This window comes from Streptomyces sp. NPDC005393 (assembly GCF_040606675.1).
In the GTDB taxonomy this organism is placed as follows: domain Bacteria; phylum Actinomycetota; class Actinomycetes; order Streptomycetales; family Streptomycetaceae; genus Streptomyces.
Window position 1 is genome coordinate 1 of the sequence record NZ_JBEXFG010000021.1, and the last position, 57,671, is coordinate 57,671.

A 57,671-nucleotide genomic window follows, 5' to 3' on the forward strand; every position below is an offset into this window, starting at 1 on the left:
CACGGGGCAGTTGCTGCGCTCCGCGCTGATGCTGAGCGGGGCGGGGGCCCGGCCGCGGCTGTTCCTGACCGTGCACCATCTGGCCGTGGACAGCGTGTCATGGCGCATTCTGCTCGGCGATCTGGAGACCGCCTACCGGCAGGCCGCCGCCGGGGAGCCGGTGCGTCTGGAGCCGGCCGGCACCCCCTTCACCCGGTGGGCCCACCGGCTGACCCACCAGGTCCAGGGCGGGCGGCTGGACGGCGATCTGGCGTACTGGGAGGGCGTACGGCAGGCGGGCGGCGCGGATCTCCCGGTGGACCGTCCGGGCCGCGCCACCGCGGGATCCACCCGCACGGTGCGGGTGCGGCTGGACCGGGACGCCACCGAAGCGCTGCTGCGCCGGGTGCCCGGGGTGTACCGGACGCAGGTCAACGACGTGCTGCTGAGCGCGCTCGGACGGGTGCTCGCCGACTGGACGCGGTCGGACCGGGTGCTGGTGGCCATGGAGGGCCACGGCCGGGAGGAGCTCGACGACACGGTCGATCTGTCCCGGACCGTCGGCTGGTTCACCACCCAGTACCCGGTGGCGCTCACCCTGCCCGGCCACGGCTGGGGCGCGCTCCTCAAGTCAGTGAAGGAGCAGTTGCGCGCGCTGCCCCGGCGGGGACTGAGTTATGAGGCGCTGGCCCATCTGAGCGCACCGGACTCCCCCGCCCGCGCGCTGCGCGACGCACCGCTGCCCGGCATCTGCTTCAACTACCACGGCCAGTGGGATTCCGCGCCGGGCGACGACGCCTTCACGCTCACCGGCGAGACCCTGGGGCGGGATCTCGCCGCCGAGGAGCCCTCGACGTATCCACTCGACGTATCGGGCGTGGTGGCGGCCGGCGAACTGGAGCTGACCTGGCTCTACTCCGATCTCGTCCACGACGGGGCCACGGTGCGGCGGCTCGCCGACGCCATGGTCGGGGCGCTGCGTGAGATCGTCTGGCACTGCGCACAGCCCGACGCCGGGGGCCGTACGCCCTCGGACTTCCCGCTCGCGCGGCTGGACCAGGCGGGCGTGGACGGGCTGGTCGGCGACGGGCGGGAGACCGAGGACGTCTATCCGCTGACCCCGTTGCAGGAAGGCATGCTCTTCCACCGTCTGGTCGGCGGCGAGGAGGACGTCTACGTCGACCAGGCCACCCTGATCCTGGACGGGGTGAGCGATCCGCAGGCGTTCGCCGCCGCCTGGCAGGAGACGGTCGACCGCACCCCCGTGCTGCGCACCGGTGTTGTCTGGGAGGACGTCGAGCGGCCCCTGCAGTTCGTACGCCACCGCGCGTCCATTCCCGTCGCGCAAAAGGACTTGCGCCCGCTGCCCGAGGAGCGGCGCGAGGCCGAGCTGGAGCGGCTCGGGGCCGCGGATCTGGCACGGGGTCTGGATCTGACGACGCCGCCGCTGATGCGGCTGACCATCGCGCGGCTGCCCGCCGACCGGGTGGCGCTCATCTGGACCTCGCACCATCTGGTGCTGGACGGCTGGAGCCTGGCCCAGGTCTTCACCGAGGTGTGCGAGCGGTACGCCGCGGCCGCCCGGGGCGGCCGCCCGGCCCTGGCCGCCCGCCGGCCCTTCCGCGACTATCTGCGCTGGCTGGACGGCCAGGACGGCCGCGAGGCGGAGGAGCACTGGCGGCAGGTGCTCGCGGGCTTCACCGCGCCCACCCCGCTGCCGTACGACCGCAAGCCCCGGGAGTCCCACCGGGCCCGGTCCTCCGCGACCCTGTCGGTGGCGCTCGCGCCCGACGCGTCGGCGCGGCTGCGCCGTACCGCCCAGCGGTGCGGGCTCACCGTCAACACGGTGGTGCAGGGCGCGTGGGCGCTGCTGCTGTCCCGGTACAGCGGCGAGGAGGACGTGGTCTTCGGCACCACCGTCTCGGGCCGCCCGGCCGAACTGGCCGGGGTGGAGTCCATGGTGGGCATGTTCATCAACACCCTGCCCACCCGGGTACGGGTCGAGGGCGCCCGGAACACCGCCGAGTGGCTCCGGGAGCTCCAGGTGGCGCAGTCCGGGTCGCGCCGGTTCGAATCCGTCTCGCTGGCCCAGCTGACGGGGTGGAGCGAGGTGCCCGCCGGCACCGCTCTCTTCGACAGCATGGTCGCGTTCGAGAACTACCCCTTCGACGACTCCTCGGCGCGCGAGGCGGGGCTGCGCATCCTGGACGTCCGGTCGAAGGACGCGACCAACTTCCCGCTGAGCCTGCGGGCCCATCTCTCCGACCGGCTCGGCTTCGACCTCGGCTATGACCCCGGGCTGTTCGACGAAGCGACCGCGACCGCCCTCGCCGACCGGCTGTGTCTGCTGCTCGACCGGATCGCGGCGGACCCCGACCGGCCGCTGTGGACGCTGCCGTGGACCACGGCGAAGGAGCGCGAGCGGCTGCTGGAGTGGAGCGGCGGGAGCGCGGCGGCCCACGGGACACCGGACCGGACCCTGGTGGAGCTCTTCGAGGAGCAGGCGGCCCGCACCCCCGATGCCACCGCCGTCAGCTGCGCCGGAGCGTCGCTGTCGTACGCCGAACTCGATACGCGGGCGGGCCGGCTGGCCCACCGGTTGGCCGCCGAGGGCGCCGGGCGGGAGCGGTATGTGGCGCTCGCGCTGCCCCGCTCGCTGGACATGATCGTCGCGATCGTGGCCGTGCTGAAGACCGGAGCGGCCTATCTGCCCATCGATCCGGACCAGCCGGCCGCCCGGATCGCCCCTATGCTCGCCGACACCGAACCGGTGCTCCTGCTGACCATCGGCGATCTGGAGACGCGGATCGCCCCGGACACCGCCGTCCCCCGGCTGTGCCTGGACGACCCCGGCCTCGCGGCCGATCTGGAGCGCCGCCCGGCCGCCGTCCCGAGCGGTTCCGGGCCGCTGCCGGAGAGCCCCGCGTACGCCATTTACACCTCCGGGTCGACCGGTCTGCCCAAGGGCGTGGTGATCCCGCACGCCAATGTGGTCCGGCTGTTCTCGCGCACCCAAGGGTGGTTCGACTTCGGCGAGACCGACGTGTGGACGATGTTCCACTCGTACGGCTTCGACTTCTCGGTCTGGGAGATCTGGGGGCCGCTGCTGCACGGCGGCCGGCTCGTGGTCGTCCCGTACGCGGTCTCGCGCTCGCCCGAGGATTTCCTGCGGCTGCTGGCGGACGAGCGGGTGACGGTGCTCAACCAGACGCCCTCGGCCTTCTACGCGCTGATGCGCGCGGACGAGGAGAACCCCGGCACCGGGGCGCTGCCGGCGCTGCGCCGGGTGGTCTTGGGCGGTGAGGCGCTCGATCCGCGCCGGCTCACGGGCTGGTGCGCACGGCATCCGGACACCGCGCCCGTCCTGGTCAACATGTACGGGATCACCGAGACCACCGTGCATGTCACCTACACCGCGCTCGACCGGGACACCGCGGCCCGTTCGGAGAACACGGGAAGCGCCATCGGCACCGGCATCCCCGATCTGCGGGTCTACGTTCTCGACTCCACTCTTCAGCCGGTGCCGCCGGGGGCGGTCGGCGAGCTGTACGTGGCGGGCGCCGGTCTGGCCCGCGGCTATCTGCGCCGCCCGGGGCTGACCGCGTCCCGTTTCGTCGCGGACCCCTTCGGGCCCCGGGGGAGCCGGATGTACCGCACCGGCGACCGGGCCCGGTGGCGCGCCGACGGCGAGCTGGAGTATCTGGGCCGCGCCGACCACCAGGTGAAGATCCGCGGTTTCCGGATCGAACCCGGTGAGATCGAGGCCGCCCTGTCCGCGCATCCGGGCGTCGCCCACGCCGTGGTGACCGCGCGGGAGGACCGGCCCGGTGTGCGGCGGCTGGTCGCCCACACCGTGGCCGCCGATCCGTCCGCGCCGCCGCCGTCCGCCGCCGAGCTGCGGGAATTCCTCCGCCGGGCCCTGCCCGAACACATGGTCCCCGCCGCCTATGTACCGCTGGCCGCCCTGCCGCTGACCGCCAACGGCAAGCTGGACCGCGCGGCGCTGCCCGCCCCCGGCGCGGACGGCTTCGCGACGAGCGCCGAGCGGATCGCGCCCCGCACCGAGGCCGAACGCACCGTGGCGCGGGTCTGGGCCGAGGTCCTGGGGGCCGAGGAGGTGGGCGCCGAGGACAACTTCTTCGCTCTGGGCGGCGATTCGATCCTCGCCATCCGGGTGGCCTCCCGGCTGCGGGCGGCCTTCGGCACGGACGTCTCCCCGCGCTCCCTGTTCACCCATGCCACCGTCGCCGCCCTCGCCACCGCGCTGACCGCCCCGGCCGGCGCCGCGAGCGCCGGGGCGATCCCGGCCGTGCCACGGGGTGCGGATCTGCCGCTCTCCTTCGCGCAAGCGCGGCTGTGGTTCCTGGACGCCTTCGACGGCGGCGGCACCGAGTATGTGACCCCGTTCGCGCTGCGGCTGCGCGGCCGGCTCGACACCGCCGCCCTGCGCACCGCCCTCGACGGCCTGGTGGCCCGGCATGAACCGCTGCGCACCACCTTCGCCGAGGTGGACGGCCGCGGCGTACAGCGGGTGGGTGAGCCGTACCGGGTGGAGCTGCCGTCGTACGACCTCACCTCCTTCCCCGCCCCGGAGCGCGAGCGGGAGCTGGAGCGGCTGCTGACGCGGGAGTGCGCCAGCACCTTTGATCTGCGCACCGGTCCGCTGCTGCGGGCGTCCCTGATCCGGCTCGACGACACGGACCACGTCGTCACCCTGACGATGCATCACATCGTCACGGACGGCTGGTCCACCGCCGTCATCAGCGCCGATCTGAGCGAGCTCTACACCGCGGCGGCGGCCGGCCGGCCCCCCGAGCTGGCGCCGCTGCCGTTGCAGTACGCCGACTACGCGGCATGGCAGCGCGATCCGCGGGGCGGCGCCGCCGCGCTGGAGCCGCAGCTCGGCCACTGGCGCGAGAAGCTGGCGGGGCTGGTCCCGCTGGAGCTGCCGACCGACCGCCCGAGGCCGCCCGTACAGACGAAGAACGGCACGCTGCTGGAGTTCACCCTGGACGCCGCGCTGGTGGCACGGCTGCGCGAGACCGGGCGGCGGAGCGACGGCACGCTCTTCATGACCCTCCTCGCCACCTGCCAGGTGCTGTTCGCGCGCTGGTCGGGGCAGGAGGACATCACGGTGGGCACCGTGACCTCCGGCCGGGAGCGCCCCGAACTGGAGCAGCTGGTCGGGATGTTCGTGAACACCCTGGTCCTGCGGGCCCGGGTGCGCGCGGACCGCCCGTTCGGCGAGCTGCTCTCCGAGGTGCGCGGGACGGTCCTGGACGCCTTCGCCCACCAGGATGTGCCGTTCGAGCGGATCGTGGACGAGCTCCAGCCGGAACGGGACACCAGCCGCACCCCGCTCTTCCAGGTCATGGTGGCGCTGCACAACCTGGGCAGCGAGGTGCCGAGCCTGCCCGGCCTCGCCGTGGAGGCCGTCCGGATGCCCGGCCGGACCGCAGGCTTCGACCTCGGCATCGACTTCGTGGAACACCGGGATGCCCTGACCGGATTCGTGGAGTACAACACCGATCTGTTCGACGCGGCGACCGTGGAGCGGATGGCCCGTCAGCTGCGGCTGCTGCTGGAAGCGGTGGCGGAGGACCCCGGCCGGCCGGTGGGCGAGCTGCCGCTGCTCGCCGCCGAGGAGCGGCGGACGGTGCTGGAGAAGTGGAACGACACCGCGCTCCCGGTGGCGGACACGACCTACCCGCGCCTCTTCGAGGACCAGGCGGCCCGTACCCCGCACGCCACGGCACTCGTGGCCCCCGAGGGCGGCTGGGACTTCGCGGAGCTGAACGCCCGCGCCAACCGGCTGGCCCACCATCTGATCGGGCTCGGCATCGGCCCCGAAAAGGTGGTCGCGGTCAGGCTGCCGCGCACCGCCGAGCTGATGGTGGCGCTCCTCGCGGTGCTCAAGGCGGGTGGTGCGCATCTGTACATCGATCCCGAACTGCCCGCCGAACGCGTCCGGTTCCTTCTGGAGGACGCGGCGCCCGAGACCGTCCTCACCCCGCGGACCCTGCGCGGCGCGCCCCTCGACGGCCTGCCCTCCACCGATCCGACCGACGACGAGCGGGTTGCCCCGCTACGCCCCGCGAACACCGCGTACCTCAACTACACCTCGGGATCCACCGGCCGCCCCAAGGGGGTCGCCGTCGAACACCGCCATCTGGTCAACCTGTGCCATGACCACATGGCCGAGCTCATCGAACCGCATACCGGCGAGGCGGGCCGCCCGCTGCGCGCGGCGCTGACCGCCGCCTTCTCCTTCGACACCTCGTGGGAGGGGCCCGTCTTCCTGGCCGCGGGCCAGGAGGTGCATCTCGTCGACGACGCGGTACGGCTCGACCCGGCCGCCCTCGTCGCGCTGGTCGACGCCCGGCGGCTGGACTTCCTCGACGTCACCCCCTCGTACCTCCATGAGCTGGTGGCCGCCGGGCTGTTCGCCGAGGGCCGCCACCACCCCCGGATCGTCATGGTGGGCGGCGAGGCGCTCGGGGCGGCCCTGTGGCGGGAGCTGCGCGCGCTGCCCGGTGTGGCGGCGTACAACTTCTACGGCCCCACCGAGTGCACCGTCGACGCGGTGTACGGACGCCTCACCGACCTCGGGGACCGCCCGCTGATCGGGCGGCCCGGCCGCAACCTGCGGGCGTACGTCCTGGACGGCGCGCTGCGGCCGGTGCCCCCAGGGGTGCCGGGCGAACTGCATCTCGCCGGAGCCCAGATCGCCCGCGGCTATCCAGGCCGGCCCGGCCTCACCGCGGAGCGCTTCACCGCCGACCCGTACGGCCCGCCCGGCACCCGGATGTACCGCACCGGTGACCGGGCGCGCTGGACGGCGGACGGTGTGCTCGAATACCTCGGCCGCACCGACGAACAGATCAAGATCCGTGGCTTCCGTATCGAGCCCGGTGAGATCGAGGCCGCGCTGCTGGACCATCCGGCGATCGAGGACGCCGTGGTGGTGGCCCGGGAGGACACCAGCCACCGGCGGCTGGTGGCCTATCTGGTGGCCGGGGGGCCGGACGGCGCCGTCGACGCGGTGGAGTTGCGCGCCTGGCTCAAGCGCGGCCTTCCCGACTACATGGTTCCCGCGGCGTTCGTCACGATGGACCGGGTGCCGCGCACCGACAGCGGAAAGGTCGACCGGCGCGCGCTGCCCGCACCGCCGTTCCAGCCGGACTCGGCCACGCCGTACGTGGCGCCGCGCACCCCCGCCGAGACGGAGCTCGCCCGCGTCTGGGCCGAGGTGCTCGGTGTCCCCCGGGTCGGGGTGGAGGACAACTTCTTCGCCCTGGGCGGCGATTCGATCCTCAGCATCCAGATCGTCTCCCGCGCCCGCCAGGCCGGGCTGACGCTCACCTCCAAGGACGTCTTCCGCCACCAGACCGTCGCGGAACTCGCGGTGAGCACCGGCTCCGCCCGACCGCCGCACCAGCCGCCCGTCACGGCACCGTCCGGCCCGGCTCCGCTCACCCCGATCCAGCACTGGTATCTGGACGGGCGGGAGCCCGGAGATCCGCTGCACTTCACCATGACGCACCGGCTGGAGCTCACCGGGGACCTCGACGAGGCCGCCCTGCGGCAGGCGGTGGACGCCCTCGTGGCATACCACGCGGCGCTGCGCACCCGCTTCCTCGCCACCGACGAGGGGTGGCGGCAGGAGGTGCTGGCCACCGCCCCCGGCGCCGTCCTCGAACGGCACGATCTGGCCGGCCTCGACGAGGCGGCCCGCTCCCGCGCCGTACGGGAGGCCACGGTCACGGCCCAGACCGGTCTGGACGTCACCGAGGGCGCCGTCCTGCGGGTGCTGCTGTTCATCTTCGGGCAGGAGCGGCCACCGGAGTTGCTGATCACCGTCCACCATCTGGTGGTGGACGGTGTCTCCTGGCGCATCCTCCTCGGCGATCTGGAGACCGCCTACCACCGTGCCGCCGCGGGTGGCACGGCCGGACTCCCCCCGGCGAGCAGCGCCTATACGCACTGGGCCGCCCGGCTGGCGGAGCACGCGCACTCCGGTGGGCTCGACGGCGATCTGGAGTACTGGACGCGGATCGCGCGGACCGCGCCCGCCGCGCTCCCCGTCGACCGCGAGGGCGTCAACACCCAGGAGACGGCGGGCACCGTGACCGCCGTCCTCGGCCGCGCCGAGACCGACGCGCTGCTGCGCAAGGTCCCCGGTGTCTACCGCACCCAGATCAACGATGTGCTGCTCAGCGCGCTCGGCCGGACCCTGGTGCGCTGGACCGGCCGGGACACCGTGCTGATCGGGGTGGAGGGACACGGCCGCGAGGACCTGTTCGAGGAGCTCGATCTGTCGCGTACGGTCGGCTGGTTCACCGCCGAGTTCCCGCTCGCGCTGACCGTCGCGCCCGACGCGGGCTGGCGCGGGACCCTCAGGTCCGTCAAGGAGCAGCTGCGCGCCGTCCCGCACCGGGGGCTGGGCCACGGCGCGCTGCGCCACCTCGCCCCGGACACGCCCGGGGCCGCGGAGCTGCGGGGCGGTCCGAGCCCGCGGATCGGGTTCAACTACCACGGCCAGTGGGATGTCGCCGCCGCGGACGGTGAGGCGGCATCCGGCCTCTATCGCGCGGCCCTGCCGGTGACCGGCCAGGACACGCCCCCCGGCGAGACCCGCGGCTATCTGCTGGAGGTCACCGGGGTGGTCCAGGACGGGCGTCTGGAGCTCGGCTGGACGTATCCGACCCGGATGTACGACGAGTCGACGGTGCGCCGTCTCGCGGACGAGGTCATCGCCGCGCTGGAGGAGATCGTCGAGCACTGCGCGGAGCCCGGGGCGGGCGGCCGCACCCCCTCCGACTTCCCGCTCGCCCGGCTCGACCAGCGCCAGGTGGATCTGCTCGCCGGTGACGGCCGGGATGTGGAGGATGTCCATCCGCTGACCCCATTGCAGGCCGGCATGCTCTTCCACGGCCTCGTGGACGCCGCGGGGGCCTACTTCGACCAGGTGGCGATACGGATCGGCGGCATCGCGGACCCGGACGCCTTCGCCGCCGCGTGGCAGAGCGTGGTGGACCGTACGCCAGTGCTGCGCAGCGCCGTCCGCTGGGAGGGGCTTGAGGAGCCCGTCCAGGTGGTGCACCGGACGGTGGAGCTGCCCGTCACCCGGCACGACTGGCGGGAACTCTCGTCGGCCGCGCGGGAGGCCGCGCTGCGGCGGCTGCTCGCCGAGGACCGGGCTGCCGGGATGGAGCTCACCACGGCCCCGCTGGTCCGTATCGCGGTGGCCCGGCTGCCCGATGACGAGATCACGCTGGTGTGGACGTCGCACCATCTGATCCTCGACGGCTGGAGCACCGGCCAGATCTTCGCCGAGGTGTGCGAGGGGTACGCGGCGCTGACCGAGGGACGTACGGCGCGCCTGCCCGCGCGCCGCCCGTTCCGGGACTTCCTGCGCTGGCTGCGGGGACAGGACCAGGAGCGGGCCGAGGGGTACTGGCGTCAGGTGCTGGCGGGGTTCGGCGCCCGGACACCGTTGCCCTACGACCGGCCGCCCACGGAGGCGCACCGCGCCACGTCGGGCGCGCTGACGCGGCTGGAGCTCACCCGGGAGGTCTCCGCCCGGCTGCGCGAGACGGCCCGCGGCCACGGGCTGACCGTCAACACGGTGGTGCAGGGGGCCTGGGCGCTGCTGCTGTCCCGGTACAGCGGCGAGTCGGATGTGGTGTTCGGCACCACTGCCTCGGGCCGTCCGGCCGAACTGCCGGGCATGGAGACGATGGTCGGCATGTTCATCAACACGGTCCCCACCCGGACCGTGGTCGAGGGCGGCCACGAGGTGGTGCGGTGGCTGCGGGAGCTCCAGGAGCACCAGAGCGACTCCCGGCGCTTCGACTTCGTCTCCCTGGCCCGAATCCAGGGCTTGAGCGCGGTGCCGGGCGCCGAGGCGCTCTTCGACAGCATGGTGGTCTTCGAGAACTACCCCTTCGACGAGTCGTCCGCGGCCGATGCCGGGATCGTCATCCGGGAGGTGCGCGCCGAGGACGCCACGAACTTCCCGCTGTGTCTGCGCGCCTACCTCGGCGACCGGCTCGGGTTCGACATCGCCTACGACCCCGCGCTGTTCGACGCGGCGACGGTGGAGCGGGCGGCGGCCCATCTGCAGACGCTGCTGACCGGCATCGCCGACGGTGCCGGGCGGGCCCTGGACGAGCTGCGGCTGCTGACCCCGGCGGAACACCGCCGGGCGCTGCGGGAGTGGAACGACACGGCCCGGCCGCTGCCCGAGGGCTCGCTGGCCCAGCTGTTCGCCGAGCAGGTCCGGCGCACCCCGGACGCCGTGGCCCTCACCGGTGCCACCACGCTCAGCTACCGCCAACTCGACGACTGGTCGGGCCGGTTGGCCGGGGCCCTGGTGGAGTCGGGGGTGCGCGTCGAGGACCGGGTGGCGCTGCTGATGGGCCGCTCGGCCGAACTCGTCGTGGCCCAGCTCGCGGTGGTCAAGGCCGGTGGTGTCTACGTCCCGGTGGACGTCCGCGCGCCGCGCGAGCGGCAGCGGGTCCTGCTGGACCGGGCGGGCGCGGCGGTCGTGCTGACGCCCGGGGAGGTGGCCGCCGCGCGCCACGGCGCGCAGGCGCCGCCCGTGGTGCGGGTGGACCGGGACAACCTGGCCTATGTGATGTTCACGTCCGGGTCGACCGGGGTGCCGAAGGCCGTGGGGGTGCGCCACCGCGATGTGGCGGCGCTCGCCCTCGACCGCGCCTTCGCCGGTGGCGGGCATGAGCGGGTGCCGCTGCACTCACCGGTGGCGTTCGACGCCGCCACCTACGAGGTCTGGGTGCCGCTGCTGGCCGGCGGCCGGGTGGTGGTGGCCCCGCCGGGCGAGCTGGACGCCACGGCGCTGCGGCGTCTGGTGGCCGACCACGGGGTGACCGGGCTGTGGCTGACCGCCGGGCTGTTCCGGCTGCTGGCGCAGGACGACCCGGACTGCTTCGCGGGGCTGCGCGAGGTGTGGACCGGCGGCGATGTGGTGCCCGCGGCCTCGGTGCGCCGGGTGCTGGCGGCCTGCCCCGGGCTGACCGTCGCGGACGGGTACGGGCCGACCGAGACGACGACCTTCGCCACGTCCTTCCCGATGTCCGGCGCCGACGGGGTGCCCGAGGTGGTGCCGATCGGCCGGCCGCTGGACAACATGCGGGTCTACGTCCTGGACGCGCGGCTGCGGATCGTCCCGCCCGGTGTCGTCGGCGAGCTCTTCGTCGCCGGGGAGGGAGTGGCGCGCGGCTATCTCGGCCGGCCCGGCCCGACCGCGGCGTCCTTCGTCGCCGATCCGTACGGACCCGCCGGGTCGCGGATGTACCGCACCGGCGACCTGGCCCGGTGGCGGCCGGACGGCACGGTGGAGTTCCTCGGACGCGCCGATGACCAGGTCAAGGTCCGCGGCTTCAGGATCGAGCCGGGCGAGGTGGAGGGCGTCCTGGCCGCGTATCCCGGTGTCGTGGACGTCGCCGTGGTGGCCAGGGAGGACCGGCCCGGTGTGAAACGGCTGGTGGCCTATGTGGTGGTGGGCGACGGCGGCCCGGCGGTGGATCCGGCCCGGCTGCGCGCCCACGCGGCGGCGGAACTCCCGGACCATATGGTGCCGTCCGCCGTCGTGCCGCTCGACGCGCTGCCGCTGAGCGCCAACGGGAAGCTGGACCGCGCGGCGCTGCCCGCCCCCGGCCCCGCCGCCGACCGCGCGCCCTACCGGGCGCCGCGCGATACGACCGAGCGGCTCGTGGCCCGGATCTGGGCCGAGGTGCTGGGGGTGGAACGGGTCGGCGCCGAGGACGACTTCTTCGGGCTCGGCGGCGACTCCATCTTCTCCATCCGGCTCACCTCGCGGCTGCGGGAGGCGTTCGACACGGAGGTCTCGCCCCGGCTGGTGTTCACCCGTCCGACGGTCGCCGCCCTCGCCGCGGCCCTGGGCGCGGCGGAGTGCCGCACCGGGCGCGGGCCCGTCCCGATCGCACGCGTCGGCCGCGACGGGGAGCTGCCGCTGTCGTTCGCCCAGGCGCGGCTGTGGTTCCTCGACTCCTTCGAACCGGACAGCACCGAGTACCTCACCCCGCTGGCGCTGCGGCTGCGCGGAGCCCTCGACGTCCGGGCGCTCAGCGCCGCGCTGACCGCGCTGGTGGCCCGTCATGAGTCACTGCGTACGACCTTCCACGCGGTGGACGGCCGCGGTGTGCAGATCGTGCACGAGCCCTCGGAGATCCGGCTCATCCCGCACGATCTGTCACGGCTGCCCGCCGCGGAGCGGGAGGCGGAGCTCGCGGAGCTGCTGGCGTACGAGCGGGCGCGCCCGTTCGATCTGCGGCGCGGTCCCCTGCTGCGGACCGGGCTGATCAGGCTGGGCGCGGAGGACCATGTGCTCAGCCTGACGCTGCATCACATCATCACCGACGGCTGGTCCACCGGGGTGCTCACCGGCGATCTGCGGGAGCTCTACCGGGCGGAGCTCAGCGGCGAGCCGGCCGCGCTGCCACCGCTGCCGGTGAGTTACGCGGACTTCGCCGCCTGGCAGCGCACCGAGCTGTCCGGCCCGCACGCCGATGGGCAACTCGCCTACTGGAAGGGCAAGCTGGCCGGGGTGCCGCCACTGGAGCTGCCCACCGACCGGCCCCGCCCCGCGGTGCAGACCCGCAACGGCGCGACGGTGGAGTTCGAGGTGTGCGCGGCCGTGAACCGGCGCCTCAAGGAGTGCGGACAGGCCCGGGGAACCACGCTGTTCATGACACTGGTGGCGGCGTCCCAGATCCTGCTGGCCCGGCTGTCGGGGCAGCGGGACATCGCGGTGGGAACGGTGACCTCGGGCCGGGAGCGCGCCGAGGTGGAGCGGCTGATCGGCTTCTTCGTCAACACCCTGGTGCTGCGCTCCACGGTCGATCCGCGGGCCGGCTTCACCGACTTCCTGGCCGAGGTGCGCTCCACCGTGCTGGACGCCTTCGCCCACCAGAGCGTTCCGTTCGAGCGGGTGGTGGACGAGGTGCAGCCGGCGCGGGACACCAGCCGGACGCCGCTCTTCCAGGCGATGGTGGTGCTCCAGAACATCCCGGGCCAGGCGCTGGACCTGCCCGGCCTCGCACTGGAGGACATCGCCCTCGACGTCCACACCGCGAGCTTCGATCTCACCCTGGAGTTCGCCGAGGCCGAGGACGGTGTGCTGCGCGGGCTGATCGGCTACAACACCGATCTGTTCGATGCCTCGACCGCCGAGCGGATGAGCACGGCCGCCCAAGCGGTGCTCACCGGTATCGCCGACGACCCCGACCGGCCGGTGGGCGCGCTGCCGCTGACGACCCCGGACGAGCTGCGGCGCACGCTCGTCGAGTGGAACGACACCCGGCGCGAGGTGCCTCGGGCCACGCTGCCCGAGCTGTTCGAACGGCAGGTGGCGGCGTCCCCGGACGTCGCGGCCGTCCGATACGGGGCGGGTGAACTCACCTTCGCCGAGCTGGAGTCGGCGGCGAACCGGCTGGCGCACCGGCTGATCGGGCGTGGTGTGGGGCCGGAGCGCCTGGTGGCGCTGGTGCTGCCGCGGTCGGTGGAGATGGTGGTGGCGCAGCTGGCCGTGGTGAAGGCGGGCGGTGCGTTCCTGCCGGTGGACCCCGCCTATCCGGCGGAGCGCATCGCGTTCATGCTGCGGGATGCCGCGCCCCTGGTGGTCCTCGACGACGCGGCCTCGGTCTGGGTCGAGGAGGGCCCCGCGGGGCCGCCGGCCGACCGGGAGATTGCACCGGACCACCCCGCGTATGTCATCTACACCTCCGGATCCACCGGGGTGCCCAAGGCGGTCGTGGTGACCCACGCGGGGCTGGCGAGCTTCTCGGCGGCCGGCGCCGAACACTACGACGTCCGGCCCGGGGACCGGGTGCTGCAGTTCGCCTCACCGAGCTTCGACGCGTCCGTACTGGAACTGTGCGTCTCCCTTCCCAGCGGGGCGTCGCTCGTGGTGGCGGAGGAGGGCCCGCTGCTGGGCGAGCGGCTGGCCCAGGTACTCGCCCAGCGGCGGATCACCCATGCGCTGATTCCCCCGGCGGCGCTGGCCACCGTGCCGGAGACGGCGCGGGAAGCGGGAATGCCCCATCTGCGCACCCTGATCGTCGGGGGCGACGCCTGCTCCGCCGAGCTGGTGGACCGCTGGGCACCCGGGCGCCGGATGGTCAACTCCTATGGCCCGACCGAGGCGACGGTGGTGAGCACCTGGTCGCGGCCGCTGACCGCCGGTGCGGGGCTGCCGCCGATCGGGCGGCCGATCTGGAACACCCGGGCCTATGTGCTGGACGAGGCGCTGCGTCCGGTGCCGGTGGGCGTGGCCGGGGAGCTGTATGTGGCGGGTGCGGGTCTGGCGCGCGGCTATCTGGGCCGGCCGGGGCTGACCGCCACGCGGTTCGTGGCCGATCCGTTCGGTCCCGGGGGCGGGCGGATGTACCGCACCGGCGATGTGGTGCGCTGGACCGGCGACGGCGAGCTGGAGTTCGCCGGCCGGGCCGACGACCAGGTCAAGGTCCGTGGTTTCAGGATCGAGCCCGGCGAGGTGGAGAGCGCGCTGCGGCGCAGCCCCGAGGTGCGCGACGCGGTGGTCGCCCTACGGGACACCGCGCCCACCCCGGAGCGGCCCTCGGGGGTCAAGCGGCTGGTGGGCTATGTCGTTCCGGCGCCGGACGCCTCCCCGACCGCCGCCTCGCTGCGCGACTTCCTGGGGCGGATCCTTCCGCGGCACCTGGTGCCCTCGGCGTTCGCCACCCTGGACGCCCTTCCGCTCACCCCCCACGGCAAGGTCGACCGCCGCGCCCTGCCCGATCCGGATCCGGCGCCGGCCTCCGGTGCGGGCCATGTCGCACCGCGCACCCCGCTGGAGAGCCGGATCGCGACGATCTGGGCGGATGTCCTCGGACTGGAACGGGTCGGCGTCCACGACAACTTCTTCGACCTCGGAGGGGATTCGATCCTCAGCATCCAGGTGGTCTCCCGCGCCCGGCAGGCGGGGCTGCGCCTGTCCACCAAGGACCTCTTCACCCATCAGTCGGTGGCCGCGCTGGCCGCCGTGGCCACGGCCGAGCGGGACGAGGGCCGTTCGGAGCCGGTGACCGGACCCCTTCCGCTCACCCCGATCCAGCGCTGGTTCTTCGCCACCCACACCGTCAATCCGCACCACTTCAACCAGTCCGCGCTGCTGGAGCTGCACCAGGAGCCGGACGAGGCGGCGCTGGAACAGGCGCTGGCCGCCCTCCTGGTCCACCATGACGCGCTGCGCATGCGGTTCAGCCGCGAGGACGGGGAGTGGCGGCAGTACGATCCGGAGCCCGAGGCGGCCGAAGCGCTGGCCCGGTACGACCTGTCCGGCCTGCCACCGCACGAGGCGGATCCGGCGATGGAGAAGGCGGCCGACGCCCTGCACGCGGGCTTCGTCCTGGGACGGGGGCCGCTGCTGAAGGCGGCGCTCTTCCGGCTGGGCGACACCCGGCGCCCGTTCCTCTTCCTGACGGCCCACCATCTGGTCATCGACGGGGTGTCCTGGCGAATCGTGCTGGACGACCTGGACACCGCCTATCAGCAGAGCCTGCGCGGCGAACCGGTCGACCTCGGCCCCAAGACCACCTCCTTCCGCGACTGGGCCCGGCAGCTCGCCGAGCATGTCGCCGAGGGCACCCTGGACCACGAGGCCGACCACTGGTCCGCGGCGCTGGACGCCAGGCCGCTGCCGGTCGACCATGAGACATCCGCCCCGGGGCCCGACACCCGGGCGGTACCGGTCGAGATCGACGCGGCGGACACCGAGGCGCTGCTGCGCTCGGCCCCCACCGCCTACCGCACCCGGATCAACGACGTCCTGCTCGCCGCCCTCGCGCTGGCGCTGTCGCGCTGGACCGGCCACCCGCGGATCTCCGTGGAGCTGGAGGGCCATGGGCGCGAGGACGTCATCGAGGGCGTCGATCTCTCCCGTACGGTGGGCTGGTTCACCACGATGTATCCGGTCTCCTTCGAGCTGCCGGACACCCCGGACGGCACGCCCACCGACTGGCGCGGTCTGGTGAAGTCGGTCCGGCGCCAGTTGCGGACCGTCCCGGGCAACGGCTTCGGGTTCGGGGCGCTACGGACCTTCGGCACCCCCGCCATGCGCGAGCGGCTGGCCGGGGCCGGCTCCGGACCGCAGATCGTGTTCAACTACCTGGGCCAGTGGGACGCCCGGTCCGCGCAGGCCCAGGGCAGCCTCGTCCACGCCGAGCACGGATCCTTCGGCCAGGACCACGACCCCCGCGAGGGCGGTTCGCATCTGCTGGAGGTGGTTGGCGCGGTCCAGGACGGCCGGCTCGGCTTCACCTGGCACTACCACGCCGATGTGCACGAGCGGTCGACCGTGGAGGCGGTGGCCGCGGACTTCGCGGACGCGCTGCGCCGGATCGCCCAGGACTGCCGGGGCGCCCTATGACCGGGGCCCCGCCGGTGTCCTCGCCGGTGCCCCCGCCGGTGCCCCTGTCGCGCAACCGGGACTACCGGCTGCTGTGGGGCAGCCAGGCCCTCTCGGAGTTCGGGTTCCACGCCTCGATGATCGCGTTTCCGCTGCTGGTGCTGGCGCTGACCGGCTCGGGCGCGGCCTCCGGCCTCGTCATGGGGACCATCGCCGCGGCCCAGATGGTGGCCGGGCTGCCGGCCGGTGTGCTGGTGGACCGGTACGACCGCAAGGCGATCATGCTGGGGTGCGAGGCGGCCCAGGCGCTGTCCGCCATCAGTCTGGTCGTGGCGGTGTGGACCGGCACGGCCACCGTGCCGCACATGGTGGTCGTCGCGGCGGTGTTCGGGGCGAGCGCCGCCCTCTTCGAACCGGCGGAGAGCGCGTCGCTGCCGGTTCTGGTGGCGGAGGTCCATCTGCCCACGGCGGTCGCGATGAACACGGCACGCTCCTCGATGGGACAGCTCTCCGGCACCGCGACCGGCGGTTTTCTCTTCGCCGCGGGGCGCTCGGTGCCGTTCCTCGCGGACGCCGTCACCCACACCCTCTCCTTCTGCGCGCTGCTCTTCGTCCGGCTGCCGAAGCGGGAGCGGCCCGCCGGCCGGACCGGCCATCTCGGCCGCGAGGTGCTGACCGGTCTGCGGTGGGTGTGGCAGGAGAGCGGGATCCGGGCCACCGTGCTGTGCGCGGTGGTGCTGAACATGTTCTTCAGCGCCTTCTACATCGTCGTCATCGTGCTCGCCGGAACCCGGGGGGTCCCCTCCGGGGAGGTGGGGGTGATGGCGGCCATGCTCGGGGTGGGCGGGGTGCTCGGCGCGCTGGCAGCGCCCGTATTGCACCGGCGGCTCGGCCCCTATCGCGCCATCGTCGCGGTGTTCTGGGCCCTGGCCGCGCTCACCCCGGTCACCGCCCTGGTGCACAGCGGCTATCTCACCGGGGTGCTGTTCGCCCTGATGGCGCTGTTCCCTCCGACGGCCAACACGGCGATCATGACGGAGCAGCTGCTGCGCACCCCGGACCAGCTGCGCGGCAGACTCACCAGCGCCCTCGTCCTGGCGTGCGGAGCCGCCGGCGCCGCGGGCCCGGCGCTCGGCGGACTGCTCGCCCAGATCCTCCCCGGCGACCGGGCGATCCTGGTCTGCTCGGCCGGTATCGCCGCCGCGGCCGTCCTCACCACCGTCAGCCCGGCCCTGCGCCGGCTGTCCCCGAACCGCCCGGCCGAGAAGCGGCCCGCGGCGGCCTGACCACCACCCCATCCACCGCAATCAGTCATCACATGACGGGAGAACACACACCATGGACGACAACGCCCGCTACCAGGTGCTGCGCAACGACGAGGACCAGTACTCGCTGTGGCCCGCCGACCTCGACGTCCCCGCGGGCTGGCAGACCGTCGGCAAGGAGGGCACCAAGGACGAGTGCTCCGCCTATGTCGACGAGGTATGGACCGACATGAGGCCCCGCAGCCTGCGCGAGCGCATGGACAACGTGGCTTCCTGACCCCAGGGGACCAGGTGGTTGAGGGGCCGCACCGCCGCCCCTCAACCACCTGGTCCCCTCCTACAGTTACGATCCTGTGGTGAGACGCCGCGATGCATGGGGATCGCGCCTCGACCGGAGGAGAACATTCACGTGAGCGCGCAGGGGATAGCGTCCCAGACCGGGAGCGGGCCGGAGCCCCCCAACAGCCCCCTCAACCAGGGGCGGCCGCACAGCGCCCGGATGTACGACTACTTCCTGGGCGGCAAGGACAACTACCTGGCCGACCGTCAGGCCGCCGCCAAGGTGCTCACCCTGTGGCCCGGTGTCATGATCGCCGCCCGGACCAACCGCGCCTTCATGCAGCGCGCGATCCGGTTCCTCGCCGCCGAGCGGGGCATCCGCCAGTTCCTGGACATCGGCACCGGCATTCCCACCCGGCCGAATCTGCATGAGGTCGCCCAGTCGGTGGCCCCGGAATCCCGGGTCGTCTACGCCGACAACGACCCGATCGTCCTCGCCCACGCACAGCATCTGCTCAGCAGCCACCCGCAGGGGCGCACCGCCTACGTCAACGCGAATGTCGCCGAGCCCAAGACCGTCCTCACCTCCCCGGAACTCACCGAGGTGCTGGATCTGTCCCGGCCCGTCGCGCTGAGTCTGTGCGCGCTGCTGCACTTCGTCCCCGACGAGTGGGACCCGTACGGGATCGTCGGGCAGCTGGTCGACGCGCTCGCCCCCGGTTCGTATCTCGTACTGAGCCACATCACACCGGACTTCGACCCCGAGGCGACCCAGCGGACCGTGCAGATCTACCACAGCGGTGGCATCCAGGGGAAAATCCGCAGCAGGGCCGAGGTGGAGCGCTTCTTCACCGGGCTCGAGATGGTCGAACCCGGTCTGGTGGTGCCGCACCGCTGGCACATCGACCAGGACACCACGGATGCCCGAGTGAGGACCGGCGATGTGACCGACGCGGAGGTGTCCTTCTGGGCGGGGGTCGCCCGTAAGCCCTGACGGTCTGTCATCCCTGGCGGCCTGTCATCCCTGACGGCCGTAAGCCCTGACGGGGAGGGCTGCGGCGTCAATCGCTGAGCAGTCCGCCGGTGTGACATCACCTCGTGGAAGGCGCCGCACACCCGCAGATCGACGATGGCCCTGGTCAACACCCGGTCAAAGTGGCTGTGTTGGGCGCGTACGAGGGGACCGGAGGGGCCACCCGTGGTGGCGGGGAAGCGCACGTCCTCGCTGGAGGACATCAGCCACGCGTCCTCCGCGACCGCCGCGATGTCCCTGCGGGCGGCGCGGGCCGTACGGTGGCCGATGCCACCGTGGCGCTCCGCGGCCGCCCGCAGGGACCGGGCACCGAGCGCGGCGACTGTGATGCCCTGTCAGTAGACCGGGTTGAAGGTGTGCGCGGCGTCGCCGATGACCGCCAGGCCTCGCGGCACCCGGCGCTCGTAGTGCCGCCGTACGCCGGGACCCGGGCGGAAGCCCCGGACGTCGCCGGCGGGTTCGGCGCCGGCCGGCAGGGCGGCGTCGGTTACTCCCTGAGCAGGGCATCGACCACATGGCCGAACAGCAGACGGCCGGACCAGGCCGTCGGCGCGTCGAACAGCCGGGGCAGCCCCCGCACCCGCGCCTCCTCGCACCACACGACCCGCGACCGGCCGCCGTCCCGAGGGCGCACCTCGATCTCGGCCCACCCCCTGACCACCGAACCGCGCTTCTCCAGGCGGCAGAATCCCGAACCGTCGTCCGTGGGCGGGTCCCAGCGCACGACCTCCATGGGGTCGTCGAACCCGGCGCGGCCGACACCGGTACGCACCACGACCACCGTGCCCGGCCGTGTCGGCCCCGCCGGCCGGACGGTGACTCCGCTCAGGGGTACGTGGGCGGCGTGGCGCCCCCAGTCCGTGAGCCGCCGCCAGGTCTCGGCGACGGGCAGCGACGACTGCCGTTCGATGCGGAAGAGGGCCACAGCGGGATCGTAGGCGATTCGGGCCACACCCGCCGGATCAGACCACTCGCGCGGCGCGCACCGGGCCTCGCCGCCGCGGTCCTCGGTGATGCACTGGACGGGTGCGTCGGTGACGGTCATGCGGAAGGGTCCTTCGGACAAGTGGAGAGGCGATCGCTCACATCAAGCGCGGCGGGCCGGCGGGCGCGGCAGACGGCCCGGCGGACGGCCCGGCGGACGGCCCGGCGGACGGCCCGGCGGCGGTGAGACTGCCCAGCAGGGCCAGCGCCCGTTCGGAAGAGCTTCCCGGTTCGGCCTGGTAGACCACCAGCTGTTGCCCCGGGGCGCTGTTGACGGTCAGCGATTCGTAGTCCAGCGTCAGTTCGCCCACCACGGGGTGGCGGAAGCGCTTGGTCTCATGCGTCTTCTGGCGGATCTCATGGCGAGCCCACAGTCTGCGGAAGGTCTCGCTCTTCAGCGACAGCTCGCCGACCACATCGATCAGCTGTGGATCGTCGGCGTCGGCACCGGCCCCGGCCCGCAATCCGCCGACGGTGTTCACCGCCACCCGCTCCCAGTCCGGGTAGAACTCCCGCGCGTCCGGGTCGAGGAAGACGAGCCGCACCAGATCCCCGCTGTAGGTGTGGCCGTCGAACAGCGCCCCGCCCAGGGCATTGTGCGCCAGGACGGTCAGACACCGCCCCAGCACGACGGCGGGTGTGCGAGGCCAGTCGGCCATCATCCGCGACAGCGTCGGACTGACCCGCTCACGCCGATAGCGCCCCCGCCGCCGCACCGGCACCGGTCGCGCCACCTGATGCAGATAGGACACCGCGTCCTCGTCCAGCGTCAGGGCTCGGGCCAGAGCGTCGACCACCTGCACGGAGGGGTTGCGCTCACGCCCCTGCTCCAGACGTACGTAATAGTCGGTGCTCACCCCCGCCAGCATCGCCACCTCCTCCCGCCGCAGCCCCACCACCCGCCGCCGGTTCCCGGCCGGTATCCCCAGGTCCTCGGGGATCAGCAATTCACGGCGAGCACGCAGAAACCGCCCGAGCAGGTTGTCGCTGTCCATGCCCTCGACACTAGGTCCGCGAGGCGGTGTGCGGGGCCCCGGAAGGTGGCCGGGATACTCCTAGGATCGCCTCTCCCCCGAGGGGGAGCGCACTGTGGCAAGGGGGGTGAAGAGACCCTCCAGGGCCCTGGACATCTGGTCGAACGTGAGCGGATCGGCGACGCCGCCGGTCGTGTAGATGCCCCGGTCCAGCTTGACGCCCCGGGTCATCGCGCCGAGCAGGCCGGCCAGTTCGGAGCCCGGGAGTACGGGGCGGTGGCCCGTACGCTCGAACAGGGCGTCCAGCATGGTGCCGATGCGGTGGCTGAACCGCTCCTCGTGTTCCACCAGGGCGATGGCGGCGTTCCGGTCACGGAGGGCCATCAGCCGGAATTCGAGGTGGATGAAGACCCATTGGGCGTCCAGGGCGCCGCCGCTGATGATCTCGGCGAAGATGCGGGCGAGTTGGGGGGCGATGTCCCGCTCGGTGTCCACTTCGGCGATCCGGTCACCGATGTGTTCGGCGGTGCGGTCGCTGTGGCGACGGAAGACATCGAGGAAGAGTTTCAGCTTGTTGTCGTAGTTCGAGTAGAAGGCCCCGGTGGTCTTGCCCGCGCACTGGCAGATGTAGCCGATCGAGGCGCCGTGGAAGCCACGTTCGGCAAAGGCCCGCTCCGCTCCGGCGAGCAGCGTTTCCACGGTCTTCGACCGTTGCGGCGGCATGCGGTAACCCTCTCCCCCGTGTGCGGACATGGCCAGATCCGTACGGTAGCCGATCCTGTGACGGTAGCCAGTAGGGAACCCTACCGGTAGCGTTCCCTATCGGCGAAGGATCACGGACGATCACGAGGGAGAGCCACTGTGAACGCACCGATGCCCACGGCCCACGACGAACTCCCCTCGTACCCCGGAGAGCGGGACGACTACGTCAACCCCGCCCGCGCGCTGCTCATCGGACCGCCCGTCAGCCCGCTGAGGTTCGTCGGCGGCAGCACGGGCTGGCTCGTCACCGGATACCGCGAGGCACGTGAGGTGCTGCGGGATCCGCGGTTCAGCGCCGAGCGCTGGCGGGGCGACGACACCGTCCGGCCCGTCCCCGAGTGGGTCCGGGAGAACAAGAGCAGTGGCACCGGATCCTTCCTGTTCATGGACGCGCCGGAGCACGGCCGCTACCGCGGGCTGCTCATGCGGTACTTCACCGTGCGCAGGATGCGCGAGCTGGAGGGGCGCATCGAGGCCATCGTGACCGAGCGGCTGGACGCCCTGGAGGCGGCGGGCAAACCGGCCGACCTGGTGCGCCACTTCGCGCTGCCGATCCCGTCGCTCGTGATCTGCGGAATGCTCGGCGTCCCGTACGAGGAGCGGGCGACCTTCCAGTCCGTCGCGGCGCGGCTGCTGCGCCACGACCGCAGCAACGAGGACTTCCTCGCGGGCCGGGCCACGCTCGCCGCCTTCATCGGAGCGCTGATCACGGCCAAGCGGAAGGAGCCGCAGGACGATCTGATCTCCAAGCTGACCGCGGTCGCCGAGCTGACGGACGCGGAGATCATCGGCATCACGGCCCTGCTGCTGGTCGCCGGGCACGAGACCACCACGAACATGCTCAGCCTCGGCACCTTCGCCCTGCTGCGCGACCCCGAGCAGCTGCGGCGGCTGCGGGCGGACGACTCGCTCGTACCGGGCGCCGTCGAGGAGCTGCTGCGGTACCTCAGCATCGTCAACGCCTTCCCGGTCCGTATCGCGCTGGAGGACGTCGTCGTCGGCGGTGTCACCGTCAAGGCCGGTGAGAGCGTCGCGGTCTCGATCCCGGCCGCGAACCGCGACGCGGCGCTGGTGGAGGACCCCGGCACGCTCGACGTCGGACGCCCCCGCAGCGGCCACCTCGCGTTCGGGTACGGCATCCACCAGTGCCTCGGGCAGCATCTGGCCCGGACCGAACTCGCCGCGGCCTACCGCGGGCTGCTCGGCCGCTTCCCCGGGCTGCGGCTCGCCGTGGCCCCGGAGGAGGTCCCGATGCGCGGCGACATGGTCATCTACGGCGCACACGAGCTGCCTGTCACCTGGTGACGACCGCCGCCTCCCGCCACCGAGGAGCTGCGCACGGGTGCGGGGGCGGGCATGGTGGAGGGAGCCGCCGGGTCCGCACCGGCGGCGGAGGACTGGAGGTGGCGCCCGTGAACGTACCGAGTGGCGAGCCGCGCCCCGCCCCCGTGCTCCGGCGTCCGCCCGATCCCGCCGGGAGTGTCACCTGGGAGCCCAGCGAGCGCTGGGTGCGGGGCACGAAGGGCGGGGTGACGGTTGTGGACAGCCGCCGCCCGGTCCTGGTGTGGGAGCCGGGCCGCCCCGTGCCGCTGTACGCCTTCCCGCGCGAGGACGTCCGCACGGATCTGCTGCGCGAGACGGGACGGCCCGCCGCCACCGGGCGCCATGCCGGGGCGACGGTCTTCTACGACCTGGACGCGGGCGGCGGGACCGTCACCGACGCGGCATGGACCTACCCCGGCGAGGAGCTGGCCGGATACCTCTCCTTCGAGTGGTTCGGACGGGATGTGCTCGACCACTGGTACGAAGAGGACGAGGAGATCTTCGTCCACCCGCGTGACCCGCACAAACGGGTCGACGCGCTGCCCAGCGCCCGCCATGTCCAGGTCGGGATCGAGGGCACGATCGTCGCGGACACGCGCTCCCCGGTGCTCCTCTTCGAGACCGCCCTGCCCGTCCGGTACTACCTCCCGCGCGAGGACGTCCGCCTGGATCTGTTCACCCCCTCCGGCCACCGGACCCGCTGCCCGTACAAGGGCGAGGCCACCGCGTACTGGTCCTGGGCGGGCGGCGGGGACGTGCCGCCCGACATCGCCTGGAGCTATCCCGATCCGCTGCCGGCCGTGGGCGCCATCAGGGACCGGGTGGCCTTCTACAACGAGGCCGTGGACCTCATCGTCGACGGCGAGCGCCTGGAGCGCCCGGCCACCGGCTTCATCCGGCCTCGGCCGCGCTGAGCCGGGGTTCCAGGGTCCCTTCCAGGCCGGCCGGCAACGTCCCCGTGTGCACCACGCCCAGCCGCTGGGTGGCCCGGGTCAGCGCGACATACAGATCGCTCGTCCCGAACTCCGCCGGCTCCGCCACGATCACCGTGTCGAACTCCAGCCCCTTGGCCTGCCGCGGATCGAGCAGCACCACCGCGCTGGTCAGGTCCGGGGCGCGGCCGGCGGACGCGGCCGGAAGGGCTGCCGACAGGGCGTCGTGGCGGGCGCGCGGGGCGATCACCGCGAGGCGGCCCTCGGTACGGGTCTCCCGCGCCACGGCGGCGGCCACCGCGCCGGGCAGGTCGTCGGTGTGGACCGCCCAGGGGCGTACGCCCGTGGCGCGGATCGAGCGCGGCGGTTCGAAGTCCGGGTCCGCGGACCGGGCCACCTGCGCCGCGATCGCCATGATCTCGGTCGGCGTACGGTAGTTGACCCCGAGCCTGGTGTGCTCCCAGCGGTCGTCCACGTACGGGGTCAGGATGGACGCCCAGGAGCCGCAGCCGCCCGGTTCCGCGGTCTGCGCGGGATCGCCGACCAGTGTCATCGAACGGGTCGGGCAGCGGCGCATCAGCAGCCGCCACGCCATCGCGGACAGCTCCTGTGCCTCGTCCACGATGATGTGGCCGAAGGCCCAGGTGCGGTCGGCGGCGGCGCGTTCGGCGGCGCTGCGGTGGTCGGCCTCCTCGTGCCGGTCGGCCAGGCGTTCCGCGTCGACCAGGTCGTGGGCGGCCAGCACCTCCGACTCCTCGTCGTCGCGGTCCTCGAACTCCTGGGTGCGGGAGCCGTAGGAGAGGTCGAGCACACCCTGCGCGAACTCGAGCCGCTCCCGGCGCTCGCCCTCGGCGGCGGCGCGGGCCGCCGAGTCGTCCTCGCCGAGGAGCTCGGCGGCCTCGTCCAGCAGCGGGATGTCGGCTGCGGTCCACTCGCCGTCCGCGCGGCGGATCGCGGCGGCGGCATCGTCGGGGAGGTGGACGGGGTCGGCGAGGAAGTCGGCGACGAGCTCCCGCGGGGTGAGGGTCGGCCACAACTCCTCGATGGCGGCGCGCACATGAGGGCTGACCGCGATCGCCTTGCCGAGCAGGGCGATGTCGTCCGGACCGAGCAGGTTCGGCCCGCCGTACGGATCCGCGCCGAGCCGGTCGGTCAGTTGGGCGGTCAGCGCGTCGATGACGCCGAACGCGAAGTGCGGGCGGGCGAGGTTGTGCGGCAGCCCGGTCTCGCGGGCCCGGCGCCGCGCCTCGTCCGCGAGGTCCGCGTCCAGCAGCAGCTCGCCGTCCTCGTGGTCGATGACGATCGCGGGCTCGGGCAGGGACTGCCGGTCCTGTACGAAGCGCGCCAGGGCATCCGCCATCGCGGCGCGCCCCTTGACCTCGGCGGCGGTGGGGGTGTCGGTGCCGGTGGCCATCACACCCGGGAAGAGCTCGGCGAGCGTGGCGAGCAGCACACCCGTCTCACCGAGCGCGGGCAGCACCTCCCCGATGTAGCCGAGGAACGCCGGGTTGGGCCCGACGATCAGCACCGCGCGGCGGGCCAGCAGCTCGCGGTGCGCGTACAGCAGATACGCGGCGCGGTGCAGCGCGACGACGGTCTTGCCGGTGCCGGGGCCGCCTTCGACGACGAGTACACCGTGGTGCGGGGCGCGGATGATCCGGTCCTGCTCGGCCTGGATGGTCTGCACGATGTCATGCATCCGGCCGGTACGAGCCGTGTCGAGCGCGGCGAACAGCACCGCGTCCGCGTCCGTGCCCTCGTGGCCGGTCCGTATGGGGTCGGAGAGGTCCAGGATCTCGTCGTGCAGGGCGGTGACCCGCGGGCCTTCGGTGGTGATGTGACGCCTGCGGCGCAGCCCCATGGGGGTGTGGCCGGTCGCGAGGTAGAACGGGCGCGCCACCTCGGCCCGCCAGTCGACGACGAGCGGGGTGCGGTCCGCGTCATCGCGCCGGATGCCGATGCGGCCGATGCGGTGGTCGCGGCCGTCGCGGAACGCCAACCGGCCGAAGCACAGCCCCCGCTCCCCCGCGTCGAACGCGGCGAGCAGCCCGGACCGCTCGGCGACCAGCACATCGCGCTCCAGCCGTGCCTGGAAGTTCGTCCCCTCCATCGACAGAGCCGAGCTGACCGCCTCCTCGGCTCCGGCCCTCAGCTCGGCGAGGCGCCCGTAAAGCAGATCGAGAAATGCCTGCTCCCGGCGCAATTCCTCGTTTGACAATGCAACTCCCGCCGCGATACGATGTCTTCATCGGGTTTAACCATGCCTTGAGTTCTGTCAGACATGGAATTCCCCAATATACGCAGAGAAACGCCCCGGTCGTCAAGACGACCGGGGCGTTTCTCTTTCCCGTCGCCCGGCCGGCCACCCGGTCCTCACTTCCACCTTCCGTAGAGGTGGGCTTCCGGACCCGTTGCCGGGGCGGTTGGCCGCTGATCGCTCGGGGGTGAGCCGCGGATTTGTTCCGGGGCCAGGGGCGGTGTGTCGCAGTGGGCCGTCCCGGTGGGCCGGGCGCGTCATGGGCGCCGCCGCTGCCGGGTTTTCCGGCCCACTCGACCGGCCCCGGTTCGGCCGGCATCAGCCTGTGGGTCAAAATCCGCTGGTGGCGGGTCTCCGCCGCCCCCCGCCACCAGTGGCGCAGCACCTTCTCGGTGGGCTTGCCGTGTTGAACGGCCGTATATCGCGGGCAGCGTGGGCGCCTACGACTAACGGCGGTAGATCGTGATCGAGTGGCCGACCTCGTCGATCGGCTCGCTGCTGTCGATCAGCGCCGCCAGTCGGCCCTCGGCCTTCGCGACCGAGGAGTCCGACACGACGAGCAGTCCGTGCACCTCGTGCGCGGGCACCTTGCGCGGGTCGGACGCGTGGATGCCGTACCACGACGGCACACCGCTGCCCTTGTAGACGAGCCAGATCTTCTCGTCCGGGTAGCGCTGCCGGAGGCGGTCGGCCAGCCGGCCCAGGTCCTGGCCCCAGTCGACGTTCGCGTCGTGCAGGCGCAGATGGGTCCGCGAGGGGCCGCCGAAGGCCTCGTTGGAGTACGGCAGGTAGTACGGATACGTCCGCAGCGAGCTGACCGCGACGAACAGCACCAGCGCCGCCGTCACGGCATGTACCCACCGCGGCCGGAGGACGAGCAGACCGGCCGCCGCGACCGCCAGGAACATCGAAATGAAGAGGGCATACCGGACGCCGAAGTTACGGGCCCCGTCCATGGCCGCGGCCAGGAGTACGGCCGTGGGCACGAGGACGTACGGCGCGGCGGGCCGCAGCCGGGGAGCCGTCACCATCGTGACGGCACCGGCGAGCCACAGCGCGAGCATGCCCAGCGGCGTCTTCACCAGCAGCGCGACCGGCAGGTAATACCACAGCGATCCGTCGTACTGGCGGCCGAGCAGAAAGCCGTGCCATGTCGTGTTCTCGAAGCCGAACTGGACGCGCATCCCGTCCCGGTACGCCTCCGGGAACGGCAGCCAGTCCACGGCGAGCCCGCGCAGCCCGTGGACGGCGGGTACGCCTCCGGGCGCCGTCCAGCGCAACCGCGGGTCGACGGCGAGGTAGGCGGCCCACACCACGGCGACCGTCACCAGTGCCACGACGACCGCCGCCGCCCCGCCGAGCGCGAGACGCCGCACCGTCCCGCGCGGGGTGGGGTCGTCCGTCCGGCGGGCGTACCAGACGGACAGGACGGCCAGGAGCAGCAGCACCGGGACCGCCGGCAACGCGCTCATCTTCGTGGCCACGGCAGCGCCGAGCGCCACCCCGGCCGACGGAAGGTGGACGCGCGGCCGCCGCCGCGCCCGCCACAGCAGCCAGACCGACGTCAGCACAAAGCCGGCCGCCGGCACATCGAGCGTGGCCAGCGATCCGTGCGCGATGACGTCCGGCGAGAACGCGTAGAGGGCGAGCGCCACCACCCCGCCCACGGAGCCGGCGAGGTCACGGGCGAACGCGAAGACGACCAGCCCGAACAGCAGCGTCAGCGCGATCACCGGCAGCCGCGCCCACAGCATCAGCCGCCATGGATCGTTGCCCGACTCGTACAGCACACGCCGCCCGAGGGCCGTCTGGTCGCCGACGGAGGCGGTGTCGAGGTGCGCGTGGGTGAGGGCCAGCCCCGTCGCGATGATCAGCTTGCCCAGCGGTGGGTGCTCCGGGTTGAAGCGCAGGCTGTGCTCGCGCAGATAGACCTCCGCCGTGCCCACGTACACGGGCTCGTCGATGGTCGGGGTCTGCTCCACGGCCGTCGTGACCATCGCGACCGCCATCTCGACGAGGAGGGCGACCACGGCAAGCGCCGGCAGCCACCGCCGGTGCGGCCGCAGCCTCTCGAATCGGCCCGGCGGCTTCCCGGCGGTCTCGGTGACGCTGTCGATGACGCCCGTCCACTGCATGGCAGCAGACGCTAACGTGCCCCCGCGCCTGTGCAGGGCTTCTGATCAGAAACTCAGCACAAGACCGCAATATGGCCTCAGCGGGCCGCGCCGAAGTCCTGCGTCCAGTAGTTGCCGGACTGCGCGAAACCGACGCCGATCTCCTTGAAGTCGCAGTTCAGAATGTTGGCCTTGTGGCCGGGGCTGGACATCCAGCCGTCCATGACGCTCTTGGGCGTGCGGTAGCCCTGGGCGACGTTCTCGCCGTAGGTGCTCCAGCTGTAACCGGCCCGCTCGATCCGGTCGCCCGGCGACGACCCGTCGGAGCCGGAGTGCGACATGTTGTTGTGGGCCGCCATGTCCTCGCTGTGATCCTGGGCGGCCTTGGTCAGCTTCTCGTTCACGGTCAGCGGCTGACAACCGGCCTTGCCGCGCTCGCTGTTGACGAGGTCCACGACCTGCTTCTGGGCGCTGGAGGCGGTGGGGGCGCTGGAGGCGGTCGAGGCGGTGGGGGCGGCGGCTCTCCTGGCGACATGGCCCTGCTGAGCGGCCATGGCCGCGGAGGGCACGCCCACGGCGGCCAGGGCGACGGCGGCGACGGCTATCTTCCGGTGGTGTGTCTTGCTGCTGCGGTGCTTGCTCATCCGTGACCTCACTCGGTTATCGCGGCACGCCCACCCCCCTGTACGGCCGGCTCTGAGCGACGCCGCGCCAGAACCGCTCCGAGGCGCTGTGTGGGCCGTCATTCTTAGAGCCGTCGCGCGCACCGGGCAACAAGTGTTCGGTACTACCGGGCTTCGTAGCGCGGACGGCGCTTGCGATGAGCGTCGAGTCATGCCGGCCCGGCTCAGGGGGACGTCCTGTGTCGCTGTCGTGCCGTCAGAAGGCTGGCTATTGAGGAGGGTGGGCGGCAGACCCAGTGGGTCGCGGGTCTTCACAGACCCGGACGGAACATTTCCACCAGAGCGGAAAAAGCCTCTTATGTCGCCTAGGAGGTATGCACTCTTCCGTACGGTTTGCGCCTGGGGCGGGTGTGAAAGATGTCATGAGTTGGTGTGCACCAGGAAACGGTGTCCGCCGGGTCAGCCCGCCTCGTGGGGGTGCTGGGCGAACAGGTCGAGCAGACCCTGAGGGGCATCGTCACGGAGGCAGATGTCGAGCCCGCGGGCGGACAGCATCGCGGACACCTCGCTACGCGGGAACAGCGTCTGCTCGTAGGCGGCGAGCGCCGCTTCGGTATCGCCGGGGTGGGCGGCGAGGGCGGTGCCGAGTTCGGCGCCGTCGAGCATGGCGAGGTTGGCACCCTCGCCGGCGAAGGGGGACATCAGGTGGGCGGCGTCGCCGAGCAGGGTGACGCCGGGGACGCGGTCCCAGCGGTGGTCGGCGGGCAGGGCGTGGATCGCGCGGGGCGTCAGCGGACCATCGGCGTCGGCGATCAGGGCCCGCAGGCTCTTGTCCCAGTCGGCGAAGTGATCCAGCACGGCCGCCTTGGCGGTGTCGGTGTCGGTGAAGTCGATGGTGGAGATCCAGCCCTCGGAGGCCCTGAGCGCGGCGTAGATGTGCAGGCTGCCGTCGATCTCGCGGTGGGCGAGGAAACCCCTGCCGGCGCCGAGGGCGAAGAGCATGCCGCCGCCGACCACGGCGGCGCTCTCGGGGTGGCGGGTGTCGGCGTCGAAGAGATCCACCTCGACGAAGGACACCCCGCAGTAGGCCGGGGCCGCGTCGGAGACCAGCGGGCGGATCCGGGACCAGGCTCCGTCGGCGCCGACCAACAGGTCGGTGGTGAAGGCGGAGCCATCGGCCAGGGTCACCTCGTGGCGGCCATCGCCGAGGGCACGCGCCGCGGTGACCTTCGCCCCCCAGCGGACGGTGGTCTCGGGCAGCGAGCCGAGCAGGAGGTCGCGCAGCCGGCCGCGATCGACCTCGGGACGGCCGCGGTCGCCCTCGTCCGCCTCGCCCATGTGGACGACGGCGTACTGGTCGAGGATGCGTGTGGCCTCGCCACCGGGGTGGATGAGCGCACGGAACGGCTCATGGAGGCCGGCGGCGTGCAGGGCCACCTGGCCGGAGTCCTCATGGATGTCGAGCATGCCGCCCTGGGTGCGGGCGGCCGGCGAGGCGTCGAGGTCGTGGACGGCGGCCTCGATGCCGTGGACAGACAGGACGCGGGCGAGGGTGAGGCCGCCGAGACCGGCACCGACGACGGCTATGGGGTGATGCGGAATCTTCGTCACGGCCACACCGTAACGAACATGTTCGCCACGAACAAGTTCGTCACGAATGCGTTTATAGCTGTGTGCTCGCCGCCCCCGCCGTTTCGCCGCTCCGCCAAAGGGGTGCCTGGCGGACGCGGCCGCGCGGTAAGCGGGCACCTGTCCTGTACGTCACGACACGACACGAGAGGACGCGCCATGTGCCCCACCCGCGGGAAGCGGACCAGCGCCGGACCGCACACCGGCTCCCTCGGCGCGGCCGCCGGAAGCCGCACCCGATGAGGACGGTCACCGGGCGCACCGACCACATCGTGGTGGTCGGTGCGGGACTGGCCGGGCTGGCGGCCACGCTGCACTTGCTGGGCGCCGGGCGCCGGGTGACCGTCCTCGAACGGGCGGCCCTGCCCGGCGGGCGGGCCGGGCGAGTGGAGCGCGGTGGGTACCACATGGACACCGGCCCGACCGTGCTGACCATGCCGGACCTGATCGAGGAGGCGTTCGCCGCGGTCGGCGGCCGGATGTCCGACCGCCTGAACCTGATCGCGCTGCACCCCGCCTACCGCGCCCGTTTCGCCGACGGCGACCACCTCGACGTCCACACCCGGGCCGCCGCGATGGAGAGCGAGGTCCACCGCTTCGCGGGCGCCCGCGAGGCGCTCGGCTACCGGCGGCTGCGGGCCTGGCTGAAGAGGCTCTACGCGGTCCAGATGCGGCGTTTCATCGACGCCAACTACGACTCCCCGCTGCGGCTCCTCCACCCCGATCTGGCACGGCTGGCCGCGCTCGGCGGATTCGGCCGGCTCGACGCCCGCCTCGGCCGCTTCCTCACCGACGAGCGGGTGCGCCGGGTCTTCAGCTTCCAGTCGCTGTATGTCGGGGTGCCGCCCGCGCGGGCGCTGGCCGCGTACGCGGTCATCGCCTATATGGACACCGTGGCCGGGGTGTACTTCCCGCGCGGTGGCATGCACGCCCTGCCCCGGGCCCTGGCCGACGCCGCCGCCGACGCCGGTGCGGATATCCGCTACCGGCACCGCGTCACCCGCCTGGAGCGCACGGGCGAGCGCGTGACCGCCGTGCTCACGGACCAGGGCCGCATCCCCTGCGACGCCGTGGTGCTCACACCCGATCTGCCGGTCGCCTACCGGCTGCTGGGGCGCCGGCCGCGCCGCCCGCTGCGGCTGCGGCACGCCCCGTCGGCGGTGGTGCTGCACGCGGGTACCGACCGCACCTGGCCGCAGCTGTCCCACCACACCCTCTCCTTCGGCGCGGCCTGGAAGAGCACCTTTCATGAACTCACCCGCACCGGACGGCTGATGACCGATCCCTCCCTGCTGATCACGCGCCCGACGACGCACGACCCCGGCCTCGCACCGCCCGGCCGCCATCTGCACTACATCCTCGCGCCCTGCCCCAACACCGACATCGGCCCCGGCCCGCGCACCTGGCGGGAGCTGGCGCCCCGGTACCGCGACAGCCTGCTGACCGAGCTGGAGCGCCGTGGGCTGGCCGGGATCGGCGCGGCCATCGAGGAGGAGTGCCTGGTGACTCCGGCCGACTGGACCGCCGAGGGGCACGCCGCGGGGACGCCGTTCTCCGCCGCCCACACCTTCGCCCAGACCGGCCCGTTCCGTCCCCGCAATCTGGTGCGCGGTGTGGCCAACGCGGTGCTGGCCGGCTGTGGCACCACCCCCGGTGTCGGTGTGCCGACGGTACTGCTCTCGGGCAAGCTGGCCGCGTCCCGTATCACCGGCCTCCGGCCGGCCGGCGGCGCCTCATGACCGAACGGGAGCTGAACGCCGCGGGCATCGCCCACCCTGCGCTGCGCGCCGCGTACACCCGGTGCCGGGCGCTGAACGCGCGGCACGGCAAGACCTACTTCCTGGCCACCCGGCTGCTGCCGGTCGCCCGCCGCCCCGCGGTGCACGCGCTGTACGGCTTCGCCCGCTGGGCCGATGACATCGTCGACGACCTGCTGAGCGACGCCGGTCCCGCCGAGCGCGCCGCGGCGCTCGACGCGCTCCAACTCCGGCTGACCGCCGGGCTGCGGACCGGGGAGAGCGAGGAGCCGGTGGTCCGGGCCCTGGCCCACACGGCCACCGTGTACGGCATCGACCACCGGCACTTCACCGACTTCATGGCCTCCATGCGCGCCGACCTGGAGGTCACCGACTACCCGACCTACGACGACCTGCGCTCCTATATGCACGGCTCCGCGGCCGTCATCGGGCTGCAGATACTGCCCGTCCTCGGCACCGTCGTCCCGCGCGCGGAGGCCGCCCCCCACGCCGCCGCGCTGGGGATCGCCTTCCAGCTCACCAACTTCCTGCGGGACGTCGGCGAGGACCTCGACCGCGGCCGGGTCTATCTGCCCGGCGACCTGCTCGCGGCGCACGGCGTCGACCGGGCGCTGCTGGAGTGGAGCCACGCGACCGGCACCCGTGACCCGCGCATCGTGGCCGCGCTGCGGGCGGCCGCCGAACTGACGCGTGGCGTGTACCGGGAGGCGACCCCGGGCCTGGCCATACTGGACCCGGTGTCCCGGCCGTGCATCCGCACCGCCTACGTCCTGTACGGCGGGATCCTGGAGGCCATCGCCGAGGACGGGTACTCCGTGGTGCACCGCCGCGCCGTCGTTCCGCGCCGCCGTCGCGCCGCGGTCGCGCTGGACGGCGTCGGCAGGGTGGCGGCCGCCCGGCTCCGCGCCCGCGCCCGCCGGTCCGGGCGCCGCGCGGCCCTCGGCGCGGCGGGCGGACGCGCCTGAGCCGTCCTGAGAACTCCGTACGGTACGGGAGGACATCGCATGACCGACGACCGTGCCCGGCGCGGACGCTACGCGCTGCGGATGCGCATGAGGCCCGTGCCCTGGGAACGGCAGCCGCCCACCTGGCGGGAGGCCCGGCCCGGGATCGTCGCCGACGCGCTGAAGCGCGCCCAGGCCCGGCCCGGCGGCAACTGGTACGTGCTGGCCGCCGGCCGCGACATCCGGCCGGGGCGCCCGTTCGGCCGTACCGTCGCGGGCGTCGAGGTGGTCGCCTGGCGGGGCGCCGACGGCCGACTGCGCACCGGGCCCGGTGCGTGCCCGCACCTCGGCGCCCCGCTCAAGGACAGTCCGGTCCGCCGCGGCACCCTGATCTGCCGCTGGCACGGACTCGCCCTCGACGGCACGGCGTTCGCGGGCTGGGAGCCCTTCCCGGCCTACGACGACGGCGTCCTGGCCTGGGTCAGGCTCGACCGGGCCGGCGGCGGGACTCCGCTGGAGCGACCGGTCGTCCCCGCCCGGCCGCATCCCGCGGGAGCGGTGGACGCCGTCTACACCGGCGTCGGCCGCTGCGAGCCGCAGGACGTCGTGGCCAACCGGCTCGACCCCTGGCACGGGGCGTGGCTCCACCCGTACTCCTTCGTGGATCTGACGGTGGTGGACACGCCTGCCGGAGACGGAGACGGGGACGGCGACGGCGACGGCGACGGGTTCACGGTCGAGGTGTCCTTCAAGGTGGCGGGGCGGGCCACGGTCCCGGTGCGGGCGGTGTTCACCGCGCCCGGCCCCCGTACGGTCGTCATGCGCATCGTGGAGGGGGAAGGGCAGGGGTCCGTCGTCGAGACGCACGCCACGCCGCTGGGGCCGGACGCGGCGGGGCGGCCGCGCACCGCGGTGATCGAGGCGGTCGTCGCGGCCTCGGACCGTCCGGGCTTCGCCGTCGCGCGCGCCGCGGCTCCCGTACTGCGCCCCCTGATCCGGGCGGCGGCCGGCCGGCTGTGGCGTGACGATCTGGCGTACGCGGAACGGCGCTGGGCGCTGCGCAGCACAGGAGCGTTCCCGGGCTGACCGAGGGACCGGTGGGATGGGTTGACGAGATCACCCTGACGGGCCGTCGGTTCAGCCTCCGGCGAGCCTGGCCAGGGCGCGCAGGGGTGCCGAGCGGCCCTTCAGCGGGACCGTCCACAGGGTCTGGCCGCGCACGCCCCACCGTTGCAGCAGCGCGTTCGCGGCGAGAAAGCCGGTCGTCGCCGCGCGTTCCATCAGCGCCACCGGCAGGACGGTACGGACCAGATCCCCGGCCAGCACGATGTGCGGGTCCGGCGTGCGGACCGTCGGCCGGCCGCCGAAGCCGCCCACCGGGAACAGTGGGCAGTCCGCCCGCCACTCATCGCACCGGCCGACGATCCGCGCGTCCCGTGTCTCCGGGAAGATCCGGTGCAACTCGGCGATGAGCCGGTCCTGTACGGCCCTCCGGTCGGCGCCCGGATCGACGGCGTACGCATGCAGTTCGACCACCGAACCGCCGCTCCAGGCGGCCCAGCGGGCGGCCTCGCCCTCCCAGCGCTCCAGCACGCTGACGTTGTCCAGCGGGCCGTAGCCGCTGGTCCCGAGGAATCCGGGGCGCTCCGGCGCCACCGGCCGGTCCAGCCACAGCCGGGACACCAGGAACGGCGGTGCGGTGCGCAGCCGGTCGATGGCCGCCCGCCATGGGCCGTCGCCCAGGCGCGGCGAGCCGGCCACCACCTGCCGCAGCCCGGCGGTGTCCAGCGCCAGTACTGCCGCGTCGTGGTGGTGGAGGTGGCCGCCGGCGGTGATCCGCACCCGGCCGCCGGCCACCGGATCCACACACTCCACCGGCGTGCCGGTCCGCACTTGGGCCCCATGATCCGTCAGATAGCGGGCGAGCGGCCCCCACAGGGCCGGCGGGTACGGCTCGCGGACGACATCGAAGAGCAGGCCCTCGGCGGAGCCGAGGAAGTAGATGTGGAACATCAGCGCCAGCTCGGCGGCGGACAGCTCGCCCGGGTCGGCGAAGAAACTCCGTGAGAACACCTCGAACGCCAGATGTCGCGCGGACTCGGGAAAGCGGATGCGAGTGAGGAAGTCCCGTGCGCTGAGGCCGTCCAGCCGCTCGTACACCTCCGGTACCCGCACATCCAGCAGCGGCAGCGCGGCACCCGGCCGCATCCGGGCCAGATCCCGAAGCCCGAAGCTGGGGCTGAGCGCGACGAAGCCGAGGGCGCTCAGCGGCGGAGTGCGGGGCACCCGGGCGAAGCTGTCGTACAGGCCGCGGCTGTGCCGCAGCGGGTAGTCGGGCAGCCCAGTGAGCATGCGCAGGTCCGGGTCGGTGCGCCGCAGCAGGCCGCGCAGGTTGTAGTACTGCCGGAAGAAGGCGTGGAAGCCGCGGCTCATGGTGACCCATGAGCCGTCGGTCAGCCGCACCGGCCAGCCCGCGAGCCGCCCGCCGAGTTGCCGCTCGCGCTCGTACAGCGTGACCCGTACACCGCGTTCCGCCAGGCAGGTCGCCGCCGCGAGTCCGGCGATGCCACCTCCGACCACCGCCACGCTCGGCGCCGGCCCGGCGATCCGCTCCCGGCCGGGCGGCGGCACCACCTCCTGGGCCCGGCGGTCCCGGCCCCGGCGCGGTGCGTCGCCGTCCACCGCGCCGGGCGTCGGCCCCGCCGTCACGGCGTGTCCCGGTCGTCCGACACGCGCCCGACGACGGTGTGCACGACGCCCGTCTGCCAGCCGGGCATGGGCACCACCCGCACCTGGGTGAAGCCCGCCCGCCGGGTCCGGGCGCGGAGGGCGCGCGCGGTGTCGAACTCCACGGCGCTGCGCCACAGATGGCGGTAGAGCCCGCGGTCCCCGGCGAGCACACCGGCGGGCTGGACGATCGCCCGGCATACCGCGGTCCACACGGCCCGGTGCACAAGTTTGCCGCTCAGGGTGTACTCGTGGACCGCCAGCCGGCCGCGCGGGGCGAGCAGTTCGCGCACCGTGGCGAGCACCGCGTCCGGGTCGGTGACATTGCGGAGGAGATAGGCGGCGAAGACCGCGTCGAACGGTCCCGCGACCCCCGCGTCGGCCAGCATCTCCACCGGGGCGTGCACAAAACGCACCCGGGCAGGCCAGGTCTTGGCGGTGGCCCGCGCCAGCATTCCGGCCGAGGCGTCCACGGCGACGATCTGTGCCTCGGGCGCGGCGGTGAGCAGCGCGGCGGTGGACGCCCCGGTCCCGCAGCCGAGGTCGAGCAGGCGCAGCCCGGCTCCGCGCGCGGGCAGGCCCAGCCGCCGGGCGGAGCGCCGCAGATGGGCGTGGTAGCCGGGGTTGACGGCCACGAGCCGGTCATAGCTGAGCGCCGCGTGGTCGAACGCCGCGGCCAGGTCGTGGTCGCGCAGCAGGGTCATGTGGGGGTCGCTTCCTGTCGGGCGCTGTCGGGTGGTGAGGGCATCGGGGAGCTCCGGCGCAGCCACGGCAGTTCGGCGACGGTGCGCAGCATGGCCGGGACGGGGGTGCGCAGGCCGATGGTCATGTCCTCGCCGATCCGGGTGCGCCCGTCGAGGAAGCGCAGCAGCCGCTCCATCGGCACCTGCCGGAACAGGCCGGTGAAGAACGCCGCGCCGTCCACCCGCCCGGCCGCCAGCGCCCGCAGCAGGACCGCGTCCATGGCCCGGAACCGCGCCGGGTGCGGCCGCGGCGGCACCGGAGGGCGGCCTCGGTGCCAGGCGTCCGCGACGGCCCGGGTCTGCCGCTGTACGGCGGCGAAGGTGTATCCGGTGGACGGGCGGGTGGCGCCGCCGGCCGCGCCGATACGGAACACCGAGGCGCCCGTCCGGCGCGGGAAGCGGGCGTCGGTCATCGGGATCACGCCCTGTTCGACCGCGGTGACCTCCCACTCCCCCAGGTCGAGTACCTGCCGCGCGTAGTGCGCCAACGCCCGGTCGTACGCCGCGTCGTCGAGCACCGCCGGGGAGAACTCGGTGTACTCCACGAGCGCCTCCCGCGCGCTGAGCGGCAGGACGTAGCCGAAGGACAGACCGCGCGGGGGCTGCGGTGTGCGGAAGTCCATGAGGTCCGCGACCGCCGGGTCGAACCGTGGCCGCTCGGTGCGGACGAACCAGCCGCGGAAGTGCTGCAGCAGCGTGGTGCGCGCGGGCGGCAGCCGCCGCGGCGGCCGGGAGTCGAACGCCCACCGGCCGCGCAGCACCACCGGCTCCCCCGCGGCGTCCGCGCCCCGCACCTCGGCGCCGCCCGGTCCGTCGGCCACGGTGTGCACGGCGGCCACCACCCGGCGGAACCCGGGGCGCCCATCGGTCCGCCGTCCCACGAACGCCTCGAAGTCGCCGGAACGGAGCATCTTGTACCGCAGGTCCACCGGCCGGCCCACCACCGGCTCCCCCTCGGCCCCTCGCACCCGTAGCCGCCCCCACGAACAGGCCAGCACCTCGTCGAACTCACCGCCCGGCGGCTCCCAGTAACACCACGTCCGCTCCGGCGGGCGCAGCGGGCCGGGCGGGGCGTCGACCAGCGTCACTGTGGGCGCCCGGCCACCCCGTGGCGGCGAGCACAGCCGGTAGGCGAGCGACAGCCCGGCCGCGCCCGCGCCCACGATGAGAATCTCCTCGTCCCGCACCGCGGCTCCTTCCACGCCCTGACCGGCCCAGCGCACACCCACCTTCTCCTACGCGAGTCCCGCAGGGGTGCACGACAGCGGACGTGTCGCGGACCAGCGCAGTCACAAAAAACCGCCACCTAAACCCCCAAGTTGGGGAGTTCATGTGATGATTCGGTACCCCGGGCCACCCGGTCCGGGAACATGGAGGGGTAACTTGGTGAAGTCAAAGACCTTCAGGTCCGCCCTTGGGGTGGCGCTGACCGCGGCCGTGTCCGCCGTGGTCCTGCCCGCCTCGGCCGCGAGCGCGGCCGGGAACCCGGCGGCGGACAGCTCGGTGGACGGCGCGACCGCGACGTCCTTCGGCCGGATCGCCGATGCCGTGCTGACCCGGCGCACGGCGGCGCTGCTGGACAACAACCAGGCGGCGCGGCGCATGGCGCCGCCCGTCGTGAAGAACGTGCGTCTGTCGGCGGGGCAGACGAAGACGGAGGACACCGCGCTGTCCTCGCTGCGCACCCGCAAGGCGCGGCTCGCCGCCATGGGCGAGGCGTACACGGCCGCGGACACCCGCGTCGCCGTGGACAACATACGCGTCAAGGGTGGCCGTGCCACGGTCGTGACGACCGAGACCACGACGCTCACCTACAAGAAGATCCGTGGCGACGAGCCCCCGACGACCGGCTTCCAGGCTCACCACGAGGTGAAGTTCGCCGCCACGGCGGACGGAAAGTGGCAGCTGACGGGGATCACCCCGACGGACGACGGCCCCATGGCGGTCAACGAGCCCGGTACGGTGGCGGTGAAGAATGCCGCGGCCCTGCCCTCCGCGACGCCCGCCGCCACGACGAAGCCCTCGCGGCAGACGCAGAAGCCCGCGGGTAGTTACGACTACGCGGCGATGGCGGCCTACGCGGAGAAGTACTGGTCGAACTACAACCCCGCCTACCGGAAGTTCAACGACGCCGGCGGGGACTGCACCAACTTCGTCAGCCAGGCCATGAAGGCGGGCGGCTGGGCCGACAAGTCCGGTACGTACGACGACTACCGCAACTGGTGGTACGACTCCTCGTACCAGTCGACGTCATGGGTGGGCGCCAACGAGTGGTCGTGGTTCACGCTGGACTCCCAGCGGGCGACCAATCTGTCGAACGTCTACGACCTGGGTGTCGGGGACGTCCTGCAGATGGACTTCGACCGGGACGGGTCCAAGGACCACACCATGGTCACCAGCTACCGCAGCTCCAGCGGGGTCCCGTATCTGACCTACCACTCGGTGAACACCTACCGTAAGTCGGTGGCCAGCATCATCGCCTCCTACCCGAACTCGCTCTACTACGCCTACCGCACCTGACGGCGCCCCGGTGGGCCTCGCCCTTGGCGGCGGGGTCCACCGGACCCCTTCGGGCGTCACGACCGGCCGGCGCTCAGCCCGTCGAGGGTGAGGTCGAGGAGGCGCTCGGCCTGCTCGCGCTGTTCGGGCTTGCCCGAGGCGAGGGCGATGCCGGTGAGGCCGGCGAACATATCGGTCGCGCTGATGTCCGGCCGGATCGTACCGGCGGCGACAGCCGCTTCCATGAGCCGCGAGAGAGCGGCCTGGATCATCTCGTGGCTCTGCGCGTAGGGGTTGACGCCCGACGCGACGACGGCCCGGAGAGCGTCCGCCATGCCCAGTTTGGCGTTGGCGTAGTCGATGAAGCGCCCCATCCAGGCGCGCAGGGCCTCGCGCGGCGCCAGGGTCGCCAGGAGGTCGGGGGCGGCGTCGCACAGGCGGGCAAGTTCTTTGCGGTAGGCGGCCTCGATCAGCAGCTCCCGGGTCGGGAAGTTCCGGTAGAGGGTGCCCGTGCCCACGCCCGCCTCCCTGGCGATGCGCTCGAGGTGCGCGTCCAGCCCCTCTTCCGCGAAGACGCGCACCGCGGCGGCGAGGATCTTGTCCCGGTTGCGCTGCGCGTCGGCCCTCAGCGGGCGCCCTTCGCCTCTGGCCATCGACCGCTCTCCTCTTCGTTCCGCTTGCCAAGTGGAGGCACATTCACTTACCGTGAGCGAACTGGCGGCGCCTCCGGTTTCACTGTAGGGCACACGCGGGCCGGCGTCCGCCTTACCGCACAGGGCTGACGGAGACCGCCACCGTCACACGCCTCGCCCCGCGGGCGCGTGGCGGCGGCCCACTCGGCTGGTCAGCACCGCGCCGACGATCATCAACAGCCCCACGGCCGCCGCGCTGAGCGGTCCGTATCCGACCAGGGCGTCGCGCCCGCCTGCCGGGTGATCGGCCGTCCGGTCAGCAGGGTGCGCGTGCCCGGCGCGCGTCCCTTAGCGCATCTGCCGCCGCACCAACTCGTGCAGTTTCCCGCCCGGGTTCGCCATCAACTCGGCCGGTGCGCCCTGCTCGACGATCCGGCCGTCCTCCATGACGAGGACGCGGTCGGCGTCCATGACGGTCGACAGCCGGTGTGCGATCACCAGGCGGCTGGCGTTGAGGCGGCGGGTGCTGTCGATGACGATGCGCTGGGTCTCGTTGTCGAGGGCGCTGGTGGCCTCGTCGAAGAAGAGGACGCGCGGACGGCGGATGAGGGCCTGGGCGATCATCAGGCGCTGGCGCTGGCCGCCGGAGATCGCGCCGCTGCCGGAGATCATCGTCTGGAGGCCCATCGGCATCCGGCGGATGTCCTCGGCCAGACCCGCCAGTTCGGCGGCCTCCATGGCCTCCTCGGGGCTGAACGGCTCGGCGCCGCGGATGCAGTCGAGCACGGTGCCGCCCAGGGGCTGGGCGCTCTGCAGGACCACTCCGCACTGGCGGCGTACCGCGGCCTGGTCGAGGGCGGCGAGGTCCTGGCCGTCGTAGAGCACGCTGCCGGACACCGGCCGCTCGAAGCCGATGAGGAGCCGCAGCAGCGTGGACTTGCCGCAGCCGCTCGGGCCGACCACGGCCACGAATTCGCCGGGCCGGATCTCCAGCGATACGTCGTCGAGGACGAGCGGCCCGTCGTCGCCGTAACGGAAGGTGAGATTGCGTGCCCTGAGGTCGCCCGAGAGGAGGCCGGGCTGGGCGCTGCCGCCACGGACCTCGGGCGGCTCGTCCAGGATCGGCTTGACCTGCTCGAACATCGGCAGTGCCGCGAACACCGAGACCAGGGCGTTGGTCAGTTGGGTGACGGAGGTGAGCAGCATGGTGACGGAGGTGTTGAACGTCAGGAAGGCGCTCGCCGACATACTGCCCCGCGCCGGACCGGCCAGCAGCATGAACACGATGAGCGAGCACAGCGGAAGGTAGACCGCGTCGAGGACCTGGGTGAGGTTTTTGATGCGCCCGGTGCGCTGATGCAGATCGCGGGAGTGGGCAAAGCCACGGGCCCAGGCCGCGTAGGCGAAGTTCTCGGCCGCGGCGACACGCAGCTTGGGCAGGCCGCGCAGCGTCTGGAACGCCTGGTTGTTGAGCTTGTTCTCGCTCTCCACCAGCCGCCGCTGCCAGCGCACCTGCCACAGGCCCATCCCGAGGAAGACCGCGGAGATGACCACCAGCATGGCCATCACCGCGAGGGCCAGGGACACGCTGTAGTACAGCAGCAGGGCGAGGTTCATCGCGCCGACGGTGCCGGCCTGGAGGACCATTGGGGCGGTGCCGGACAGCAGCCGGCGCACGGTGCTGATGCCCATCGCCGCACTGGCCAGCTCGCCGGTGGAGCGCTCGGTGAAGAACTTCGTGGGCAGCCGCAGCAACCGGTCCCAGACCGCGGGCTGGAGCGCGCTCTCCAGTCGCCCCTCCAGCCGCAGCAGGGTCAGGTTCTGGAGCAGCATGAAGGCCGCCGCGACGACGCTGGAGACCATCAGGGCCAGGGAGATCTGGACGATGGGGCTCTTCTCGGCGCGGGGGACGAATCCGCCGAGCACCTGACCGGTGGCGACCGGCACCAGCGCGCCGAGCAGTACGGTCACCAGCCCGGCGATGACGAGGTTGCGCAGGTCCGGCGCGACGCCGCGGGCGGTGAAGCGCAGCAGCCGCCACACCGTGATCCGCCGCTCGGGCAGCGGGCGGTAGAACATCACGGCGCGCGGCTCGAACTCGTCCGCGTTGCTCTTGCCGATGCGCATCCGCAGGCCCGAGGCGGGGTTGACCGCCTCATACCGGCCGCGCCGCCACAGCAGCGCCACCGGGGCTCCGGACAGGGCCCGGTAGCCCACCAGCGGCCCGGTGTCCTCCCGCCACCAGCGTCCCTCCAGCCGGACCGGGCGGGTACGGATCCGGGAGACGACCGCGATCCGCTCCACCGGGCTCGTACGGTCGTCGGCGACACCGCCTCTCGGCGGCTCGGCCAGGGTGATCCCGGCGGCCTCCGCCACCCTGCGGCAGACCGCGTAGACGGCGTCGTCGGTGCTCTCCTGCGACGCCCGCGACGAACGCCGCGGCCCTCCGATGGAGGCGATCAGCGCCTGGTCGGCGCGCGAGCGGACGGCCTCGCCGGCCCGGATCCCGGCCGCCGTGCGGTCCGCGTGGGCCCGCTCCATGGTCTCGATCCAGCGGTCCACGGCCATGCCCAGCCGGTGCTGCTGGTTGACCATCCGCTGCCACAGCGCGCCGTCGATCAGCAGGTCGCCGGCGGCCTGGGCGCTGTACTCGGCGCCGTACCGCACGCTGCCGGGCGGCACCGGAAGCCACAGGAGGTCCTCGTCGGCCGCCCCCTCGCCGTCCGGCGCCCCGCCGTCCAGCGGGGCCTGGAACAGCACGCCGAGGCTGCGGCTGACGCCGAGCGCCACGGCGTGCTCCAGCGGCGTCGGCGGCGGGCCCTGGAATCCGGTGCCGTCCCCGTACGGATCGGCGTAGGCGGTGCCGTACCCGTCGTACTGCTCCGGCCGGTACAGCTCCCGCAGCGGGATGCGGCGCAGCGCGCAGTCCTGCGAGGGCCTGCCCAGCAGGGTGTGGCGCGGCCCCTCGACCGGCCCCGGGAGCGCGGCGCCGCTCTCCAGTCGGCCGAGGAAGTGCCAGTGCCCCTCTTCGGCGGCGTCGACGGCGAAGAGGTCCAGCGCGCCGCCGACGACGAGCCAGAGCACCTGGGGGCCCTCCAGCGGGAGGCTGCGCAGTCCGGCGCAGTCGACGCTCGTGCCCAGCGCCCCCAGCGCCTGGACCACCGCGTCGCCGCCGCCCGCCTCCACGGCCGCGGCCGGGTGAACGGACGCCATGTCAGTGCTCCTTCATCAACTCGGCGTACGGACCCTGGGCTGCGGCGAGCTCCTCGTGCCGGCCGCGTTCCACGACCGTCCCGTGGTTCAGGACGAGGATCTCGTCGCTGTCGCGCACGGTGCTGAGCCGGTGGGCGATCACCACGCACGCGCAGCCGCGGCGGCGCAGGTTGTCCATGACGGTCTGCTCGGTCTGGGCGTCCAGGGCGCTGGTCACCTCGTCCAGCACCATGACGCTGGGGCGGCGGACCAGGGCTCGGGCGATCTCCAGCCGCTGCCGCTGGCCGCCCGAGAAGTTACGCCCGTCCTGCTCCACCCGGCAGTGGATGCCCTCGGGGCGCCGCATGATCACGTCGTAGAGCGCGGCGTCCCGCAGGGCGGCCACCACCGCGTCGTCCGGGATCGACGGGTCCCACAGCGCGACGTTGTCCCGCACCGTCCCCTCGAAGAGGAAGACGTCCTGGTCGACGAAGGAGACCGAGGCGGCCAGCGCGCCCCGGGGAATGTCCTCCAGACGCTGCCCGTCGATGCGGATGGCCCCCTCCCACGGGCTGTAGAGGCCGGAGACGAGCCGGGACACCGTCGACTTGCCGCTTCCCGAGCCGCCGACCAGCGCCACCTGCCGGCCGGGGCCGACGGACAGCGTGAAGTCACGCAGAAGCGGCTCGTCCAGCGGGTTGTAGCCGAAGGTGATGTTCTCCAGCGTCACATGGCCGGTCAGCCGGCGGGTGTCCGCCGCCGGCTCGTCGCGCGCGTACAGCGTGTCCACCGGGAAGCTCTCCACGTCCTTGAGCCGGGCCACGTCCGCGGAGAAGTCCTGGATGCGCCCGGCCACGCCGTTCAGCCGGCTGATGGGCGCGGTGAAGCGCGTCACCAGCGCTTGGAAGGCCACCAGCAGGCCGACCGAGATGTGGCCCTCGACGGCCCGCAGCCCGCCGATCCACAGGATCAGCGCGCTGTTGAGCGTGGCGAGGGTGGGCGCGACCACGGCCAGCACCGCACTCGGTACGCCCAGCCGCTGCTGCTCCTCCAGCGTGACGGCGTGCTGGCCCGCCCAGCGGCGGAAGTATCCGTTCTCGCCGCCGGTGGCCTTCATCGTCTCGATGAGCTGGAGACCCGTGTACGAGGTGGTGGTCAGCCGGGCGGTGTCGGCCCGCAGCTTCTGCGTCCTGGTGGCCCGCAGCCGCACCACCACGCGCATCGCCACCACATTGAGCAACGCCAACCCGACGCCCACCAGGGTCAGTTGGGGATCGTAGGTCCACAGCAGGAGGGCGTAGAGGACGACGACGATCCCGTCGACCGCCGCGGCGGCCAGATCGCGGGCGAGCGTCTCCGCGACGGTGTCATTGGACCGCAGGCGCTGGACCAGATCCGCCGGACTGCGCTGCGCGAAGAAGGTGACGGGCAGCCGCAGCAGGTGGCGCAGGAACCGCGCGCTGCTGAGCGTGGAGGAGATGATGCGTCCGCGCAGCAGGTTGGCCTGCTGGACACCGGTCAGCACCGCGGTCAGCACCAGCGCCACGGCCATGGACGCGAACAGCGGCCCCAGCATCGAGGACTGGCCGCCGAGCAGGAAGGCGTCGATGAAGGTGCGGCTCAGCGCCGGCACCGCCGCCCCCACCGCCACCAGCAGCAGGCTGGCCAGCAGCGAGGCCAGCAGGGTGCCCGTCGTCCCCCGCATCCGCGCGGGCAGGGCGCCCAGCACACCGGGGCGGCTGCCGCCCCGGCGGAAGGACGCGTCGGGCTCGAAGACCAGGGCGACCCCGGTGAAGCTCGTGTCGAACTCCTCGACGGGGACGAAACGGCGCCCCTTGTCGGGGTCGTTGATGTGGACGCCGCGCTTGCCGAACCGCCGCCCCATGCCGTCGTAGACGACATAGTGGTTGAACTCCCAGAACAGGATCGCCGGCGCCTGGACCTCCGCCAGGCTCTCCGGCTCCATCTGCATGCCCTTGGCGCGCAGACCGTAACTGCGCGCGGCCTTCAGCACGTTGCTGGCGCGCGACCCGTCGCGCGAGACGCCGCAGGCGATCCGCAGCTCCTCCAGCGGGACGTGCCGTCCGTAGTGCCCGAGCACCATGGCGAGCGACGCGGCACCGCACTCCAGCGCCTCCATCTGGAGCACGGTGGGGGTGCGCACGGTCCGGCGCCGGGACTTCCTCGGCCCGTCCCCGCGGCGCGGGGCGCGCCGTCGTCCCCGCGTCGGTTCCAGGCGGCGGCGTCCGCTGCTCCCGGCGGGTGCCGGCCGGGGCGGTCCGCCCTCGTTCGTCGTGGTCACGGAAGCAGCCAATCGATGGGGTGCCGGGCGGCCAGATGGATCGTGCCGTCGGCCGGGGTCATGGAGGCGAGGGCGAACGGCGGGCCCTTCGGGGAGGACCAGCGGTAGCCCGAGCGGGTGGCGGAGGACCGGTCCAGGCGTACCGTCACCGCGACCGGCGGGCCCTGCTTCGAGAACTCCTCACCGAGCTGCTCGCTGCCGAGGAAGGAGCCGATCTGCTGGCGCGACTGGGCGGTCCGGCCGACCGACCGGACGTGGCCACGCAGCACCCCGTAGGTCTGCGTCGGCACCGAGGGCACGCTGAGGTCGACCGCCGAGCCGACCGGCACCGACGCCGCCCGGTCCGCCGGTACGTACAGGGTCGCGGTCAGCGGGTCGTCGGAGTGGCGGACGCGCTCCACGGACGCCACGTTCGCGCCGGTGGTGAGGACGGAGCCGATCGAGACGGCCATGGTGGTGAGCCGGCCGGCGGCGAGGGTGCGTACGACCGTGCTGCCGCGCGGGGTCTGGACCTTCAGCAGCGGTGTGCCCGCGGGCAGGGTGCTGCCCTCCTTGGCGAGTACGGAGGTCACCTGGCCCGCGATCGGGCTCTGCAGTACGTAACTGCCCTGCCCGTGGGTGAGGACGCCGGAGGCGCCCAGCGTGTTCGAGACGGTGCCCGTCACGGCCCAGACGCAGGCCGCGGCCATGACGACGAGCGTGACCGTCAGAGCGAGCCATCCCTGGGGGCGGGCGTAGCGGACCGGCAGATCGATGTCCTCTGCCGACTGCAGCTTGGAAAGGGCCTGCTGGCGGAACTGCACGAGAGTCTTTCCTCAACCGCAAGGGAATTGATCGGGGCACCGCGGCGCGGGCCGACGGTGTGGCCGTGGACGGCCGAGTGCCCCGGACCAGGCTGGCCCGGGGCACAGGGCCGGTCGCTCAGCGAGGCCGAGCGACCGGTGGTGCCGCACCCGGCGGCACCGGAAGGCGGTGGCGCCTCAGAGACCGGCGACCGTGCCGACGACACCGGAGGTGTTGAGGCCGGTCAGGCCGTCCACGGTGCCGGTGGCGGTGCCGGCGGCACCGGTGACCGGGGCGGTGACGGAGTCAACGGTGCCCAGGGCGTCGCCCACGACACCGAGCCCGCCGGCCACGTTGTCCAGCTCGGCGTCGGAGATCTCCTGGGTGGCGACCTTGGGTGCGGAGTTCATTATTGCGTCTCCCTTGGATGACTATGTCGAAAATGAGCGTGCACGGCCTGCGGTTGCCGAATGGCATCGGCTTCCGCAGCACGTTCACAGGATTCCGGGGACCGGGATCCCGCGAACGCCTCAGCGCGGAAGGATGTAACCACGCCTGATCGCCGCGCAGCGAATCAACCAACGTACGGAATCGCCCATTCCGCCACTTTCCGATCACATGCCGCGCACAGGTGCCCCCGTTATCGACGCCCTTTCTTCACACAACAGTCACCGTTCACACGGGAGTGCTCTCCAACTCCGCCGGGTCGACCACGCAATCCCGACGAAGCCGCCGCACCCAAGGCGGTTATGGCGCCGCCACCGGGCAGTACGCGTGACATCTGTGTAATAGGTGTGCCGATCACTTGAAGGCTGGACGACCGGCGGTCACATTCGGCCTCCGGCACGTTTCGGGACTCGGCTGCCCACATGACGCGGACGACATCTTTTCCGCGGACGCCGCCGGACTCCAGCGGGACGCGCCACGGCGATGCCGACGACGCCGGCGAGCGGATGGACCGTATCCACAACCGGGTGAAGCGCCCGGCTTTCGACATAGCGGGTCAGCGCGACGAAACGTTCATGTGAGGGATTTCTGCTGAAGAAACACACCCGCGACCCGAATACGGCGGACGCGAGGACATAAAGCGAGGGATCGCACAATCTCCTCCGTATCGAAGGAATTCGCCACCATGCGCCCTCCTGGCGCCAGAAGCCGCCGGCCGCCGGGGGCGGACGGCCACGGACTCGGCGGCGCCTCCGGCCGGGCCGCCCCCAGCACCTCGTCGCAGATCCAGGGCGGAGGAGACCGGCTGAGCCGGATGCCTCCAGCGGGACACGAAGGCGCCCACCAGGGATATCACCCGACTATGTGAGGTATGTCGCGATTGCGGGTAAGGAGCCCTCGTGACCACCTACCCGCGGCGACGGGTCACGCTCGTCCTGGCCGTCCTCGTCGCTCTGGCGGCGGCGCTGCTCGCGGCCGGAGGGAGCGCTCGCGCCGAAACGGACGTGGACAAGATCGGCCACGCGCTGCGGAGCAACCCCGTGTACGTCGATCCCGGCGCACGCGACAGGCTGAGCCCCGGGCAGGCGCACGAGCTCGCGGGCCGCATCCGCGACACGGGCGTGCCCATCTACGTCGCCGTCCTGCCGGACAACCCCGCGTACGGAGGGAACCGGATCTTCGACCGGCTGCGTGCCGCCGTCGACCGCCCGGGCGTGTACGCGGTCGCGATGGGCTCGTCGTTCGGCGCGGCCTCCGATGCCTCGGTGCTGCCGGGACGCGTCTCGCAGGCGCTGGCGCAGCAGAACCTGCGCCAGCACCCCCGTGACCTCTCGGCCGCCCTGGACGGCTTCGTGGCCGACGTGGCGGCGAAGACCAGCGACCGGAGTGCCCATGACTCCACCGGTCTGTCGACGGGCGGTGCCGTGGTGCTGCTGGTCCTCCTGGCCGCGCTCGGCGGAGGCGGCTTCTTGATGGTGCGGCGCACCCGCAAGCACCGCCGGGAGCGGGAGCGGGCCGAGCTGGAGCAGGTGCGCGGCGCGGTCGACGAGGACATCACCGCCTATGGCGAGAAGCTCGGCAAGCTCGGCTTCAGCCCCTCCGACCCGGCGTCCACGCCCAAGATGGTGGACGACTACGGCCGTGCCCTGGACGCGTACGAGAGGGCCAAGGCGGAGTCCGCCGCCGCCCGGCGCCCCGAGGACGTACGGGCGGTGACCGAGGCGCTGGAGGAGGGCCGCTTCGCGCTGACGGTGCTCGACGCCCGCCGCGAGGGCAGCCCGCTTCCCGAGCGGCGCCCGCCGTGTTTCTTCGACCCCCGGCACGGCCCGTCGGTCCGGGACGTCGAATGGGCACCCGAGGGTGGCGCCCAGCGGACGGTCCCGGCATGCGCCGCCGACGCCACCCGCATCGACGACGGCCTCGAACCGGACGCCCGCACCGTCCCCGTCGGCGGCGGACGGCGCCCGTACTGGGAGGCGGGCCCGGCCTACGCCCCTTGGGCGGGCGGGTACTTCGGCGGGTACGGATCGATGCTGCTGCCGGGGCTGCTGATCGGAACACTGCTGGGCGAGTCCATGGTCCCCGGCTACGACCCCACTGACTTCGGAGACGGCTTCGGGAACGGCGGGGACTTCGGAGGAGGCTTCGGGGACGGCGGCGGCTTCGGCGACGGCGGCGACTTCGGAGGTGGCTTCGGCGGGGGCTTCGGCGACGGCGGTTAGAACGTCTCTTTACCTACACGGAGTAACGACACGGAGAGTGACATGTTGGCCATCCTCGGACTCATCATCCTGGCCGCCGCGGCTGTCATCGGTGTGGTCGGCGTCCTCGGCAACCTCGACGGCGGGCACACGCTCACCGGGTTCAGCGTGTTCGGCTACCACGCCGGCTCCACCGGCACACTCTTTCTCTCCGGCATCGTCGTGGGAGCCGCCGCCCTGCTCGGGCTGACGCTGCTGCTGGCCGGTGCGCGCCGCTCCCACGCCGCACGCCGTGGCTTCAAGCAGCATCGCGAGATCACGGACACCACCACGGCCCGCGGCGACCGGCGCCGCGGCCGGTTGCACCCGTTCGGGCACCGGGCCGCCCATCGATAGCGGCCCGTCGACAGACGCAAGGGAGTCACCCATGAAGGTCGGCAAGAAGATCGCTCACAGCGCCGAAGCCGTCAAAGGCGGCACCAAGAAGGCACTCGGCCGCGTCACCGGCAACCGCCGTCTCCACGCGGAGGGACGCGGCGCCCAGGCGAAGGGCGACGCCAAGCAGTCCGGTTCGAAGATCAGGGACGCCTTCCGGCGCTGACCCCGAGGAGAGGTCGACGGCGCCACGGGGCGGGCGCCGGCCGGCTGCACCGGCGGCCGTCACGTCCCGTGGAGCCTGCGGGCATACGGCGAGACCCCGCCGCGACGGGGGAAACGCGGCGGGGCCCACCGTGCGGATGCCCAGGCTCGGGGAGGTCATGCCCCGGAAACACCGGAACGTTCCTGACGACGCGTCACCGACTGGCCAGTCCTGGCGCACATCCCCCGCGACCGAAGCGGCGAAGCCGCGAGGCCGGGCTCGGCGGCGCCGGACCGCACCCGGCCCGTAACGGAATTCAGGACTCCGAAACGTCCGGCGCGGATTACGTTCGATCGCCGCAAGGGAAGTCCGCTTCCCGCTTGGCGCATTCGAGGTCGGCTCAGGTGTTCGACCCCCTCTTCGACAACGATCTCTTTTGCGGATCCGCAGGGCCCTGAGGGGGGCGCAAAGGACGCGCGCAGCCCACCTCCCTTGCCACGCGGCTCACACAAGGTACTTCAACATTTAACAAATAGAGAGAGATAGCACCACAGCCGATCTCCTCTCATCCGGCGAGATTCAGCCCGTCCCCGAGTGCGCGCGAACCACCACTTGTTGACGGTCCAGTAATGTCATCCCTAATTTCATCCGCGCCGTTTTACTCGAGAATCCCAAGCCATACGTTCGACATGCATGCCCGAATTATCTCTGTTTCCCCCCGCATGAGCGATTACTTCGGAGAAAACATGTCATCCGCCGCGGACCTTGGCGATCTTGTCATCGGCATCACTCCGTTCGGGGAACCGGACGCCAGACTCACCGCGGCGGTCTGCCGCGCGGGCGGTCTTGGAGTGCTTGACCTGGGAACTACGGGCCGAAGAGCCCGCGAGGCATGGGAGCGCACCCACGACTGGGTGGCCGACGGCAGATACGGGGTGCGGGTGGCGGCGGGCTGCCGCCTCACGCCCGCGGACCTGCCGGACGCGATGGCCTCCCCCACGGCGGGTCCTCCGTGGGAGGGCGGGCCCGGTCCGCACACGGTGGTGCTCGGCGTGGACGCGCCCTGGCCACTCGAGGCCGTCTCGGATCGCTGTCGAGTGCTGGTCGAGGTCACCAGCCTGGACGAGGCTCTCGGGGCGATCCGGGCCGGGGCACACGGGCTGATCGCCCGGGGCAGTGAGAGCGGCGGCCGGATCGGTTCCTTGAGCACCTTCGTCCTCCTGCAGCGACTCCTCGCCGAGCCCGGGGTGTCCGTACCGGTGTGGGCCTGTGGCGGCATCGGGCCGCGGACGGCCGCGGCGGCCGTTATCGGGGGCGCGGCCGGGGTCGTGCTGGACACCCAGCTGGCCCTGCTCGCCGAATCGGGGCTCCCGGAGGAACGGGCCGCCGCGCTCCGCTCCATGGACGGTTCGGAGACCACCGTCGTCGACGGGCACCGTGTGCTGCGGCGCCCAGGTCGCGCCCCGCAGGCCGGGCCGCCGCTGCCGGTGGGCCAGGACGGCTTCCTCGCCGCGCGCTTCGCCGAACGCTGGCGGGACGTCGGCCGGGCCGTCCGGGGCGTGACCCACGCCGTCCGGGAAGCCGTACAAGAGGCCGTACGGGATGGCTCCGCCGTCGCGGCGCTGCGCCCCGACTCGCCGCTCGGCACCAGCCTCGGCACCCGGCTGCCGGTCGCGCAGGGCCCGATGACCCGGGTCAGCGACCAGGCCCGATTCGCCTCCGCCGTGGCGGCGGACGGCGCGCTGCCGTTCATCGCGCTCGCCCTGGCCGGCCGGGAGCAGGCGCGCACCATGCTGGAGGAGGCCGCAGCCGCGCTGGCCGGGCGGCCCTGGGGCGTCGGCGTCCTCGGCTTCGCCCCCGAGGAGATCAGAAGCGCGCAGCTCGAGGCGGTACGGGAGATCCGCCCCAGCCACGCCGTCATCGCGGGCGGACGGCCGTCACAGGCCGAGGCGCTGGAGCGGGCCGGGATCGCCACCTTCCTTCATGTGCCCTCGCCCGGTCTGCTGCGCCAGTTCCTCCAGGCCGGGGCCCGGCGGTTCGTCTTCGAGGGCTCCGAGTGCGGCGGCCATGTGGGTCCGCGCCACAGCTTCCCGCTCTGGGAGGCCCAGATCGCGGTCATCGAGGACTTCCTGGACGGCACGGGCGGTACGGGCGGTACGGGCGGTACGGCTGCGGACGGCGTGGACGGCGTGGACGGCACGGGCATCGAGATCTTCTTCGCCGGCGGGGTGCACGACGAGCGGTCCGCCGCGATGGTGGCCGCGCTCGCCGCCCCGCTGACCCGGCGCGGCGTCGCCATCGGGCTGCTGATGGGCACCGCGTATCTGTTCACCGAGGAGGCGGTGGCACACGGCGCCGTACAGCCGCTCTTCCAGCGCCAGGTGGTGGCCGCCGAGCGCACCGCGCTGCTGGAGACCGGCCCTGGCCACGCCACCCGATGCGTGGACAGTCCCTTCACCGAGAGCTATCGCGCCATCAAGGAGCGGCTGCGCGCGGAGGGTGTGCCGGACCGGGAGCTCTGGGAGCGGCTGGAACGGCTCAATGTGGGGCGATTACGGATCGCCAGCAAGGGCGTGGACCGTGGCCCCGACGGCGCGTTGGCGCCGGTCGGGGAGGAACGCCAGCTCAGCGAGGGCATGTTCATGGCCGGTCAGGTCGTGGTGCTGCGCTCGGCCACCACCACGATCGGCGCGCTGCACCACGCGGTCGCCCCGGCCGCCGCGGACTTCCTCGCCGGGCGTGCGGAAGCGCTGCGCGAGCGCTTGGGCGTGGACGTGGCTCCCGCGACGGCCGAGGCGCCCCCGCCACTGGACGTGGCCGTGGTCGGCATGGCCTGCATGTTCCCGGGGGCGCCCGATCTCGCCTCGTTCTGGGGCAATGTGGTGGGCGGCGTGGACGCCGTCACCGAAGTGCCCGCCGAGCGCTGGGACCCCGCCGTCCACTACACGGGCGGCAAGGACGGCGCCACCACCTCCAAATGGGGCGGCTTCCTGTCGCGTATCCCCTTCGACCCGCTGCGCTACGGCATCCCCCCGGCCTCGCTCGGCAGCATCGAACCCGTGCAACTGCTGGCCCTGGAGGCCGCCCGCCGGGCGCTGGACGACGCCGGGTACGGCGACACCGGCCAGGGCGGGCGGACCTTCGACCGCACCCGTACGTCCGTGGTCTTCGGCGCCGAGGCGGGCAGCGACCTGTCCACCGCGCAGACGCTGCGCGCCGTCCTGCCGTCGTACTTCCGTGAGGTGCCGGAGGGCCTGACCGAGCAGCTGCCCGGACTCACCGAGGACTCCTTCCCCGGCATGCTCGCCAACGTCATCTCCGGGCGGATCGCCAACCGGCTCGACCTCGGCGGCGCCAACTACACCGTGGACGCGGCGTGCGCGTCGTCGCTGGCAGCCGTCGACGTCGCCTGCAAGGAGCTGACCGCCGGCACCAGCGACGTCGTGCTGTGCGGCGGCGCCGATCTGCACAACGGCATCAACGACTACATGCTCTTCTCCTCGGTGCACGCCCTGTCCCCGACCGGCCGCTCCCGGACCTTCGACAGCTCGGCCGACGGCATCGCGCTCGGCGAGGGCGTCGTATGCGTCGTCCTCAAGCGGCTGGCCGACGCCGAGCGGGACGGCGACCGGGTCTACGGCGTCATCAAGGGCGTCGGCTCCTCCAGCGACGGCCGCTCGCTCGGGCTGACCGCCCCGCGCCCCGAGGGCCAGCGGGCCGCTCTGGAGCGCGCGTACGCGAACGCCCGCGTCTCCCCCGCGGACGTCGGCCTGGTGGAGGCGCACGGCACCGGCACGGTCGTCGGCGACCGTACCGAACTCACCGTCCTCGGCGCGGTGTTCGCGGAGGCCGGCGCCGCACCCGGCGCGTGCGCGCTCGGCTCCGTGAAGTCCCAGATCGGGCACACCAAGTGCGCCGCCGGGCTGGCCGGGCTCGTGAAGACCGCGTTGGCGCTGTATACGGGCGTCAAGCCGCCGACGCTGCATCTGAGACGGCCGAACGCCGCCTGGGACGCGGAGGGCAGTCCCTTCGCCTTCCACACCGAGGCGCGGCCGTGGGCCACAGCGCCCGCCGAACGGGTCGCCGGGGTCAGCGCGTTCGGCTTCGGCGGGACCAACTTCCATGTGGTGCTGTCCGCACATGGCCGGGGCGCGCCACCCGCGCACGGTCTGGACGCCTGGCCCGCCGAGCTGTTCCTCTTCCGCGGAGCCGATCGGGCGGCGGCCCTGCGCAGGGTCGAGGAGACGCTGCGGCAGGTCGAGGCCAACGACACCGCCGGGCGGCCGTGGCGGCTGCGGGACCTCGCGCTGGCCGCCTCGCGGCGCGCCGACGCCGGGCACGAGCCGGTGCGGGTCGCGGTGGTGGCCTCGGATCCGGACGACCTGGCCGGGCGGTTGCGGCGGGCGCTTGCGGGCAATGTGTCCGGCCTCGATCCGCGGAAGCCGGACGGGCTGTATGTGACGCCGGATGTCTCCGCGGACGGGCTGGAGCCGGGCAAGGTCGCCTTTCTCTTCCCCGGGCAGGGCAGTCAGCGGCCCGGGATGTTCGCTGAAGCGCTCATCGCGTTCCCCGAGCTGCAGCGGCATCTGCTCCTCGGGCGCGCGTACGCCGACGCGTTGTATCCCCCGACCGCCTTCGACGAGGAGGGGAAGGCGGCGCAGCGGGCCGCGCTCACCGATACGCGGGTGGCGCAGCCCGCACTGGGGATCGCCGGGCTCGCCGCGTACACGCTGCTCACCTCGGCCGGGGTGCGGCCCGATATGGCGGCCGGGCACAGTTACGGCGAGCTGGTCGCGCTGTGCGCGGCCGGTGCCCTGGATCCCCGTGCGCTGCTGGAACTGAGCGCCGAGCGGGCGGCCGCGATCCTGGGCGCCGCCGAGGCCGCCGGGGACGAGCCGGGCACCATGGCCGCCGTGACCGCCGCGCCCGAGGAGATCGGGCGGGTGCTGCGGGGCGCCGGGCCGGCCGAGCGCGTCGTGTCCGCCAACCACAACGCGCCGCGCCAGACCGTGATCTCCGGACCCGGGCGGGACGTCGAGGACGCGGTGCGGCTGCTGCGGGAGGCCGGGCACTCGGCCAAGCGGATCCCGGTGGCCTGTGCCTTCCACAGTCCGCTGGTGGCCGGTGCCGGGGCGCGCTTCGCCGAGGCGCTGGCCGATCGGCCGGTGCGGGCGCCGGAGTTCGACGTCTGGGCGAACCGCACCGCCGCCCCGTACGGCGCGGAGCCGGATGCCATCCGGGCCGAACTCGCCGCCCAGATCGGTGCCCCGGTCCGCTTCGCGGAGCAGATCGAGGCCATGTACGAGGCGGGCGCCCGGGTCTTCGTGGAGGCGGGCCCCGGCACGGTGCTCACCCGGCTGGTCGGGGAGATCCTCGGCGACCGCCCGCACCGCGCCGTCGCGTGCGACGGGCGGCGGGGCGGCTCCGAGGGGCTGCGCGGATTCCTCGACGCCCTCGCCCGGCTGGCCGTCGCCGGGCTGCCGGTGCGTACGGGCGGGCTGTTCCGCGGGCGTGACGCCGTGGCCGCGGATCCCGCCGCGCCGCCGAAGCGGCCCGGCTGGACGGTCGACGGGCAACTGGTCCGCACCGCGGACGGTGAGCTTCTTCCCGGTGCGCTGGCACCGGCCCGACGAGTCGTGGAGGCGACGGTGAGCCAGGCGGACCGGACAGATGGCGGTGGCCACGGAGACAGAGACGCCCTGATCTCCGAGTTCCTGAGAACCAGCCGGGAGATGATCGCCGCCCAGCGCGACGTCCTCCTCACGTACTTCGGCGCCTCGCCGGACGCACGGATCCCGGCACCGGCCGCGCCCGCCTCGGTGGCCGTGCCCGTGGTCGCCGCGCTCCCCGCACCGGCCGAGCCCGCCGAGCTCGCGGCCCCCGCCGTCGGGCCGACGGCGCCCGAGGCAGCGCCGGTCGCCGCGCCTGACGTGCTGCGCGCGGTCTCCGAGATCATCAGCGAACGCACCGGCTATCCGGTCGACATGATCGAACCCGACCTCGACCTCGAAGCCGACCTCAGCATCGACTCCATCAAACGGGCGGAGATCGCGGGTGAGTTGGCGAGGCGGCTCGGCGTCGCGGGGGCCGGTACGGCCGCCCTGGGCGACGAGGAGCTGGAGGAGCTGACCAAGGCCCGTACTACTGCCGCCGTCACCGACTGGCTCACCGCCCGGCTCGCGCCCGCCCCCGGCCCCACCCCCGATGCCGCTGCCGCTGCCGTTGCCGCTATCACTGTCACGCAGACGGAGCCGGAGGCCGTGCTCGGCGTGGCGCCCAAGCGACTTCAGCTGATGCCCGTGCCGCTGGCGGGCGGGGCGGACGAGGGCGCTGTGCCGCCCGATCCGACCGGCCAGCGCTTCGCGCTGCTGGGCGGGGACGGCGACGGGGTGGCCGACGCGGTCGCCGCCCGGCTGGCCGGGCACGGCGCCGAGGCCGTGGTCCTCGCCGCCGGTCATCTGCTCGCCGAGGAGGACGGCCGGGTGGACGGCGTGCTGCTGCTCGACCCGTTGGCCGGGGCCGGCGCGCCCGTGCTGCCGGAGGCGTTCGGAGTGCTCCAGGCGGCGCTGCGGCGCGGTCCGCGCCGGCTGCTGGCCGTCCGCCGCGACGACCCGCTCGACGCGCGGTCGGCCGGGCTGCGCGGGGTGTTCCGTACGGTGGCCAGGGAGTACCCGGACCTGGTCGCCACGGTGGTGGACCTCCCCGCCGAGACGGCCGCGTCCGCCGAAGCCGTCGCCGACGCGCTGCTCGACGAGCTGCTCGCCCCGGACCGTACGCCCGTCGTGCTGCGCACCGCCGACGGGCAGCGGCACCGGCTGGACCTGGTGGAGACCGCGCTCGGCGCGCTCGCCGGCTCGGGCGCCGGGCCCGCGGGCGACGGCGCGGCGGAGGCCGCCGCGATCGGTCTGGACCGCGACTCCGTGGTGGTCCTGGCCGGCGGGGCGCGGGGCATCACCGCGCGGTTCGCCGCCGCCCTCGCGTCCGCCGCCCGCTGCCGGATCGAGTTGCTCGGCCGTACGCCGGAGCCGGCCGGCCCGGAGGACCCGGCCACCGCCGGGGCGCGCGACGAGGCGGCCCTGCGCGCGGCGCTCGCCGCCCAGGGCGGCCGCACCCCCGCCGAGATCCAGCGGGAGGCCGCCCGGATCCTGGCGCGGCGCGAGGTCGCCGCGACCCTGGAGGAGTTGAGCGCCCTGGGCAGCCGGGTGCGCTACCGCTCGGTGGACTTCCGCGACGCGGAAGCGGTGCTCCAGGCTGTGAAACAGATCCACGCCGACCACGGGCGGCTGGACGGCCTCGTCTACGCGGCGGGCGTGATCGAGGACCGGCTGATCGCGGAGAAGTCCGCCGAGTCCTTCCAGCGGGTGTTCCGCACGAAGGTGGACGGCGCGAGCACGCTGCTGGACGCCGTGGCGGAACTGCCCGAAGGCCCGGCGTTCGCGGTGCTGTTCGGCAGCGTCTCCGCCGTCCTCGGCAACCGTGGCCAAGTGGACTACGCGGCGGCCAATGACGCGCTGGAAGCCCTCGGCGCGCGATGGCGCGCCCGCACCGGCCGCCGGGCGCTGACCGTGCACTGGGGCCCGTGGGCGCCGACCGGCGCGCACGGCGGGATGGTCACGCCGGAGCTCGGCCGCGAGTACGCGCGGCGCGGCATCTCGCTCATCGACCCCGAGGAGGGCACGCTGGCGCTGCTGCGCGAGCTGGCCTGGGGCGACGAGTCGGCCGGGGCCGTCGTCTACACCGCCTCGGGCTGGTGAGCATGGCGGACGGACACCCGCCCCAGCGGCCTCCGGTGGCCATCGTCGGGATGTCCGTGCTGCTGCCCGGCTCCCCCGGGCTGGACGCCTACTGGCGCAACCTGGTCGGCGGCGTGGACGCGATCACCGAGGTCCCGGCCGGACGGTGGGACGCCTCCTTCTACGATCCGGACGGCTACGATCCCACGGGCGGCGGCACCACGCCCACGGCGCCCGACCGGGTGTACTGCCGACGGGGCGGCTTCGTCGACGAGTTCGCTGAGGTGGAGGCGGCCCGGTTCGGGATCATGCCCAACTCGGTGTCCGGCACCGAGCCCGATCAGCTGATCGCCCTGGGCGTCGCGGCGGCGGCCCTCGCCGACGCGGGCGGCGAGGACCGGCTGCCCGACCGGCAGCGGGTGGGCGTGGTGCTGGGCCGGGGCGGCTATCTCACCCCCGGTCTTGTCCGGCTCGACCAGCGGGTGCGCACCGCGCACCAGCTCGTACGGACCCTCGGCGAGCTGCTGCCGGACCTTCGGCCCGACCAGCTCGACCGGGTACGG

The 57,671-nt window shown here is 73.2% G+C and carries 30 protein-coding genes (1 of these 30 running past the window's edge); 15 read left to right on the forward strand and 15 right to left on the reverse strand.

Annotated elements, in window-relative coordinates; translation table 11 throughout:
* Window positions 1–10: 10 nt before the first annotated feature.
* The 4 genes from ABZS71_RS18885 (at window position 11) to ABZS71_RS18900 (ending at window position 18,931) form a co-directional block, all read left to right on the forward strand.
* Entirely contained in the window at window positions 11–16,414 is a 16,404-nt protein-coding gene (locus ABZS71_RS18885) for a non-ribosomal peptide synthase/polyketide synthase (RefSeq protein WP_356211470.1), read from the forward strand.
* Window positions 16,411–17,679: an MFS transporter gene (locus ABZS71_RS18890; RefSeq protein ID WP_356211473.1), complete on the forward strand. Its 1,269-nt coding sequence runs from the start codon at window positions 16,411–16,413 to the stop codon at window positions 17,677–17,679. Before ABZS71_RS18885 ends, ABZS71_RS18890 begins: the two co-directional genes overlap by 4 nt.
* A gap of 52 nt (window positions 17,680–17,731) precedes the next feature.
* A complete protein-coding gene (locus tag ABZS71_RS18895; RefSeq protein ID WP_355844516.1) occupies window positions 17,732–17,935 on the forward strand; it encodes an MbtH family protein in 204 nt (67 codons plus the stop codon).
* A gap of 132 nt (window positions 17,936–18,067) precedes the next feature.
* Window positions 18,068–18,931 (forward strand): SAM-dependent methyltransferase, encoded by an 864-nt coding sequence (locus ABZS71_RS18900; protein WP_356211476.1) that lies wholly within the window; start codon window positions 18,068–18,070, stop codon window positions 18,929–18,931.
* 526 nt (window positions 18,932–19,457) lie between these two features.
* Here the strand turns inward: ABZS71_RS18900 and ABZS71_RS18905 are convergent.
* From ABZS71_RS18905 to ABZS71_RS18915, 3 genes are all read right to left on the reverse strand, one after another.
* The gene (locus ABZS71_RS18905; protein WP_355844748.1) at window positions 19,458–19,895 is read right to left on the reverse strand and encodes an SRPBCC family protein; all 438 of its coding nucleotides are present in this window, start codon (window positions 19,893–19,895) and stop codon (window positions 19,458–19,460) included.
* A 157-nt stretch (window positions 19,896–20,052) separates the two neighbouring features.
* A complete protein-coding gene (locus ABZS71_RS18910) occupies window positions 20,053–20,949 on the reverse strand; it encodes a helix-turn-helix transcriptional regulator (protein ID WP_356211479.1) in 897 nt (298 codons plus the stop codon).
* Window positions 20,950–21,009: 60 nt separating this feature from the next.
* Window positions 21,010–21,651: a TetR/AcrR family transcriptional regulator gene (locus tag ABZS71_RS18915; RefSeq protein WP_356211482.1), complete on the reverse strand. Its 642-nt coding sequence runs from the start codon at window positions 21,649–21,651 to the stop codon at window positions 21,010–21,012.
* Window positions 21,652–21,789: 138 nt separating this feature from the next.
* On the opposite strand from ABZS71_RS18915, the gene ABZS71_RS18920 reads away from it, so the two are divergent.
* Window positions 21,790–22,995: a cytochrome P450 gene (locus ABZS71_RS18920; RefSeq protein ID WP_356211485.1), complete on the forward strand. Its 1,206-nt coding sequence runs from the start codon at window positions 21,790–21,792 to the stop codon at window positions 22,993–22,995.
* A 143-nt stretch (window positions 22,996–23,138) separates the two neighbouring features.
* On the forward strand, window positions 23,139–23,927 hold the full coding sequence (locus ABZS71_RS18925; RefSeq protein ID WP_356211624.1) for a DUF427 domain-containing protein: 789 nt from the start codon (window positions 23,139–23,141) through the stop codon (window positions 23,925–23,927).
* Here ABZS71_RS18925 and ABZS71_RS18930 read toward each other — a convergent pair.
* From ABZS71_RS18930 to ABZS71_RS18945, 4 genes are all read right to left on the reverse strand, one after another.
* Window positions 23,905–26,148 (reverse strand): ATP-binding domain-containing protein, encoded by a 2,244-nt coding sequence (locus ABZS71_RS18930; protein ID WP_356211625.1) that lies wholly within the window; start codon window positions 26,146–26,148, stop codon window positions 23,905–23,907. The genes ABZS71_RS18925 and ABZS71_RS18930 overlap by 23 nt on opposite strands.
* A 500-nt stretch (window positions 26,149–26,648) precedes the next feature.
* The gene (locus ABZS71_RS18935) at window positions 26,649–28,211 is read right to left on the reverse strand and encodes a phospholipid carrier-dependent glycosyltransferase (RefSeq protein ID WP_356211627.1); all 1,563 of its coding nucleotides are present in this window, start codon (window positions 28,209–28,211) and stop codon (window positions 26,649–26,651) included.
* A 203-nt stretch (window positions 28,212–28,414) separates the two neighbouring features.
* Entirely contained in the window at window positions 28,415–28,960 is a 546-nt protein-coding gene (locus ABZS71_RS18940) for a CAP domain-containing protein (protein ID WP_356211488.1), read from the reverse strand.
* A gap of 438 nt (window positions 28,961–29,398) precedes the next feature.
* Window positions 29,399–30,550, reverse strand: a complete 1,152-nt coding sequence (locus ABZS71_RS18945; RefSeq protein WP_356211491.1) for an NAD(P)/FAD-dependent oxidoreductase — start codon at window positions 30,548–30,550, stop codon at window positions 29,399–29,401.
* Window positions 30,551–30,807: 257 nt separating this feature from the next.
* On the opposite strand from ABZS71_RS18945, the gene crtI reads away from it, so the two are divergent.
* The 3 genes from crtI to ABZS71_RS18960 are packed head-to-tail and all read left to right on the forward strand — an operon-like array spanning window position 30,808 to window position 34,355.
* Window positions 30,808–32,307 (forward strand): phytoene desaturase family protein, encoded by a 1,500-nt coding sequence (gene crtI / locus ABZS71_RS18950; RefSeq protein WP_356211494.1) that lies wholly within the window; start codon window positions 30,808–30,810, stop codon window positions 32,305–32,307.
* Window positions 32,304–33,290, forward strand: coding sequence for a phytoene/squalene synthase family protein (locus ABZS71_RS18955; RefSeq protein ID WP_356211497.1), 987 nt, complete (start codon window positions 32,304–32,306; stop codon window positions 33,288–33,290). The genes crtI and ABZS71_RS18955 overlap by 4 nt, the downstream gene beginning before the upstream one ends.
* Before the next feature lie 39 nt (window positions 33,291–33,329).
* A complete protein-coding gene (locus ABZS71_RS18960; protein WP_356211500.1) occupies window positions 33,330–34,355 on the forward strand; it encodes a DUF5914 domain-containing protein in 1,026 nt (341 codons plus the stop codon).
* Window positions 34,356–34,406: 51 nt separating this feature from the next.
* Here ABZS71_RS18960 and ABZS71_RS18965 read toward each other — a convergent pair whose 3' ends face one another.
* Genes ABZS71_RS18965 through ABZS71_RS18975 form a run of 3 tightly spaced genes read right to left on the reverse strand, consistent with a single transcriptional unit; the run spans window position 34,407 to window position 37,926 of the window.
* Window positions 34,407–35,978 carry an FAD-dependent oxidoreductase gene (locus tag ABZS71_RS18965; protein ID WP_356211503.1) on the reverse strand — a complete coding sequence of 524 codons (1,572 nt, stop codon included), beginning with the start codon at window positions 35,976–35,978 and terminating at the stop codon, window positions 34,407–34,409.
* Window positions 35,975–36,700 (reverse strand): class I SAM-dependent methyltransferase, encoded by a 726-nt coding sequence (locus ABZS71_RS18970; RefSeq protein ID WP_356211506.1) that lies wholly within the window; start codon window positions 36,698–36,700, stop codon window positions 35,975–35,977. The genes ABZS71_RS18965 and ABZS71_RS18970 overlap by 4 nt, the downstream gene beginning before the upstream one ends.
* Window positions 36,697–37,926: a lycopene cyclase family protein gene (locus ABZS71_RS18975; protein WP_356211509.1), complete on the reverse strand. Its 1,230-nt coding sequence runs from the start codon at window positions 37,924–37,926 to the stop codon at window positions 36,697–36,699. Before ABZS71_RS18975 ends, ABZS71_RS18970 begins: the two co-directional genes overlap by 4 nt.
* Before the next feature lie 199 nt (window positions 37,927–38,125).
* Here ABZS71_RS18975 and ABZS71_RS18980 point away from each other — a divergent pair, with 199 nt between their 5' ends.
* Entirely contained in the window at window positions 38,126–39,259 is a 1,134-nt protein-coding gene (locus tag ABZS71_RS18980; protein ID WP_356211630.1) for an amidase domain-containing protein, read from the forward strand.
* A 56-nt stretch (window positions 39,260–39,315) separates the two neighbouring features.
* On the opposite strand, the gene ABZS71_RS18985 is transcribed toward ABZS71_RS18980, so the two are convergent.
* The 5 genes from ABZS71_RS18985 to ABZS71_RS19005 form a co-directional block, all read right to left on the reverse strand.
* Entirely contained in the window at window positions 39,316–39,891 is a 576-nt protein-coding gene (locus ABZS71_RS18985; RefSeq protein ID WP_356211512.1) for a helix-turn-helix domain-containing protein, read from the reverse strand.
* Window positions 39,892–40,218: 327 nt separating this feature from the next.
* Complete coding sequence (locus ABZS71_RS18990) at window positions 40,219–43,083, reverse strand: NHLP bacteriocin export ABC transporter permease/ATPase subunit (protein WP_355844561.1); 2,865 nt, start codon at window positions 43,081–43,083, stop codon at window positions 40,219–40,221.
* 1 nt (window position 43,084) lies between these two features.
* Window positions 43,085–45,226: an NHLP family bacteriocin export ABC transporter peptidase/permease/ATPase subunit gene (locus tag ABZS71_RS18995; protein WP_356211515.1), complete on the reverse strand. Its 2,142-nt coding sequence runs from the start codon at window positions 45,224–45,226 to the stop codon at window positions 43,085–43,087.
* 134 nt (window positions 45,227–45,360) lie between these two features.
* Window positions 45,361–46,167, reverse strand: a complete 807-nt coding sequence (locus ABZS71_RS19000; RefSeq protein WP_355844564.1) for an HlyD family efflux transporter periplasmic adaptor subunit — start codon at window positions 46,165–46,167, stop codon at window positions 45,361–45,363.
* Window positions 46,168–46,344: 177 nt separating this feature from the next.
* Complete coding sequence (locus tag ABZS71_RS19005; RefSeq protein WP_356211518.1) at window positions 46,345–46,557, reverse strand: type A2 lantipeptide; 213 nt, start codon at window positions 46,555–46,557, stop codon at window positions 46,345–46,347.
* Between the two features lie 936 nt (window positions 46,558–47,493).
* Here ABZS71_RS19005 and ABZS71_RS19010 point away from each other — a divergent pair.
* From ABZS71_RS19010 to ABZS71_RS19030, 5 genes are all read left to right on the forward strand, one after another.
* Window positions 47,494–48,816, forward strand: a complete 1,323-nt coding sequence (locus ABZS71_RS19010) for a hypothetical protein (RefSeq protein WP_356211521.1) — start codon at window positions 47,494–47,496, stop codon at window positions 48,814–48,816.
* A 42-nt stretch (window positions 48,817–48,858) separates the two neighbouring features.
* Window positions 48,859–49,191 carry a hypothetical protein gene (locus tag ABZS71_RS19015; protein ID WP_356211524.1) on the forward strand — a complete coding sequence of 111 codons (333 nt, stop codon included), beginning with the start codon at window positions 48,859–48,861 and terminating at the stop codon, window positions 49,189–49,191.
* A 31-nt stretch (window positions 49,192–49,222) separates the two neighbouring features.
* Window positions 49,223–49,396, forward strand: a complete 174-nt coding sequence (locus ABZS71_RS19020) for a CsbD family protein (RefSeq protein ID WP_355844579.1) — start codon at window positions 49,223–49,225, stop codon at window positions 49,394–49,396.
* 725 nt (window positions 49,397–50,121) lie between these two features.
* The gene (locus tag ABZS71_RS19025; RefSeq protein ID WP_356211527.1) at window positions 50,122–57,129 is read left to right on the forward strand and encodes an SDR family NAD(P)-dependent oxidoreductase; all 7,008 of its coding nucleotides are present in this window, start codon (window positions 50,122–50,124) and stop codon (window positions 57,127–57,129) included.
* A 2-nt stretch (window positions 57,130–57,131) separates the two neighbouring features.
* Window positions 57,132–57,671 carry the beginning of a beta-ketoacyl synthase N-terminal-like domain-containing protein gene (locus ABZS71_RS19030; protein WP_356211530.1) on the forward strand. Its footprint extends 4,200 nt past the window's final position, so 540 of the gene's 4,740 nt are visible here — the first part of the coding sequence; it begins with the start codon at window positions 57,132–57,134; its stop codon lies beyond the right edge, outside the window.

Coding starts and splice junctions, on each gene's coding strand:
- ABZS71_RS18890 (WP_356211473.1), top strand. CDS start 16,411: ATGACCGGGGCCCCGCCGGTGTCCTCGCCGGTGCCCCCGCCGGTGCCC.
- ABZS71_RS18895 (WP_355844516.1), top strand. CDS start 17,732: ATGGACGACAACGCCCGCTACCAGGTGCTGCGCAACGACGAGGACCAG.
- ABZS71_RS18910 (WP_356211479.1), bottom strand. CDS start 20,949: ATGGACAGCGACAACCTGCTCGGGCGGTTTCTGCGTGCTCGCCGTGAA.
- ABZS71_RS18915 (WP_356211482.1), bottom strand. CDS start 21,651: ATGCCGCCGCAACGGTCGAAGACCGTGGAAACGCTGCTCGCCGGAGCG.
- ABZS71_RS18935 (WP_356211627.1), bottom strand. CDS start 28,211: ATGGCGGTCGCGATGGTCACGACGGCCGTGGAGCAGACCCCGACCATC.
- ABZS71_RS18940 (WP_356211488.1), bottom strand. CDS start 28,960: ATGAGCAAGCACCGCAGCAGCAAGACACACCACCGGAAGATAGCCGTC.
- crtI (WP_356211494.1), top strand. CDS start 30,808: ATGAGGACGGTCACCGGGCGCACCGACCACATCGTGGTGGTCGGTGCG.
- ABZS71_RS18955 (WP_356211497.1), top strand. CDS start 32,304: ATGACCGAACGGGAGCTGAACGCCGCGGGCATCGCCCACCCTGCGCTG.
- ABZS71_RS18960 (WP_356211500.1), top strand. CDS start 33,330: ATGACCGACGACCGTGCCCGGCGCGGACGCTACGCGCTGCGGATGCGC.
- ABZS71_RS18970 (WP_356211506.1), bottom strand. CDS start 36,700: ATGACCCTGCTGCGCGACCACGACCTGGCCGCGGCGTTCGACCACGCG.
- ABZS71_RS18985 (WP_356211512.1), bottom strand. CDS start 39,891: ATGGCCAGAGGCGAAGGGCGCCCGCTGAGGGCCGACGCGCAGCGCAAC.
- ABZS71_RS18990 (WP_355844561.1), bottom strand. CDS start 43,083: ATGGCGTCCGTTCACCCGGCCGCGGCCGTGGAGGCGGGCGGCGGCGAC.
- ABZS71_RS19005 (WP_356211518.1), bottom strand. CDS start 46,557: ATGAACTCCGCACCCAAGGTCGCCACCCAGGAGATCTCCGACGCCGAG.
- ABZS71_RS19015 (WP_356211524.1), top strand. CDS start 48,859: ATGTTGGCCATCCTCGGACTCATCATCCTGGCCGCCGCGGCTGTCATC.
- ABZS71_RS19020 (WP_355844579.1), top strand. CDS start 49,223: ATGAAGGTCGGCAAGAAGATCGCTCACAGCGCCGAAGCCGTCAAAGGC.
- ABZS71_RS19025 (WP_356211527.1), top strand. CDS start 50,122: ATGTCATCCGCCGCGGACCTTGGCGATCTTGTCATCGGCATCACTCCG.